Below are 57671 nucleotides of genomic sequence, written 5' to 3'. Positions count from 1 at the left end.
GGTTCGTCAGATGACACGGTCAACATTCTGAATCGGTATGCTGGGCAACACCCTCAGTTAGCCGTGCATGTCAACGAACACAACCTAGGGCATGTCAAAACTTTTGAAAAAGGCTTTAAGCTGGCGAAAGGTGATTTTATAGCCCCGTGCGACCAAGACGACGTGTGGCTACCCACCAAAATAGAAGTCCTGCTTAAGCATATTGGCAATCATGCCATTGCCTATTGCGATTCAGCCTTTATTGACGGGCAAGGCCGCTTACTGGGCCAAATGATGGGAGACACAAAAAACATGGTCGATTTTGATAACCCGCTCAGCTATGTTGAAGTGGGCATTTCTGCATTAGGTCATGCCATGTTAATCGCCAAACCCGTCGCTTTGGCAGCTATGCCCTTCCCTTATCGCTTCTCACACGACAACTGGCTAGGTTTTGTCGCCTCATTTAACGGTGGCGTGAAATTTGTCGATGCGGTTTTGGTGCAGTACCGCCGCCATGATGCCAACCAAACCAATGCGCTCAATAAAAAAGACCGCATCAAATTGGCGAAAAAAAGAAAAACCCGCCAACAACGGATTGAGTACGCCCAGTTGCGCTTAATGGCGATGTGTGAAAAATGCCCCGATTCCCTGCCGGAAAAAGCGATTTTATATCAACTACATAAAAGCCAAAGCAGCTTTTCTTTAACAAACAATTGGCTAAGGATGCGGCTGTATTTCCGGCACCGCCAAGCCATTTTGCGCCACAAAAAATACCACAATCCTGACCTGAAACAGCGTTTGCATTGCCTGCGCGCGTTTTACAAAATGATCTGAAACTTATGACACCACCCAGCAACATTATCATCAGTCGCACCGACAGCATCGGTGATGTCGTCTTAACGCTACCCATGGCAGCGCTCTTAAAAAAACATTTCCCCGACATCGTCATTGGCTTTCTAGGCACACCCTACACACGGGCAATTATTGAAGCCTGTCCTTATATTGACGAATTTATCAGCCAAGAAGATTTTTTACAGCATCCCATCACGTTAGCAGGCCAAGCACCGCAAGCCATTTTGCACGTGCTACCAAGGCCCGTGCTTGCCAAACGCGCCAAAGAACTGCAAATCCCTTGGCGCATTGGCACCCTCAACCGTTGGTATCATTGGTATACCTGCAATAAATGGGTGAAGCTCAGCCGCAACAAATCACCTTTGCATGAAGCGCAGTTAAACCTAAAGCTGCTAAAACCACTGGGAATTTCTGGCGACTTTCCTTTACCTGCAGTTGCCGGGTTAACGGATATGAGCCGCTTGCCTGCATTGAAGCCAGAGTTTGCCAACTTATTGCAGGCCGATAAATTCAAGCTGATTCTGCATCCCAAATCTCGCGGCAGCGCACGGGAATGGAATCTTGCCCACTACGCCAGCTTGATAAAGCAACTCGACCCCAATCAGTTTCAAATTTTTATTTCCGGCACGGCACACGAAAAAGCGGCTTTGGAACCGTTGTTCGCCGAAATTGGCGAGCGCGTCACCGACCTGACCGGATTAATGAGCTTGGCGGAATTCATTCCCTTTATTGCCGCTTGCGATGGCCTGATTGCCTGCAGCACGGGGCCATTGCACATTGCCGCCGCCCTACAAAAACATGCGATCGGCATTTACCCACCGATGAAGCCTATCCATCCAGGGCGCTGGCAACCGGTCGGCAAAAAAGCCAAAGTATTTGTGCTGGAAAAATCGTGTAACGATTGCAGAAAGGACAAAATCCATTGCCCTTGCATGGAAAGCATTGCACCGGTTGCCATCAAGGACTATTTGCAATCGGTATATGCTGACAGATAGGTTTGAAGAAGGGAAAATGGAGTAAAAATGCATTTACTCCATTTGGAAATGGCGGGCTTAAACTTCGGCGGTATTCAACCAAAGATCGTGCTTGTTACAAACGCTCAGCGCATAAAACACACCGCTGTAACTATCTAATGTAAAGGTTGACACAGCTACTTTGTCTTCCACGGGGTTGAACATGTGTTCGGCAATGAATTTATAATCTTTGTCCAACAAAACGTGCTTGACGATGTAATGCTCGTAACCTTTCATTTCATGAGCGGTGACCACTTTGACGGTGATTTTGCCGTTAGCGGTGTTCACTTCGATATTGGGCACATGGGTTGCTTCCTTTCCGCTCCATCGGCCTGACGAATCTTTGGTGTAGTACAGGTCAGCCGTTGGGTGATGGGCGGTGCTTTCTGCCATGGCTGCCGCAGGGGCAATGACACCCGCAGCCAAACCCGCTGCGCTTAGTTGGATAAAATGACGACGATCCATAGTTTTTCCTCTTGATGGGTAAGTTGATGGCAATGTTGGCTGACTATACGCCTAGCCATCTTAAATTTAAACTAAAACACTTATTCGTTTCCTGAACCCTGATAAGCATCATCACGGCCTTTCTGTGCTTTCAACCACTCACCGACGTCACGCCAAGCCTTAAAGACCAAGGGTGCGCCGCCAATAGCGACCGCATCAACCAAACAATACCACGCCGCTACGCCGCTGGGCGGATTGCCTTGCTGCCAATGCAAAACGGGGTCTATCGAGGCCCACTTCCACGTGCCGACCGCCGTACCAATCAGCTCCAGCCAAGTGGTGATAAAAAACGCCGCCAGATAAACCATGGGCGAGCGGCCTTTAAACAAATAAACCAAAAACACGCAAAACAGCATCGCACCAACCCAATCGCCTTGTTCTGGAATACCGCTAACTCCCCATAACGACCATAAGCCACAAACGACCAGCACAAAAGTAGTGATGGCGCGTGCATGGGTCATGAAGAAACCAGAGCGTGCCAAGGCTACGGCGGTCAGATAGACCATGCCGTGTCCTGGCGGCACATAGGCCGGCACATTTCCGAAACGATAGGTGTAACCGCCCATAAAAGGCGAAGCGAAATGTTCGCCAATGGTGGCAAACATAACGGCAATCAGCACTTGCACGCGAACCTCTTTGTTTTCGCCCAGCAACAATCCTATCAGAAACACCCAGCCGCACACGCCCAAGGCGTTTTGTTTAGCCATATCGGCATTGGCATCGCTGATTAAGCACACGGCAACGCAAAAAAAGGTGAACGCGGCAATAAAATAATCACGCTTTTTATGCGGATAGATAATTCCGGCTTCTGGAAAATGGCGTAACACGGCAACCTCTTATGGATTAAAACAACAATCTGGATTTTTAAACAAACAACCAAGCCACGACCGCGTAACGTGCCAGCTTGCCTAATAAAATCAATAATATTCCTGACAGTAGCGGCTGTTTTAACCACCCTGCCGCAAAACACAACACATCACCCACCACCGGCAACCAAGTCAACAACAACACCCATTGGCCTCTAGTTTTGACGACATCCAAGGCTTTTTGCTTGTTTGCTGGCAGTAACGTAGCCGCCGGAAATTTTTGGCTGGTCAGATAGCCTAAAAACCACGTCGTCATGGCTCCTAAAGTGTTGCCAACCGTTGCCGCCAACAGCAATTCCGGCAAAGGGTAATGCTGGGTTACCAAATAGGCCAAAACCGCTTCCGATCCGCCGGGTGCCAAGGTAGACGAGATGAAGGCACTGAGAAACAATCCCCAAATTTCAGTCATAGGTCAATAGTTGGGCAAACAAAAAACTCATCCCTAGGAAAGTCTGGTCAATCCCTGTCCGAAATAGCCATTCCAATGGCTCCGACCCTAAATTTATGCGAAAAAAAACCCCTGATGTTGCACAGGGGTTTTCTGGTTGCCATCAGATTAATTACCTGGCAATACTTTATTTTTGTCGCCAGTAACCAGTTTGAGCAAGCGGGTTGCCAAAACAACCAATGCTTCAATCCCCATCCGCAACCATTCAAACACGGTTGCGACGGCTTCTGAGGCACTCATTCCGTCAAACTTACGTGCCAAAAATGCTGCCAAACCTAAACCGATTGCCAAACCAACGACAGTTAAGCCTGAAAAACCTGATTCTGGCTGTGGCTGTGCAGATACGGCCGGTGCAGCCGCAACAACAGCAACGTCAGGAATTTTTGCCGCAGTTTCTGCTGCTTTTAACAATTCTGGTAACGTGGCCTTGTAATCGTCGGCGTAAGTCATTGCGGTCACACCAGGAATGCTTGGCAAATCACCATCGCCATCACCCACTTTCAGCTGGGCTTTCATGCCCTTTTCCATGTGCTGGGCAATATCGCAATGCACCAAGTAAGTTTTGTCGCCTGGCGGCAAAATCAACGTGCCGGACACTTTACCCGGGCCACTGACTTCCAAATGGAACATACCTTTTGGATACAAATACTTAGGCAAACCATGCATCATCCATTGGTGGCGGATGTTATCTTCATTAACGAAATGCACGGTCAGCTTGGTACAAGGTTCAAATTGGAATTCCTGTGTGTCGAAGGCATACATCCGACCTGGAAATTTTTCCGCAAATTTGTGACCGGCATGGACGGTGATTTCTTTGGTTTCGGAAATGCTGTCGCAACCGCCCGGCAAAGTGTTGGCATTTTGCCCCATCACCATGCCACCGCCCATGTCCATCAAATGACCATCACCATGATCCATGAGCATACCGTCGTGGTCTTCAATGTCTACTGCGCCGACTGTGGCGGAAAACATCGCCACCAATAAGCCAACCGACAATAACTTCAACATTTTTCGTCTCCTCTGTTAAATCTTAACCGGCTATTGACAGCCGATCCGTCCAGCCAAGCATTGCGCTGACCGCAGTTATCCGTTTTAAGCTTTTGCTTTACCAATCATTTTATCAATCGCTGATTTGAAGCCTGCGTGTGACAAGTACAAAATGTACAAGCCCGCAAACGCAAAGAAAGCATACAACAACAGGCTAGTACCGCTAGTAGCGGGACCAGTGCCGGCAGTAAAGCCCATGTGGGCATCTAAACGGTCACCTTGATCTGGAACCAAAGTGATATGGATCAAATATTTGCCTGGATCAGGCACGCCGTTTGGCAACTCCAGGTTAACCGTTCCATTTTTGTGTTTTGCCGCAGGCAAGAAGAAAACTTGTGTGCCTTCTGGCTCTTTAGTTACTTCGAACTCAACCGTCATGTTTCTATAGCGCATGTCTTGGTAGTCGAAGACTAACTGGGTTTTAGTGTTAGTTCCTGGCAATTTGCCGCAGAACTCTTCAGCAGAATAGGCCACAGGTTGGTAGGCAGTGTAATGGATCCAATGAGTTGGTTCTAACTCAAACTTACATTGATCGGTATCTGTACCGGCAGCGCCACCGTGAGCCCATACAGAGGCCGACAAGGCCAAACCCAAAAATACCAGTAAACCCTTTCTAAAAATCTTTGCTGTGTTCATAATACCTTCCAGTTTCGATAGTTATTATTATAAAAAATTAATTGCACAAAACGCGTCAAATATCCAAGCGCCTATCTTCCGCGCAAAGCCCTTCTGATAACGACTGCGAACTCTAGCACATCACCCTACCCAAATAAAGGAATTGATGGAAAAGCACCCATCGAATTAACATTACAAAAGAGGCGGTAATAGTTTTCCTGTTCTATTGCTATACTGACTTCCTTTTCGTAGACTTAAACCAACTTCATTTAAACGGAACCGTCGAAACATGTCATCCCTGACTCACTCTAAAGCATGGTCTGAACTTCTATCCCACTACCAACAAATCGAAAGCCATTCCTTACGAGATGAATTTGCGCAAGACCCCAACCGTTTCAAAAAATTCTCCATCACGTTTAATGACATCCTCTTTGATTACTCCAAAAACAGAATAACTGACCAGACTATACCATTATTAATGGATCTGGCTAATTTTGCCGACTTAAAAAATAAAATAGAGGCGATGTTCAACGGCGAGACCATCAACACCACCGAACACCGTGCAGTACTGCACACCGCCTTACGCAACCGCAGCAACCGCCCTATCTACGTCGAAGGCCAAGATGTTATGCCGCAAATCAACGCGGTGCTGGCAAAAATGCGTACCTTTTGTGAGCGCGTCCGCTCCGGTGAATGGAAAGGCTATACCGGAAAAACCATCACCGACGTGGTCAACATTGGCATTGGCGGTTCTGGCTTAGGCCCCAAAATGGTGTCAATGACACTGACGCCCTATAGCTCGACACTTAAAGTCCATTATGTTTCCAATATCGACCAAACCGATATTGTCGAAAAGCTCAAACCCCTCAATCCAGAAACCACATTATTTATTGTGGCTTCCAAAGTATTTTCCACCCAAGAAACCATGATGAACGCCAAATCGGCAAAACGCTGGTTTCTGGACACCGCTAAAGACCCTGACACGATTGCCAAACATTTTGTCGCCATCTCCACCCATGCCGAAAATGTCGCCGCCTTTGGCATCGACACCGACAACATGTTTGAATTTTGGGATTGGGTCGGTGGGCGTTATTCGCTATGGTCGGCAGTGGGCTTATCCATCGCCCTTTATATTGGCATGGACAATTTTGAAGAGCTGCTGCAAGGCGCATTCGAAGCCGACGAGCATTTCCGCAACTCGCCGTTTGAACAAAATATCCCCGTGCTGATGGGCTTGCTAGGCGTTTGGTATAACAACTTCTTCCACGCCGAATCCTACGCCTTATTGCCCTACGACCAATCCATGCGCTATTTCGCCGACTATTTCCAACAAGGCGATATGGAAAGCAACGGCAAAAGCGTGGATATGAATGGCGAAAAAGTGGATTACAACACGGGACCGATCATCTGGGGGCAACCCGGCACTAACGGTCAGCACGCGTTTTTCCAACTGATCCACCAAGGCACCAAATTAGTCCCTTGCGACTTTCTGGTTGCCGCCAACAGCCATTACGACTTGCCTGAACACCATGACATTTTGGTCTCCAACTTCTTGGCGCAACCCGAAGCCTTAATGCGCGGCAAAACCGAAGAAGAAGTGCTGCAATCGTTAACGCCTGAAGAACAAAAAGATGCGGTATTAGTCGCCTCAAAAGTGTTTGAAGGCAACAAACCATCGAACTCTTTCCTGTTCAAAAAAATGACACCCAAAACCTTGGGTTCATTATTGGCGTTCTACGAACACAAAATTTTTGTGCAAGGCGTCATTTGGAACATCAACTCGTTCGACCAAATGGGCGTGGAATTGGGCAAAATTCTGGCAAACAAAATTTTGCCGGAATTAAAAAATGAAGAAACCATCAGAAGCCATGATTGTTCAACCAATGGCTTGATTAACGCTTACAAACAATTACGCGGGCATTAACCCAAAGCCGGCTGCAAGGCGCAAACCGCCATGCAGCCCATCACCGCCTAGCTCGGAAAAAATCCCGCAACAAATCACCGCACGGGGCTTCCAACACCCCGCCCTGCCAATCAAGCCGATGGTTTAGAAACGGCGCATCTGCCAAACTTACCGCGCTGCACACTGCACCACGCTTAGCGTCAAACGCCCCGAACACCAAACGCCTGACCCGCGCATGGCTGATCGCGCCCATACACATCACACACGGCTCTAACGTGACGTAAAGCGTGGCATCCATCAGACGATAGTTTTGCAAGACCTTGCCGCCCGCACGCAAAGCCATCATTTCCGCATGCGCACTAGGATCATGATCGGCTATCGGGCTATTCCAACCTTCGGCAAGGCAGCGCCCGTCTTTTACCAACACCGCGCCCACCGGCACTTCACCCAAATCTTCCGCCCGTTGCGCCAAGCGGATGGCATAGCGCATCCACGCTTCGTCGTCAGCATTCACTTCCATTTAACTAGCTCCTGCCAATAATGCAGTCATTTCAGCAAACAAGGGTCTGCGCTCGCTTTCTTCAGACAAACACGCCTGCTTCAGCCCATCAAGCAATCCGAACACCGGAAGCTCATCGGGTAGTGGCGTGCAATGTTCCAGCAACTCTTCCAATAGGCAACCAAACGCCCTGACCTCTATCCGCTGTAGGTCGTTGGCAATAGCCTGATCGTCGTTTGCATAAAAAGAAGCCGCACCGAAATCGCCAAGCAAAGCCTGGCCTTGCCCATCCTGCAAAATATTATGTCCATACAGGTCACCATGCATAATGCCTTGCCGGTGCAAATGCTGGGCAGCAAAAGCCACGCCCTGCGCGATTGCCAGAACTTCTGGCAATCCGAAACGGGTATCGGCGGGATAAATGTCGCGGGTACACGAGGCAAAACTAGGAGGGCCTGCCAAGTTTTTGAAGGACGGATCAACCAAGGTCATGACCAAGCCACTGGCATCCGAGGGATGCCCGCTGATTTTGCCAAGCACGTCGATCAGATTAGGATGCAATCCGGCAGCAATAGCCGCCGCCATCTCAGAATGAGGCAATCCATCACTGGTGACCGCCCCTTTGAACAACTTGACCGCCACACCTTTCGTAGCGCCGCCGTCATCGCCATAGTCCGCATAATGGATAACGCCGGAAGCGCCTTCGCCTAGCGACGGCCCAAGCGCCAGCCTAGCCCAAGGTATATCGGCAACAGATGACGCGGCTAGTTTTTGGCTTTCCAAGCTCGCACAGAACGGATTGCCAGAATACGCCAGCCACGACAAGCGCGGCAAAGCCAACAGCCACATTGGCAACGCGTCAAACTGATTGGCAGCGATACGGAGCAGCTCAAGCTGTTTGCAGTTGGCAAGTGAAGCCGGCAAAGCGCGGAGTTTGTTACCCGCCAACATCAGCTTTTGCAACTGCGCGCAATCGCCTAGAGCGTCGGACAAAGCTTCAATTTGATTATCCGTCAGGATCAACCAACGCAATTTTGGCGGCAACGATTGGGCGGGCACATGGCGGATACGGTTTGCCTTAAAGCCAATCATACTGAGTTCAGGGCAACGCCCTAGCACGGGCGGCAATTCGGTGAACGGGTTGTCGGAACAAAAAAGGATACGTAGCTTGCCAAGCTGCGCCAAATCATCAGGAAGATCAGAAAGCGCGTTGCCTGAAAGATCCAGAATTTCCAGTGTGTCCGCCAGATTGAAAATTTCGCGGGGAAATTGGCTTAAGCCACAAGATAATTTCAGATGGCGGATTCCGGCTAGTTCGCCGGACCGGAGCTGGTCAAGTGTTTGCATATTGACGGGGAAGTTGGGCGGCTTGAAACGCACTCACAATAAAGCGCGTTCCAGCCCGCATTTTCCTAAAAGGGCTGCCGAACCCATAGGCGTAGACATGAAACCAAGCCTTACTCCCACTCAATCGTCGCAGGCGGCTTGCCGGAAATATCGTAAGTGACGCGGGAAATGCCCGCGACTTCGTTAATAATCCGCCGCGAAATCAAGTCCAAAAACTCATAAGGCAAATGCGCCCAACGTGCGGTCATGAAGTCGATAGTTTCCACGGCGCGGATGGCGATCACGTAATCGTAACGACGACCATCGCCCATCACGCCGACGGATTTGACCGGCAAAAACACCGCAAAGGCTTGGCTGACTTTGCTGTACAAATCGTGACGGTAAAGTTCTTCAATAAAAATGGCATCCGCCAAACGCAGCAAATCGGCGTAGTCTTTTTTGACTTCGCCCAAAATCCGTACGCCCAAACCGGGGCCTGGGAAAGGATGGCGGAAGATCATATCGGCGGGCAGGCCGAGTTCTAAGCCCAATTTTCTGACTTCGTCCTTGAATAATTCGCGCAACGGCTCAAGCAACTTCAGCTTCATGTGTTCAGGCAAACCACCGACATTGTGGTGAGATTTGATTAAATGCGCTTTGCCGCTTTTGGCGCCCGCCGACTCGATTACGTCCGGATAAATTGTGCCTTGCGCCAACCATTGTGCATCGGCCAGTTTGCTGGCTTCTTCGTCAAAAATTTCCACAAATAAATTGCCGATGATTTTGCGTTTGGCTTCGGGGTCGGCAACGCCTTTAAGGGCATCAAGATAACGTTGTTCGGCATTGACGCGGATGACTTTGACGCCCATGTGTTCGGCAAAGGTTGCCATCACTTGGTCGCCTTCGTGCAAGCGCAACAAACCAGTATCCACGAACACACAAGTCAGCTGCTCGCCAATCGCTTGGTGCAATAAAGCCGCAACGACAGATGAATCGACGCCGCCAGACAAGCCCAAAATGACTTGCTCTTTGCCGACTTTGGCGCGGATGGCGGCGATACTGTCATCAATAATATTACCCGCCGTCCACAAGGCCTCGCAGCCGCAAATATCCAGCACAAAGCGCGACAAAATGCGTCCGCCTTGCTTGGTGTGCGTCACTTCAGGATGGAATTGTAAGGCGTAGAAACCTTTGTCTTCGTGGGCGATACCGGCAATCGGCGCGCCATCGGAACTGGCGATCATTTTAAAGCCATCCGGCAATTCGGTGACGCGGTCACCGTGGCTCATCCACACATCCAGCAAACCAAAACCTTCAGGTGACAAATGGTCTTCGATGCCAGTCAATAACTTGGAATGGCCTCGCGCGCGGATTTGCGCATAGCCGAATTCGCGGTGGCTGGAGCTTTCGACTTTGCCGCCCAACTGTTCCGCCATGGTTTGCATACCGTAGCAAATGCCCAACACGGGAATGCCCAGTTCAAAAACAATAGCTGGCGCGCGCGGAGTATCATCGCTGGTGACTGTTTCAGGGCCGCCCGACAAAATGATGCCATTCGGGGCGAAGTTTTTGACCTCTTCGGCAGTGCATTCGCAAGAATAAATCTCGCAATACACGCCAATTTCGCGGATGCGGCGCGCGATCAGCTGGGTATATTGTGAGCCGAAATCGAGGATGAGGATTTTATGGGCGTGGATATTGGTGTTTGCTTTCACGTTGGTGTTTTCACTGGTCTAAGAGGGCGACGGGCAGTGCTGGCACCGGCCCGTCCTACAATGAACGGCTTAGCGTTCCATGCGGTAATTCGGCGCTTCTTTGGTGATGGTCACGTCATGGACATGGCTTTCGCGCATACCGGCACTGGTGACGCGTACAAATTGCGCTTTGTCGTGCAACATGCCGATGGTTTGGCTACCGGTGTAGCCCATACTAGCGCGGATGCCGCCTAATAACTGGTGGATCACCGCCAACAAACTACCTTTATAAGGCACGCGGCCTTCAATACCTTCGGGTACCAATTTTTCGACCGAATCGGCGGCTTCTTGGAAATAACGGTCGCTTGAGCCTTGTTGCTGCGACATGGCCCCCAACGACCCCATGCCACGATACGATTTGTAAGAACGGCCTTGGAACAATTCAACCTCACCGGGCGCTTCTTCCGTACCGGCAAACAAGCCACCTAACATAACCGCATAAGCACCCGCCGCCAACGCTTTGGCGACATCGCCCGAATAACGGACACCGCCATCGGCAATCAGCGGCACGCCTGTGCCTTTAAGGGCATCAGCGACATTGCTGACAGCAGTAATTTGCGGCACACCAACACCGGCAACAATACGCGTGGTGCAGATAGAACCTGGGCCAATGCCGACTTTAACACCGTCTGCACCGGCTTCAACCAAGGCCAGAGCTGCTTCAGCAGTGGCGATATTGCCGCCAATGACCTGTACATTAGGATAATGCTGCTTAATCCAACGCACCCTATCTAACACTCCTTGCGAGTGTCCGTGGGCGGTATCGACGATAATGACATCAACGCCAGCCGTCACTAACGCGGCAACCCGTTCTTCCGTGCCAAGGCCTGTACCCACCGCAGCACCGACACGCAGGCGTTCTTGCTCGTCTTTGCAAGCCAGTGGGTAATCTTTGGCTTTTTGGATGTCTTTAACGGTAATCATGCCGCATAAATGGAAATCGTCGTTGACCACCAAGACTTTTTCGATACGGTGCTGGTGCAACAAAGCAATGGCTTCTTTACGGTCGGCATTTTCGTTAACGGTGACAAGACGCTCTTTCGGTGTCATCACCTTGGAAACCGCTTCGTCAAAACGGGTTTCAAATCGCAAATCGCGGCTGGTGACAATACCCACCAATTGGTTGCCATCGACCACCGGCACGCCTGAAATGTTTTTAGCGCGGGTCAGCTTGATGACATCGCGGATACTGGTGTCGGGTGAGACGGTGATGGGGTCTTTAATGACACCGCTTTCGTATTTTTTCACATGACGGACTTCGCGCGCCTGTTGCTCAACCGTCATGTTTTTATGGATGATGCCGATGCCGCCTTCTTGGGCAATGGCAATTGCCAAACGCGCTTCCGTCACCGTATCCATCGCCGCCGACACTAACGGAATGTTCAGGGCTATGCCACGGGTCAGTTGGGTCTTTAGCTCGACATCGCGGGGCAAAACGGTTGAATGGGCAGGCACTAATAAAACGTCATCAAACGTGAGCGCTTCTTGAATAATTTGCATAAACCACACCTGGCTGTCGTAAGAATAACTCTCAATTATACTGTCAAATGCTGCATTTTCCTTAATACAAATGCATTTATGTTGTTAAATAGTTAATCACAGCAAGAAATCCACAACAAATGGCCCGTAATCGAATACAATTTGCCATTGAATTTAGCAAACAAAAGCACAAAACTGCACCACAGCCAGCAAATCATTAGGCCGTTTTATCCGCCATTTTCTTCCCGCCAACCTGTAACCATAGACGCTGTTGCCAAATGCGCCAGGCTGATGACAACAAATGACGAATAACCTAGTGACATAGTAAACTATAGCCATTCGCAAAGGACTTACCACCATGACAACAACTGACAACGTAAACCCACACGAAATCCATAAATTCGGTTCGATGGCGGAACGCTGGTGGGACCCTGAAGGCGAGTTTAAAACCCTGCATGACATCAACCCTTTGCGTTTGCAATTTATCGAAAGCTACCTCAGCTTGGCGGGCAAACGGCTGATTGATGTCGGTTGCGGCGGCGGCATCCTCACCGAAGCCCTCGCCAAACATGGAGCAGACGCTACCGGCATCGACCTGAGCGAAGATTTGGTCGACATTGCCGATTTGCACGGACTGGAAACCGGCGTGAATGCCCATTACCAAAAAATCAGCGCCGAAGACATGGCCGCGCAACAGCCAGAAAGTTTCGATGCCGTCACCTGCATGGAAATGCTCGAACACGTCCCCGACCCTGCATCCATCATTGACGCTTGCGCGGCGATGGTCAAACCCGGCGGCATGGTGTTTTTCTCCACGCTCAACCGCAAATCCAAAGCCTATTTGCTGGCGATTGTTGCCGCCGAACATGTGCTGCAAATGCTGCCCAAAGGCACGCATGACTACAAAACCTTTATCAAGCCATCCGAATTATGCCAATCTGCCCGCCATGCCGGCTTGCAATTGCAAGGCATGGTCGGCATTGAATATAACCCGTTCAACAAACGCTTCAGCTTGGGCAAAGACATTGATGTCAACTACATTGCCGCTTTCAAACGCGCGGAATAACCCGAATGTCTGACTTTAAACTCGCCTGCGTTTTGTTTGATTTGGACGGCACACTGGTCGATACCGCGCCAGATTTGGTGGCTTGCTTAAACAAAGCCTTAAGCGCGCACGGCTATCCGGCTGCACATCACGACACGATCAAACCGCACATTTCATTTGGCGCGGCAGCCATGATTAAAGCCAGCGTGGGAGATCAGGCCAATGACGCACAACAAGCGGAAATTTTAGAAACCGTACTCGACTTTTACCAAAACAACATTGCCGAACACAGCGAATTTTTCAGCGGCATGACCGATACGCTCAACCTGATTGAGAGCCAAGGCTTAAAGTGGGGCGTTGTCACCAACAAGCGCAAACGCTTTACCGAACCGCTGATGGATGCGCTGGAACTCAGCCAGCGCGCCGCCTGCATTATCAGCGGCGACAGCACCGCACACCCTAAACCCCATGTGCTGCCCATGCTGACGGCCTGCCAAATCGCCGAAGTTGATCCCCAACACTGCGTCTATATTGGCGATGCCCGCCATGACATCATCGCTGGCAACAACGCGAACATGCACACACTGGCGGCGTTATGGGGCTACATCCGCCCTGACGACCAACCCGAAACGTGGGGTGCCAACGCGCTCATCGAATCGCCCGTCCACCTTGCCGACTGGATAAACACCGCCTTATGCCGCTAAAAAACCACACTATTTTAATCACCGGCGCAGGCGGCGGACTGGGCGGCACGGCAGCATTGGCTTTAGCCAAGCAAGGTGCGGAAGTCATTCTGTTGGACAAAAGCATCCCTAAATTAGAAAGCGTTTACGATGCCATTGTCGCCGCTGGCGGCAAAGAACCGGTGCTATACCCGTTTGATTTGGCGGGCGCGACCGAAAACGATTATCAAGAATTGGCAGACCGCATCGAAGAAAAATACGGCAGTTTGCAAGGCTTACTGCATTCGGCAGTGGAGTTTAGCGCCTTCACCCCCATCGCCATGCACAGTACCAAAGACTGGGGGCATACGCTTAACGTCAACCTCAACGCGCCATTCATCCTCACCCGCGTGTTGTTGCCGGTACTGCAAAAAAGCAGCCATGCCGCCATTATCTTCACGTCAGACTCCTCAGCAAGGCACACGCCTGCGTACTCAGGTGCCTATGGCATTGCCAAATTGGCTTTGGAAGGTTTGGCAAAAATTTTGGCGGAAGAATTGCAGGCGCAACAACAAATCCGCGTCAACACGCTGGTGCCAGGCCCAGTCGATTCGCCGTTACGCAAACGCGCCTATCCAGCCGAAGACAAAAGCAAATTGCCTGCACTTTCATCGCTGGATGCCGTCTACCTATACCTGTTTGGCCCGCAAAGCTTAGGCATGAGCGGACAAACGATTGATGCCCGCACTTTCCATTTATAAACACGATTATGGCAGCACGAGAAGATGTAGTTTTAACCCGCGACGTTAACGTTGTCATGGTGCCTGACGGCAACACCAGCACCCTGTCCCAAGGCGAAATCGTCACCATCCACCAAGCTTTAGGCAGCAGCTATACGGTCGTCACGTCATACGGTCACATGGTCAGGATTGCCAGTGCCGATGCCGACGCGCTCGGCAAAGAGCCGCCTCCGCAGCAAGCCCTGACAGAGGCCACCGACCCCAACAGCATTGAACAAAATTGCTGGGATGTGCTGCGTACCGTTTACGACCCGGAAATCCCGGTCAACATTGTCGAACTGGGCTTGGTTTACTATTGCAAAGTCACCCCCAAAGCCGACGATGCCAGCCAACACCACGTCCACATCATGATGACCTTAACCGCGCCGGGCTGCGGTATGGGGCCGGTCATCCAAGGCGATGTCGAAAAAGGTATCCGCGCCTTGCCGGGCGTGGCGAGCGTGGAAGTGGAAGTCGTGCTGGACCCACCTTGGTCCAGGGATATGATGTCCGACGTGGCGCGCTTGCAATTAGGCTTGTTCTAAGCGTCTGGCGGGTTTTCGCCTTGATAGTAAGGCGTTTCCTGATAAAAACGGCTGGTGATGGCAAACAGCACCGCCGTTACCAGCATCAATCCGGTAAAAAACCAAAAATAGTCTGCACCCGCCAATTGGCTGCTGCCATCGGCATTTTCGATGAAAAAATTGACCGCACTGGTCAACAGATTACCCGCCGCCACCGATAAAAAGTAAAACGCCATCACAAAGGATTTCATGCTGTTTGGCGCTTGGCTGTAGGAAAATTCCAAACAGGTGATGGAAACCATCACTTCCGCACTTGTCAGCAACACATAAGCGAAAAGTTGCCAGACAATCGGCGGCTTCAGGCCACTATCCAACTGCATTTGTATCAAAGCCACCCCAGCAAAGGCGACCACTGTCAGGAACAAGCCCAACGTAATTTTCCGCAACGCTGTCAGTACAAAAAAGCGGTTCAGAAACGGGTAGATGCCATAGGCGAAGGTAGGGACAAGCAATAAGATCAGCAACGGATTGGCGGCTTGGATTTGCGAAGGCAAAATCTCCACACCCCACACCATCCGGTCCATTTTCTGCGCCTGCAACACCCAAGACGAACCGTTTTGTTCAAACAACGCCCAAAACATGGCGACAAACACATAAACCGAGGCCAGCTTGGCAAATATTTTTAAACCCTCAGGACTGCATACCGCTTTGATAAAGCCGACGCCAGCGGGAGGAACATGCACAAACCGATACCGCCCAAACCAAAAAACGGAAGTTGCCAACAACATCAACACACCCGGCACACCAAACGCCAGTGACGGGCCAAACTGTTTAAGCAACCAAGGAACCATCAACATGGCGGCAAATGCCCCCAAATTGATGGAAAAATAAAACCAGCTGAAAACCTTGCCCATTAAATGGCGGTTCGCCACACCAAATTGGTCGCCAACATGCGCCGATACGCAAGGCTTGATGCCACCCGCGCCGATGGCAATCAAGCCTTGCCCCAACAACAACCCCAGCAAGGTGCTGTCGATCGCCATTGCCAAATGCCCTAAACAGTAAAACAGCGACAAACCGACAATAGTCTTGTATTTGCCCAACAAAGCATCTGCCAACAGCGCCCCGAACAACGGCATCACGTAAACGGCGGAGACAAACAAATGGAAATAACCTTGGGCTTGCTGTTCGGACAATACCGCCAACTGGCCTGAGCTATCAGTCAAGTATTGGGTCATAAACACCACCAAAATGGCGCGCATGCCGTAATAACTGAATCGTTCCGCCGCCTCATTGCCAACAATATAGGGAATGCCTTGGGGCAGCTGCGTGTCGTCGTTGTCGGGTTGGCTTCGGTAGCGGCGCATGGTGTCGGTCCATAAGCAAAGAAGGGATGCCGATAGTATAACCATCGGACCGGACAACAGACCTGTAAAAATAGCCGCCCATCAGTAAACACGGTAAACTCAACGGCAACCGCCTTGGTTTTTTGCACAAGCCAAGCTTAATGCCCGCGCAAAGTCGCCAAGTCTGGGAACCTTTCGCTAAAATAACGGTTATTGAACCCAAAACAACCTAGTCCTATCGTCCTAAAACCATCATGTCAGAACAAAACCCAACCCAAGCCGCGTTAATCCGATTAAACCATTATATAAACCAGCAAATCATCGGTCAGGATGTACTGGTGGAACGGATGTTGATTGGCTTGCTCGCCAACGGTCATATTTTGGTGGAAGGCGCGCCGGGCTTGGCAAAAACCCGTGCCATCAACGTCTTAAGCCAATGCATCCAAGGTGATTTTCACCGCATCCAATTCACCCCCGATTTGCTGCCCGCCGATTTGACCGGCACGGAGATTTTCCGCCCGCAACAAGGCACGTTTGAATTCCAAAAAGGCCCGCTGTTCCACAACCTGATTTTAGCCGACGAGATCAACCGTTCACCGGCGAAAGTACAGGCGGCGCTATTGGAAGCGATGGCGGAACGGCAAATCACCGTCGGTCAGGCGACTTATCCCTTGCCGCCATTGTTTATGGTCATGGCGACACAAAACCCGATTGAGCAAGAAGGCACTTACCCGCTACCGGAAGCGCAATTGGACCGCTTTTTGTTGCACGTGAAAGTCGATTACCCCAGTGCCGAACACGAAAAAACCATTTTGCACCTCGTCCGTGCCGAAGCCAAACAAGCCAGCCAACCCAAAGACCGTTTCGAACCCATCAGCCAAGACTTGCTGTTTGCCGCCCGCAACGAAGTGTTGAATATCTACATGGCGGACAGCTTGGAAGATTATTTGCTGCAAATCGTCTTAGCCACGCGCAACCCGGGCGCGTATGGCGATGATTTGGCAGGCTGGTTGCAATACGGTGCCAGCCCACGCGCCAGCATTGCCTTAGATCGCTGCGCACGCGCCAAAGCCTGGCTTGCGCAACGTGATTTTGTCGGCCCAGAAGACATTCAAGACATGGCTTACGATGTCTTGCGCCACCGGCTAATTTTGTCTTATGAAGCCGAAGCGGAAGGCATCAGCACCGACCACGTCATTAAAGAACTGCTGGCACGGGTTGCAGTGCCTTGATGAGCATGACCAAACCAACCGCTGCCAGCGAACGCGTGGCGGTGTCGTTAAAATCCCTGATTGATCTCGCGCAACCGGCGGCCTTACTGAACTTGCACCGCCATAGCCGCCGCGCCCAACAAAGCGGAACATACGTGTCGCGTTTCAAGGGTCGAGGCATGGAGTTTGAAGAAGCGCGCATGTACCAGCCGGGCGACGACATCCGCAGCATCGACTGGCGTGTCACCGCCCGTACCGGCAAAGCGCACACCAAAGTGTTCCGCGAAGAACGCGAACGCCCCGTGTTTATTGCTGTCGATCAGCGCGCCACCATGCAGTTTGCCACCCGTGGCGTGTTTAAATCGGTATTGGCGGCTAAGCTGGCGGCTTTGTTAGCATGGTCGGCGCAACACCACGGCGACCGCATTGGCGGGCAGATCTTTGCCGACCACGACTGCCGCGAATTAAAACCGCACAACGGCAAAACCGGCGTACTGCGCTTTTTAAATGCCTGCGTCAGCGGCACGTCAGCAGCTATTGCCACAAACAAGCCGACCTTGCCATTGGATGCGGCGCTGGCAAGGCTAAGCCAGCACGCCAGACCCGGCAGTTTGGTCTATCTCATCAGCGATTTTCGTGGCCTTAACCATCAGGCGGAAGTGCATTTGGCGAAACTGTCGCAACATTGCGATGTGGTGCTGGTTTTTGTCTACGATCCCTTAGAAATGCACCTGCCCGACAAAGGCCGCTACCGTTTTACCGATAGTGAGCGTGATGTGGTGGTTGATAGCAGCGACCAACAGCGGCTATTGGCCTATCAACAGCGCTTTGCCGAACGGATCGGGCATGTGCAAAACCTTGCCAAGAAAATGCAGATGGCCTTTTTACAATGCAGCACACTGGATGAGCCGCTGCGCGCATTAACGCAGCGATAACCGTCATTAAAGCCCTACCCAACATGATTGAAGATGCAAGCTAATCCACTTCCTCTAAAAGACATCCACCTGCCGGAGGCGATAGGCTGGTGGCCGCCCGCGATTGGCTGGTGGCTGCTGATGATTTTTGTACCCTTAGCGATTGCCTTAGCTGTATGGCTGTTCCGTTACCTGACCCGAAAAACGGCAATCAAGGCGGCAAAAAAGCAATTGGCCGCCATCAAACAATCGGCATGGGATGAACGGCAAAAACTGGTCGAAATTTCGGCCTTATTGCGCCGCGTTGCCATCAGCCTCTCACCCAGGACCGATAGTGCCGGACTGACCGGCACTGCTTGGTTGGCTTACTTGGACCGCCCTTTAAAAGACGCACCCTTTAGCCAAGGCGCGGGGCAATTGTTAGCATCGGCACCTTACCAGCCATTAAGCCCCTCAGCTGCCGAAGTCAAACAACTGATACAGTTGGTGGAAATCTGGCTAAAACAATGCCACAAACTCCGCAGGCCACAATTATGATGCATGTTGAATGGCCTTGGCTTTTGGCGGCCTTACCGTTGCCACTGCTGGTGTATTGGCTGTTCCCGGCAGCCATCGCCAGCGATCAGGCGGCGCTAAAAGTACCGTTTCTTGATGACTTTGCTTTCGCAGAAACCGAAAAAGTCAGCGCTGTACACCAAAAATGGCAACGCTATGCGGCAATGTGCGCATGGTGCCTGTTGGTTCTGGCTGCCACACGTCCGCAGTGGCTAGGCGACCCCATCGAACAGGCGGTCAGTGGGCGCGATTTGATGTTGGCGGTGGATTTGTCGGGCAGTATGGAAGCGCAAGACTTTTTCATCAACAAAGAACCGGTCGACCGGCTGACCGCCGCCAAATGGGTGGCGGGCGATTTTATCGAACGCCGCGTCGGCGACCGCATTGGCCTGATTCTGTTCGGCACCCAAGCCTATTTGCAAACACCGCTAACGTTTGACCGCAAAACGGTCAGCACTTTACTGAACGAAGCCGCCTTAGGCTTGGCGGGTGACAACACGGCGATAGGCGATGCCATTGGCTTGGCGGTCAAACGCCTAAAAAACCAACCTGCCGATAGCCGCGTGTTGGTTTTGATGACCGACGGCGCGAATACCGCCGGAGAAATCGCGCCGCTGAAAGCCGCCGAGCTGGCGGCGCAAAACCATTTAAAAATCTACACCATCGGCATTGGCGCGGATGAAATGATCGTCCGCAGTTTTTTTGGCAACCGTAAAGTCAACCCGTCTGCCGACCTGGATGAAAACGCGCTGGTCAAAATTGCCGAAACCACCGGCGGACGTTATTTTCGCGCCCGCAATACTGACGAACTGAATAATATCTATATGTTGTTGGACAAATTGGAACCGGTCGAAAAAGACAAACAATTTTTCCGCCCGCGTAGCGAGCTGTTTTACCTACCGCTAGCCATGGCCTTAAGCTTGGCGGGGCTGATTGGCGCAGCACGGCTGAGGTGGTCATGATGTTAGCGGACTTCCATTTTATCCGGCCTTTATGGCTGCTGACCTTTATTCCGGCGGTAGTCTTGCTGGGCTATATCTGGCGTAACAAGCTAAGTGCGGGCAACTGGCAAGCGGTTTGCGATGCCGAATTGCTGCCTTTTTTGCTACAAGATCAAACCGGTGGCACGCAAAAAAAGCGTTTCTTGTCGTATGGAATCACCACTTTGGCAACTTTTCTGGCGATTATTGCCTTGGCAGGCCCCACTTGGCAGCGTTTGCCAGCTCCTGCATTTAGGAACGATTCGGCTTTGGTGATTGCGCTGGACTTGTCCAAATCGATGGATGCTGCCGACATCACACCCAGCCGTTTAATCCGCGCGCGTTACAAAATTGCCGATTTGCTTAAGCTGCGCAAAGATGGACAAACCGCTCTAATCGCCTACGCAGGCGATGCCTTTGTCGTCACGCCGCTGACCACCGATTCCGAAACCATCGCCAACCAATTGCCCGCCCTCACCACCGAAATCATGCCCAGCCCTGGCAGCAACAGCCAACAGGCGCTGGCAAAAGCCGTCGACTTGTTTAAACAAGCGGGTTTGCCCAAAGGCCAAATTATCTTAGTCACCGATGGTGTTGAACCGGAAAAAGCCGCCAATTTTGCCGAAAAGATTGCGGGCGACCACTATACCGTATCAGTTTTGGCGGTAGGCACTGCGGACGGCGCGCCTATTGCCTTGCCGGACGGTGGTTTTTTAAAAGACGCCAGCGGCACGATCGTTATCCCTAAATTAGAGGTATCCGATTTGTTTAAGCTGGCGAGTGCGGGCGGCGGCATTTATCAAGCCATCAGCACGGATGACAATGATGTCAAAGCGTTACTGGCAAGTATCGACAATAACGCGCCGCAACAAGGCTTGGAAGACAACAAGCTGACCTTGGAACAATGGGACGACAAAGGCCCGTGGATGTTGCTGGCGGTTTTGCCTTTCGCCGCCTTGCTGTTTAGAAAAGGCCTGTTGTGTTGGGCATTGTTACTGTTGTTGCCGTTGCCCAAAAACAGCTATGCCTTTGATTGGCAAGACCTGTGGCAAAGCAAAGACCAACAGGCGCAAAAAGCCTACCAGCAGCAGCAATATGGCAAAGCAGCCGAGCTGTTCAGCAATCCCGATTGGCAAGCAGCTGCCCATTACAAAGCCGGCGATTACGAAAAGGCCCAAGCCGCGCTTAAAAATAATGAATCCGCCTTAAGCACCTATAACCAAGGCAATGCCTTGGCTCAAGCCGGCAAATTGCAAGAAGCCATCGAGGCTTATAAAAAAGCCTTGGCACTTGACCCCAACGATGCCGATGCCCAATACAACAAAGATTTGGTCGAAAAGGAACTGCAAAAACAACAGCAACAAAAGCAAGAACAGCCGCAAAACCAACAGCAAAATAAAGACAAAGATTCGTCAGAAAACAACCCTCAACAGAAAAACCAAGAGCAACAAGGCCAATCTGAACAACCTCAATCCTCAGAATCGGGGGATAGCGGGCAAAAACCCGAACAAAAAGCGGAAAAAACCGGTGCAGACCAGATGCCCGAAGCCCAGCAAAAACAAGGGCAAGACGGAGAGACGGAAGACGATCAGAAAAAAGCGGACGGGCAGCAGGCGCAACCCAAACAAGAAAAAGATCAGTCGAAAAATGGCGAAGAGAAAAGTACCGGCGAAGCCGACCTGTCTGCCGAACAAAAACAAGCCAATGAACAATGGCTAAAACGCATCCCTGATGACCCGTCAGGTCTACTAAAACGTAAGTTTAAATACCAATACGGGCAACAAGGACGCGAGCGGACCAACCGCCAATCGTGGTGATAGCCCAATGCTTGCAAGAGGGCTTATGCCTGCACCAATACCCACGGCTTAACAACCGTCGTCCATAACAATGCCTCGCCAGCCAACCATTGCTGTGCCTGCCCGTCCGTAACCAAATGCACCAACCCTTGCGCCAGCCACTGCTCAACTTGGTTTTTGTTATCAATGGAAAACTGATAAGCCACGTCCACCAAATCCAATCGGGCATCGACAAAAACCAAGCTGCCGGCGGCAAAAAAGCGTTGTAAGGCGCTCCAAGGCATTTGTGAGGTTTCCAAGTTCAATTTGGCTTTGGCAAGGTCATCAGGGTTTGTGTGCATGGCTTAAATATAAGTTGTCGTTGCTTGATAAGCTGTTATTTTATAATAACCGGTGAATTGTTGACTGCGTTTTGGCAGACTTTCGGAAGCAGGCGCGCACAATAATCCGACAAATAACACACGCATCAACGTGTTGATGCATAAAAATAACTAAAACCATTAGGAGCCCAACCCCATGTCGCTGTTATCTTCATTTTCCAAAAAGCCTAAACTGACTGCCGCCCATAAACACACGGCCCAAGCCCGCAAAAGTGAAGGTGGCGCAGCGGATGCCTTATACAGTGCCGCTTATTCGGGCTATGCCGACGTTCTGTTGGATGACCCGATGCGGGCAGAGGCTTTGTACAGCTGGGGGTTTGCGCTGTTGCACCAAGCTAAAAGCAAATCCACTGACGAAGCCGTCAAAATCTACCAAGATGCCATCAGCAAATTTACTTTTTGCATGTTGATTAACCCTGACTACTTGGGTTCGGCAATCAACATGGGCGTGGCTTACATGGATATGGCACGACTATTGGCGGTAACGCCCGATAACGAGCTGTACGACCACGCACAAAAACATTTTGAAAACGCCAACCGCATCCAAAAAGGCACAGCTTCGTACAATTTGGCTTGTATTTGTGCGTTGCGCGGCGACCAAGACGGCTGCCTGAAAGCCCTGCAATATGCCCAAGAACGTGGCAGCTTACCCGACGATCAAGACATCTTAGATGATGCTGATTTGGACAATGTTAAAACGCAACAATGGTTTATCGACTATGTGGCGACATTGGAGAAAAAACCAGAACCTGTAGCAGAAGCGGCTGCACCGGCAGAAGAAGCTTCCGAAACACCTGCCGAACCGACTGAAGAAACGGAAACAGCAAAAGAATAAGCCTCTACAAGGTAAAGGCACATAGCCGCTAATGGCCTAAAATGCTAGAATCGCGCCTCAAAAACCAATATTCAAAGGAAGTTATGAGTACCATTACAATTGAACACAACCCAAGTGAAGAACGTTTAAAAGAACTGGGCGTAGCCAGTTGGCCGATTTGGGAGAAAGAAATTTCAAAATTCCCAATCGATTTTGACGAAACTGAAACGGCTTATGTATTGGAAGGCGAAATTTTAGTCACGCCAGCAGGTGGCGAACCGGTAAGAATTCTGCCTGGCGACTTGGTGATGTTCCATGCGGGCTTGGATAGCCAATGGGAAGTTGTTAAACCCTTGCGCAAACATTACCACTACGATTAATTGTTGCGCGTTTAGGGCAATAAAAAAGGCATCCGTTGGATGCCTTTTTTATTTCTGGCAAATCATGGCAATGCCTTAAAACACCTGAAAATTTCGGTAATACTCGATAAACGCTTGGCTAGGCATCGGCTTAGCTAAAAAATAGCCTTGTAATAAATTGCAACCTTCTTGGGTTAAGAAATCGACGTGTTCTGCCGTTTCCACGCCTTCGGCAATAACTTCCAAGCCTAAACCGTGTGCCATCGCGATAATGGCGCGGATGATGGCGCTGTCGTAAGGGTCATCAATACAATCACGAACAAAAGATTGGTCGATCTTTAAAACATTCAGAGGGAATTGTTTGAGGTAGCTTAAGCTCGAATAACCCGTGCCAAAATCATCAACAGCAAAACGGACACCGGCTTGCCTTAAGGTTTTAAAACATTCTTGAATTTCTTTGCTTGACCGAAGCAAGCAGCTTTCCGTCAACTCCAACTCCAAAACATCGGTACAGCCAGGTAGATACTGGTTAAGAATGGCTACCGTCCGGCGGGCAAAATCATGATGCCAAAACTGTGAAGAGGCCACGTTGACACCGATATGGAAATCATCATCGACAACGCCAAGCGTCCGCCACTCCCGCAAAGCAGCCAGTGCTGTTTGCATAACCCATTCGCCAATGCTCAAAATCAGCCCCGTTTCTTCGGCAATGGGGATAAACTCTATCGGCGACACCCATTCATCAGCAAAATGCCAACGCAATAAAGCCTCTGCCCCCACCAAGCGCTTAGCCGAATAGTCATATTTAGGTTGGAAATAAAGCTGTAGCTCATCCCTTTCGATGGCGCGTTTGAGATTGTTTTCCAAAGTGAGGCGGCGCTCACCTTGCTGCTGTAAACAAGATTCATAAAAATGAAACGTGTTACGGCCTTGGCGTTTGGCTTCGTACATGGCGCAATCAGCAAAACGGATCAAGGTTTCGCTGTCTTCTGCATCTTGCGGACAGAGGGCAATGCCGATACTAAAGCTGGTGCTAATATTATGTCCTCTGATAGTAAAGGGCTGCTCCAAAGCCGTACCAATTTGTTGGGTAATTTCCCCTACTGCGGCCTTTACGAAACCGATGTCGCCGTCCATCTCATTGATGATGATAATAAACTCATCACCCCCCATACGGGCGACTATATCTCCGGGATTGGTCGTGGCACGTAACCTCTGGGCAACTTCTGCCAGCAATTGGTCGCCAAAAGAATGCCCCAACGTATCATTAACGTATTTAAAGCGATCCAGATCAAGAAACAAAAGCGCAGCTGTTTTATGTTGGGCAACGGCGCAGGAAAGCGATAATTGCAGTTGTTTTTTAAGTAGCGTGCGATTAGCCAGCCCCGTCAATTCGTCATAATAGGCTTGTTGCTCCAGCATGCTTTGGTAGTGCTCAACCTCGGAGCGATAATCCGCCAACCAATCAATCATTAAATTATGGGCTTGTGCCAATTCCGCCAGCTCCGGACCACCGGACGGTAAAAGTAAAGGCTGGGCATTGCCTTCAATCACTTTGTGTGCCGATTCAGCAAGCTTTTTCAGTGGCAACGTAATGCGGGCGGTCAGCGAGAGCGAGATCATCATGCCAAGCAATAAGATTGCAACAACAACAGACAAGCCCAATAACAGGGAGCTGGTGACCGTCTCTTTAAAATAAGCCAGGCTAATGCCTAAATGTACTTGACCAATAACCGTTTTATTTTGTTGTTGCCCATCCATAAACAGCACATCTTCATCTTGAAAAGCATGGCTGGTGATCGGATGGACAATTTCTATATAACGTTGCTGGCCTGATGCGAGCCACCATTGCCAAAGTGTCTGCGCACTTGCTTGATGGCTGTTTTCTGGCGGCGGAGTATCTTCCGGGTGCGCCTGCATTTGCGCCAGCTGTACGCCCTTATCATCAACAATAAAGGCATAAGCCAAATCGGATACTTTTTGTAACTGCGCAAATTGCCTGTCCAACAGCGTGGTTTGACGGGTATAGACAGCGTATTCACTGGTTTCAGCCAACAAAGTGGCAAGCGCCAAGCCTTGCTGGTGTTGCGCCTGGAACTGCCGATCCAGCTGAACATAAGTCACGATCAAACCGATGCTTAAGCCCGTCAGCAAAACCAAAATGGTATTTAATAAATTAAATCGGGTGGCAATACTCAGCGACTTAATTGAAATCATCTTAAAACCTCCGCCATATCTTGAAGCAGCACTGGAGAAGTAGGCAGCTTCATATGCTCTGCGGTCTTTTCATTAAATACGGGTCTTACCTTGCGGGGATACTGCGCTTTAATTGCATTAGGCTTGACACCTTTTTTTATGAGGTTGCTGGCCAAATCGGCAGCTTGCGTACCCAGATCAAGATAATCCCAATCCAAGGCATAAATCGCCCCCGCTTTCACCCATTGCGCGGACAAGCCAATAACAGGCGTACGATTACGGAACGAGTACAACAACAATTCTTGCACAGCTGTACCGGTATTAAATGCAGCAACACCGTCCACTGCCCAAACAGCATCCAGTTGGGCAGGCAGGTTTTGCAGCAATCCCGGCAATTCTTCAGCGTTGCTGGCCGGCACGGGTATTAGGCTGACATGACCGGACTCCGCCAACTTCTGCAGCTCCAACAACAAGCCTTTACCGTGGCTTGGGTCATAAATCACCGCAATTTGTTGGGCTTCCGGCAAGATACGTCGCAACCAATACCATTGCACATCGGCGGAAAAGCTTAGGCCAATGCCTGCCATGTTAGGATTATGGCGGAATTCTTCCACATCCAGCACCAAGCTTGCCAAAATAGGAATCTTTTGCTCGCAACGTAAAGCCAAGTGAGTGGCAGGAGTGCCAAGGGCGAAAATAAGAGCTGGTGGCTTGGCTTGTACCTGGGATTTCACCGTATCCTCATTAACCTCCCTTATGTTTTTTACCGTATAGTCAGGACTCAGGCCTTGTGCAGCCATATTATCCTTGAACCCTTGCAGTACTTGTTGGTAGGGCTGGCTGTCATGGCTTTGCAGAACTAAAATATCGAGCGCGATACTGGTTTGAGAAAAGCCCAACAAAATGATTAAGACGACAGAAACCTTACAGACAGCAAAAATACGTGCCAAGCATATGGATAAATTAGGCCAACAATGCAATGCTGAGAGCTTGGGCGTTGAGTTATTTTTATTGTTTGCCATCAGAATTCAAGGCTCGCACGTAAACGGAAATTGCGTCCATCTTGACTGATGCTATCGGGCAATAGCGGCGGGCTGGCGGGGTCGGAATACAGGGTGTCAAAAATATTGTAAAGGCCACCACTTAGCTCTAAACCTGGCAAAAGCTGGCGGGAGAACAAATTAACATTGGCGATGGCATAGCCCTCTACAGTGCGGCGGGCTACCGTAATACGCTGACTGACGTATTGCACCTCCAATCCAATAAACAACTTATCCGCCCACAAAGGCGCCGTGGTGTTGAACTTTATCATTTGCGAAGGCGAATTGGCGCTTTCCGAACCACTGAAATAACTTTCCTGGAAAGTGTGGCTGAGACGACCTTCAAAATCGCCATAGCGGGCTTGCAATTGGGTTTCAAGGCCGTGTACATCGGCGTTGCCATGATTATGAAATTGCCTAATTCCAGAAGGCATAACTTCAAGGGCAATGATGTCGGTCAAACGATTGTAAAAAGGGCTAATCCTTAAATTAAATTCCTCGTTTAGGCGTTGTTCCAAAACCAACTCGTAAGTTTCAATGCCTTCAGGTTTTAGACGGCTGTTGCCAATCCAAGGCGTGCTGTTTTGGCAACATTGGTAGTAACTTTCAAAAGCATTAGGCGCACGAAAAGCGCTGCCATAAAGCAATTTTACGGTGGTATCGGCAAGTGCCTGAAAAACCAAACCCAAGCGGGGGTTAAACGTACCGCCAAAGCTATCGTAATGGTCGAAACGCCCGCCGGCTTGCAGCTGCAAGGCATTGGTAATGGCCCACTCATCTTGCAAAAAGAAACCGTAAATGGTGCTACTGAGATTGTTGTCCGCATATTGCACGAACGGCGATTCATCTTGGTTGGTCATACGTTGCAAGTAGTTTTGCCGCACCTCACTGCCTAAGGTAAGCCGATGGCTATCAAAAAAAGTATGGCTTAACAAGGCTTCGCTGCCAAACCACTGCCCTTGCCAATGATCTTGATTGATAACGCGCTGAGAACTGCCATTCCGGTACGGCAAATCATCATCAAACTCATAACTGTCCCAAAACAACCGCCCGGTAAAATCCCAATCGCCTGAAAAATTATGCCGGTAGTTTAAATCGGCATAGGCGCGCTTATCGTTGTAATAGGCATTAGGCTCGCCAAACGCCGCGCCGGTCGTACCCGTCGGCAAAAACTTTTTTCGGCCCACCCAGCTGCCGCTAAGGGTAAAATCTCCCCAGCCTAACTTGCCTGATAAACGCTCTACCCGCTCGGCATCTTGGTTAGCGACCGTACCCAAACCAGGATAAGACAACCGGTCATGGCCTTGGCTGTCATAAGCACTGGCAGACAATAAGGTTTCCATGCCATTGCTGTATTTTTTGCCGTGGCTGACTTGGCCTTGGAAACTGCCGTAGCTGGCACCATCAAATGCCAATCGTGTACCTTGCAAATCGCGCCCACGCTGGGTGATAACATTCACCACCGCAAAAAACGCACTGCTGCCATACAAAGCCGATGCAGGGCCGCGCACCACTTCAACGCGCTCAATATTTTCCACGTCGACCAAAAAATCGCGCCCCAAACCGGCATAGTCTTGCAAGCTTTCGTTAACCCGATGACCATCAATCATGACTAAAATGCGCGTATTGTAATCACCCGGCGGGGCAAAACCGCGCACACCCACATGGTTATACGCACGATCATACGTACTAAGAAATCCAGGCAAGCTGCCCAACATCGCCGCAACAGTCCGCCAGCCGTAACGTTTGATTTGTTGGGCGGTAATGATATCCACCGAAGCGGGCGCTTTGGTAACGGGCTGGTCATGTCGTGAGGCCGTAAAAACGGATGGCAATTCGTCGAACAAGGTGTTCTGTTCATCGGCGATAGCTGGCTGCCCACTAAGCGTTGTTTGTTGGCTATGCGCAGCACAACTTAGCGACATCAAGACAGCTAAAATAGAGAGAAGGACATGGGTTGGCATATATTTTATTGTTGTTATACCGAAAGCAACGTTTAAATTTCCTACAAATAATAGCAGCTTTAAAAATATAAACCGATAACAGTTATTTTTTGTAAGCACCCAAAAAGACCTACAAAACGGTATAACAATCTACCTTACAGATACAGTGTTTTCGTCAATAAATGCTCCTCACGTCGCTCTTTTAAGCGTATCTGAAAACATCATTTTCGAAAAAACAGATTGGCCAACAAAGATCCCAACAAACTGACCAGCACCATTGAAGTAATGGGAATGAAGATTTGGCTATGTGCCTGACGGACATTAATGTCGCCCGGCAAATGCCCAAACCAAGTGACCAACCAAGGCGCATACCGCAATACAATGCCAAGTAAAACAACAGCCAAGCCCAAGGTGATTAATAATTGGCTTATATTCATCTCATGCCCTCTTATGGGTTCGATTAAAACAATCAAAATCCGTGGTTTGGCATTTATGTCAAGCCTAAGCCCCGAATAAAAGCACTGCCGCAAACAACACGAGCTTTATTGACCCGAAACCAAGATTGAAATCCATTAAAGCTTTGGTAGACAATACCCTAAGTGTTTGACTGGTTTACAGGAATCGCTAAACAACCAGCCGAAAGGTCATCCTAGTTTAAACATGGCTACCATGCAAAAACACGGACAACAAGAGACTCTACATGCCAGACGATAATAATAAAAACAACACCGCTTGCCATATCGGCTTTGACGCCACTTACGGTTATTCATTGGAACAGCTATTAGCCATTCCAGCACCGAGGGAACCCCAAAACTTTAACGCCTATTGGCAAGCACGATACCAACAGGCCATCAGCCAAGAAACAAGCCCAAAAATCAAAGATAGCGGCCGTTGCTTTTCAGATTGGCGTATTTTTGATCTCAGCTATACTTCAACCGGCAATTTTCCCATCCGAGGATGGTTGTTGCTACCTAAATCGGGTATTGTCAAACGCGGCTTTATTATTGGACATGGTTATGGCGGGCGCGACGCACCCGATTTCCATCTGCCATTTAAAGATTCAGCCCTTTTGTTTCCGTGTTTCCGGGGCTTGGCATTAAGCAGCCAGAAAGGCATTTCTTCGGAACCTTACTGGCATGTACTACACAACATCCACCAGCGTGACCAATACATTCTAGGTGGCTGTGTCGAAGATGTCTGGACAGCTGTCAGCGCCATGCTGGTCATGTTTCCGCAGCTGGCAGGCCATTTGGGGTATTTAGGGATTAGTTTTGCAGGCGGCATTGGCGCATTGGCATTGGCATGCGAAACCCGCATTGCCCGCGGCCATCTCAATGTCCCCACTTTTGGACACCAGTCCTTACGCTTAAGGCTGCCCACGCAAGGCAGCGCGCACAGCGTACAAAATTATTACCAACGCTATAAAAAACAAACATTACAAGTGATACGATATTTTGATGCGGCACTGGCGGCAAAACACATCACCATGCCCATGCATCTGGCTTGTGCCAAGCTTGACCCCTGTGTCGCACCGCCCGGACAGTTTGCCATTTACAATGCCTTGCCCAACCAAAAACAATTGTTCGTCTTAGATGCAGGCCATTACGGCTACCCCAACCAAGCGCAACAGGAGAGCATACTGCTTGAACAACTCGACCAATTTTTTGCCCCTCTCCGGCAATAACCCTTTACGCACCAAGCCAGGAGTTTTTTAATGATCCGCGAATACCACAAATGGTGGAGTGACAAGCTGCAACGCGATATGGAGTTGCTGGTTTTTGGTCATGCGGGTGCAAAAGTGTTGGTGTTCCCCACCCGTGACGGACGGTTTTACGAATATGAAAACCTCGGCATCGTCCAAGCCATCAAACACAAAATAGAGGCGGGGCATTTGCAGCTTTATTGCGTCGACAGCATTTATTCGGAAAGTTTTTACTGTGGCTGGGCGCACCCATCGGGGCGCATATTGCGGCACATTGCTTATGAACAATACCTGCTCGATGAAGTCATCCCGTTCATGAACAAAAAAAATCCGCATGAGTGCATCATCTCGCACGGCGTTAGCTTAGGCGCTTACCATGCCGCCAATATTGCCTTTCGGCATCCGCATTTGTTCAAAAAACTGGCTGCGTTTTCAGGCCGCTACGACCTGACCCTAAGCGTCGAAAACTTCAGTGACTTGCTCGACGGCTTTTATAACGAAGACATTTACTTCAACACCCCCAGCCACTTTCTGCCCAACCTGGAAAACGAAGAACATTTGCAACATTTGCGTGCCATGGACATTGTTCTGGTCATTGGCGCAGAAGACCCTTTTTTGCAAAACAACCAAGAACTCAGCACCATCTTGGCTGACAAACAAATCAACCATCAACTGATCGTTTGGGACGGCAGAGCGCATCGAGGGCATTATTGGCGCAGAATGTCTCCGCTCTACCTTTAATATATATCGGTTATCTAGCATTTTTAACCAACCCATATTTGCCCTTTAATTCCCCGTTAAACCACGACAAACACTTACCCAGCCATTCAAAACATCTCCAACAAATCCCACATCCCATTCCCGCAATCTTAAGCTTTATCTTTTTAATGAGAATTGTTATTATTCGCATAACAGTCTTAGCACGGAGATAAAACCAATGTATGTATGTGTTTGCAAAGCCGTTACCGACAAACAGATCACCAGCGCCATCAACAACGGTGTCTGTACGCGCCGCCAGTTATTTGAATGCTTTGGTGTTGGCAGTGATTGTGGCAAATGCAACAAGCACGTTAAAGAATTGCTTGACCAAAATCGTCCGCACACACCTATAATGCCCCAAGCTGTGAATCAGCCCATTTTCAACGCAGCATAAACATAATAGGTATCCGCTATGAAAGGTGACGCAAAAGTTATTGAGTTTCTGAATAAAGCACTAACCAACGAATTGACCGCCATCAACCAGTATTTTTTACATGCCCGCATGTACAAAAACTGGGGCTTTAAAAAGCTCAACGAAAAGGAATATCACGAATCGATTGACGAAATGAAGCACGCCGATTTGTTGATCGAGCGCATTTTGTTTTTGGAAGGCTTGCCCAACCTGCAAAGCTTGGACAAGCTAATGATCGGCGAAAACCCGCAAGAAATGCTCGAATGCGACCTAAAACTGGAACAAATCGCCATCCCCCTTTTGCGTGAAGCGATTGCCTATTGTGAAACTGTTAAAGATTACATTTCCCGCGAAATTTTTGAACGCATCCTCGAAAACGAAGAAGAGCATGTCGATTGGCTGGAAACCCAATTTGAGTTGATTGCACAAGTCGGCATCCAAAACTATCTGCAATCACAAATGTAACGCCTTGCTTTTAAGTGCCTACGCATTCTATAGATTCACTGTCCCACACCTCAAACAAGCCCTGCTGGGCATTTGCCAAAATCGCCGCAACGGATGGATGCTTTAACTTCCGTTGCGCGGTGATGGCATAAAAACGCTCGAACACCCCTTCTGTCTTACCTAATAATTCCGTGCCGTATTGGCGGTTGATTTCATTCGCCACCGCCAGCGGCGAAAAAAACACCCCGACACCCGCCGCACCAAAAGTTTTCAGCAATGCGCTGTCCTCAACCTCCGCTTGTATCGACGGGCTGAGCTCATTGTCATCAAACCATTGGTTTAAAGAACGCCGCAACGCGGTATTGGTGGTGGGCAGCAAAAACGGCGCGCCATTGAGCGAACGCGGAAAATCCTGCCGATAACGCGCTGCCAAGCTGGGTGCAGCAAATATCCCTACTGCCGACTCACCCAATAAATGATTGAATACGCGCGCTCCGCTGGCTGGCGTGGCGGGTGAATCCGACAACACCATATCGATGGTATGCAAATTGATTTCCGACAACAAACGCTCGGTTTTATCTTCATAACAGATGATTTGCACCGGTTCGGGCGGCTGCAGCAACGGTGCAATCAGCCGATAAGCGATCAATTTTGGCAACGCATCGGTAATGCCCAAATGCAGACGCAAGCCGCGCTCGCTATTGCGGCCTTTCAAGGTTTGCGTCAGTTCGCGGCCTAGCGTGAAAATCTCCTCTGCGTAGTTAAAGACCGTCCGTCCGGTATCCGTCAAAGCCAATTTACGGCCCTCTTTACGCAACAATTGCGTGCCGACACTTTGCTCCAACACCGCTAACTGACCACTGATGGTCGGTTGCGCCAAATGCAACACTTCGCAGGCTTTGCTGATGCTGCCGTATTTGGCAACCGTCCAAAAATAATACAAATGCTGATAATTAATGCGTTCCATATATCGTAAAAACCTATATTAGATATTTATTTATTCTATTTTACTATTTTTTTGCCCCGGCGTATCTTGTATCCAACTGAATAAGGCATCCTTTTTTACTTATGCACGCAGAAGATACCCATAAATACATTGGACTAAGACTTATTGAAGGCATAGATGAATAGTAAAGATTGCTTGGTAAGTAATAACACCTGAAATTACTTTTTAATTACAAAACAATAGCAGGTACTAAAAATACCTCGATCAATATCCAAAGGGCTTAAATCATGTTTACCGATCATTTACTGGCTTCACTATGGCTTGCCATTATTTGTTTACCGCTGATTTCTGCCAGTTGCTGTTACTTTTTGCAGCGGTGGCGCATAGCCGGTTGGCTAATCGGCGGCGGTTTGGTGACAAGTATTTTGGCTTGGCTGGGAATTGTGTTTGTGCAAAGCCAAGGCGCGGGGCTGCCGTTGTTTTACATCACACCGCTGAAAGCGAGTGTGTTGGTGTTGATCCAGTTCATTGCCTTTATCGTGCTGCGTTATGCCCAAGCAAACTTCAGCGGTGATCCCGATAACCAACGTTTTCTCCGTTGGTTAATGCTGACGGTTTTTTCGGTGATGGTAACAGTAAGCAGTGATAACTTGCTGGTCTTTTGGCTTTCTTGGTTGGGCATCAGTTTAAGCCTGCACCAGCTTTTGATGTTTTATCCCAATCGCCCCAGAGCGGCTTTGGCAGCGCATAAAAAGTTTATTTTAGCTAGGGTAGCCGAACTATTACTTGCCCTCTCGTTTGGCCTGCTTTACTTGGCGCACGGTAGCCTGTCCATCAGCGCTATTTTGTCTCACTACCCAAGCGCGTATTTTGGCTGGCAGCAACAATGTGCGGCAGTGTTGTTGGCGATGGTGGCGTTAATTAAGTGCGCGCAATTGCCTTTGCATGGCTGGTTGATTCAGGTTGTGGAAGCGCCTACACCGGTGTCCAGCTTGTTACATGCTGGCGTCATCAACATGGGCGGCTATTTATTGATCTTATTTGCTCCCATTTTCGACCAGTCTGGGTCAGCAAAATGGTTGGTGCTAGTGGTGGCTGGGCTTTCTACGGTGTTAGCGGCACTCATTATGATGACTAGAGTCAGCGTGAAAGTCCGGTTGGCTTGGTCGACTACCGCGCAAATGGGGCTAATGTTGTCAGAATGTGCATTGGGGCTTTATCAACTGGCGTTGCTGCATTTATTGGCGCATTCATTTTACAAAGCCCATGCGTTCCTTAATTCTGGCGATGAGGTCAATATTTTTCTGAGAAGGGAGCTGACCGACATCCAACTACCCAGCCTGAAAGCATGGATCATGTCAATTTTCACCAGCGTGATTCTAGTGACTTTAATCGTCATATTAGTTGGCGGGGCAAACCACCCATTAAGTCCGTGGCTGCTGGTCGGCATGGCGGTTGCCCAAACATTGGCCTTTTATTTTAACGAGCCAACTGAAGGCTTCATGACCAATGGCTTAATCAAAGCCTTGCTCTTGCTAGGCGGCTACACGGTCGCTAAAACCGCCAGCGGATTTTTAGTCGCCGATATACCTTTTAACTATAACCTTGCCGCCGACATTTGGATGGGATTGCTATTTCTTAGTTTATTTAGCGTTTATCAGACATTGCAATATCACCCATCTAACCCGATGGCACGCCGTCTGTTTATCGCGCTAAACGCAGGCTTATACCTTGATGAATGGGTGACTAGCATGACTTTGAAGTGTTGGCCGCTGCATTTGCCCAGAACGAAAACACCTGTGGGTTCTTTACCAACGGAGGCTTTATAAATGTTTCAGGAAATTAGCCAAGACACCCTTGCTGAGCAATTGCAGCAAGCAGTCAAACAAGCTTGTCAGCGTATTGCCCCTAGCTGGCCTTTGGATAAAGCCATTGCGGTCAATCCTTGGTGGCAATTGCGCCACCAACCAATGGTGGATGTCGCCACCAATATGGCTGCCTTGGGGCGGATTAACTGTCTGATGCCACCTGCTTATTACCAAGGATTGTGGCAACAACAGACCATACAACCGGAACACCTAACCGCTGCGGCGGCGGAATTTGGCAGTGATGCAGGACATGCGGAGTTATTGGCGCAGCTGGACATATCCCAGCCAAACGACCATTGGATCAATGTCAGCGATTGGTTGGACGCACATCCAGAGAACCGCCATAAAATCGCTTGGCACGATGAAATAACGCATCAAATCAGCCAGTTTTGTGCCCTATATTGCCAATATCCACAGTGGATGCAAAACACGGGCGATGCCGACAATGATTTTTACAGCAACTGGTTGGCGGTGATACGTCAGGATCGTGGCGTAGAAATATTAACGGCGGAAACCCACTTGCATCGGTTGTTTTTGGCATTGCCCGAAACGGCTGACCAAGTTTTTGAAAACGCCTATGCGGCACTTTGCCCAGCTGGAACTAGCCCTGAGCTGTTCGCCGATTATTGCTACGCGCTGTTGCTGGACATTCACGGCTGGGCTTCTTGGACGGCTTATCTCACTTGGCAAGCGAATTTTAACGCCCAAAGCAACGCCATTCCTGAACAATTGCTGGCGGTGAGATTGGCGTGGGATTGGGTCGTTTGGCAACATACGAAAGCGGAGCATCCGGAAACTTACGAGCTGCTGAAAGAGCAATTTTGCAAGCAATTCAGCCATCTTGAAACATTGCGTAACCAATGGCGTCAAGCCCAACAGCATGTCTGGATTTGGCAGCGGGCGTTGGAGTTGTCTTTCCAAATGCCGCTACAGCAAAAATTGCTGAACTATAACGACAATGAAAAAGTAACGCCCAAGCTGCAAGCTTTCTTTTGTATTGATGTACGCTCCGAACCGTTTAGGAGAGCCTTGGAAGCCCAAGATTTCGCCATCCAAACGTTTGGTTTTGCGGGCTTTTTTGGTTTACCCATCGACTATGCGCCAATTGGCAGCGGTTTTGTCAGGCCGCAATTGCCCGGTTTGTTAAACGCGTCAATCCGGGCCGTACCGATTAACACCAATACCCCGATTGGCAATGCCGTCAATAAAATAAAAGGCCAAGTTTTTTGGCAGAAAGTCGGTGATGCCAGCGCTTCGAGCTTGGGATTGGTGGAAGCCAAAGGATTATGGAAAGCATTCGATTTACTGAAAAACAGCTTGTTTCCGCCACCCCCGCTACACGGCATCAACCAAATCAGCCATGATGGGGATTGGCAACTACGCCGTCATGACAGCCCGTTAAGCGTTGCCGAGCAAGCCGAGTTGGTGGCAGGCATCTTGGGAGCTATGGGGCTGACCGAAAGTTTTGCCGAAACCGTTCTGCTTGCGGGTCATGGCAGTTGTTCCGCCAATAATCCACAAGCCGCAGGTTTAGACTGTGGCGCGTGTGGCGGTCAAACGGGTGAAATCAACGTTAAAGTGTTGGCGCAACTGCTTAACGATGTGTCAGTAAGAGAGGCGTTAAGCCAACAAGGTATTGATATTCCACAGCAAACGCGCTTCATAGCCTGCCTGCATAACACCACCACCGATGCCATAACGTGCTTCGGTCAAGCCGATTATAGCCAGCACGAATGGCATGATTGGCTAGTAAAAGCCAGTCAATTGGCGCGTGAAAATAGGCTGGCTAGCTTGCGGACAGGCATGGAAACCGAGATGACGCAGGAAAAGTTTTATCTCCAAAAGTCCCACAATTGGGGACAAGTACGTCCGGAGTGGGGGCTGGCGAATAATGCCGCATTTATCGTCGCACCCAGAACCCGCACCAGAAATATTGACCTTGAAGGCAGGAGTTTTTTACATGATTACCAATGGCAGACGGATAAGGATTTTAAAATCCTAGAGCTAATCATGACCGCGCCGATGGTAGTCACCAATTGGATTAACCTCCAATACTATGCCTCAGTGACTGACAACCTTAAATATGGCAGCGGAAACAAGCTATTGCACAATGTTGTCGGCGGCAATATCGGGGTTTTTGAAGGTAACGGCGGCGACTTACGCATCGGTTTGTCATTGCAATCGCTGCATGATGGCAAAGATTGGCGGCATCAACCCATACGGCTTGGCGTTTATATCGCCGCACCTAGGGAAGCCATGGCTAACATTATCGAAAAACACGCGGCAATTGCGGATTTAATCAATAACCAATGGCTATTTTTGTTCCAACTGGACGACAGTAACCAAAGTATTTGGCAATTTGCACAAGGCCAATGGCGAATGACGGCGAAAAAAGCAGCGTAAGCACACAGAATGGGGATTACTCATGGTAAACCGATTTCAGGATACAACATTCGCCTTACTGACGTTACACGGCAAAGAACAAGCCATAGCACCCGTGCTATGGGAAAAGTTAAACGTAACAATCGTGCATACCGATGCCTATGACACCGATTCCCTAGGGACTTTCAGTGGTGAAATCGAACGTCGCTTAAGCCCTATCGATTGTGCAAAGAAAAAAGCGGAATTGGCTTGCTCCCTGACGGGGATGCCAATCGGCTTGGGTAGCGAGGGCAGTTTCAGTCCGGGGTATTTCGGCCTGATGACTTTCAATGAAGAATTGCTGGCTTGTGTCAACACGGAAGAACAGTGGGTCGTGGTTGGGCGATCTTACCAACCGTGTGCTGTACGGGAACAACACTGCCAAAATGCTGACGAACTAGCGGCGTTCATCAGCAAAACGCCTTTAAACCAGGGGCTTATACTCAAAGCCCAAGGACATATCGGCAAAGGATTGGTGGGTGAGTCGGCAATCCATGAACAACTGTATCAGTGGTTCGGAAATACGTTACCGTGGCCGATGACCATCAGTTACGATCTCCGCGCCCACCATTGCCCGGAGCGTCGTGAACGTATCGCTCAGGCGGCGGAGAATTTGGCAGAACGCTTATTAAGTGCCTGCCCCAACTGTGAGCGACTTGGTTTTTGGCCCGATGAAGTCCGGTTTGGCTTACCCTGCAAATGGTGCAGTAGTCCTACCAATGCTATTATTGGGCGAGTAGCACTATGCCAACATTGCCAGTTTCAAGAAGTATTTAGTGTTGCAGAAGCGTTTGCAGAGCCATCCGATTGCCCGAGATGTAATCCGTAATTTCTGTTTTTCGCATTTTTTTATTGGTCAGATCCTATGAGGAACAATGATGGAATTAGCGCATTTGGTTTACGTCAGCAGCGCCTGCTACGACATGTCCGACAAGGATTTACTGGAAATTTTGGATACCGCCAGAAATTTCAACAAAGATCGTGAGATAACCGGCCTGTTGTTGTATCGCGATGGCTTCTTTATCCAAGTTTTGGAAGGCGATTACGAAACCATTGGCTGGTTATTTGAACGCATTAGCGAAGACAAACGCCACACCGGTGCCCTTAAGCTTTACCACGAACTGATTGACAAGCGTAAATATGGGAAATGGGCCATGGGATTTGTGTCACCCGACTTTATGAAACTAAAAGAAGTAGAAGGCTTTTCGGACTTTATGGAAGCAGAAAACATCAGCCTTTCGCGCGAAGCGTCAAAAAAAGTTAAAGATTATATTGAATATGTTTTAGAGCAGTTCAGGCAACCGGTAGCGCCCGAATAAACCAGACATTGACGAAGGGCATCGCTTAAGCATCCGCAGACCGTTCATTACAAAACGCGTCAACCCGTTTCTTAAGCACGCAGCGCTAGCCTCATTATGTAGGCTCTTCCCTGTCTATTTATCGGCAAACTGCTGGCTCTCCTAACCTGCTTCCAAACCCCCGTTTTTTTATGAGACCGGCATCATGAGCGAGCAAGCCCCTTTTCAGCGCTTAAAACAGCTGATCCAATTAGAACGTGAAGACATCACCACCTTGCTGGCTTACGGCCTGGGCATCGGCGTGATGTCGCTGGCAACTCCGGTTGCCGTGCAATCGCTGGTCAACACCATTGCTTTTGGCACTTTACTACAACCGTTACTGGTGTTGACGCTGGTATTGCTGGTGTTGGCTGGCTTCAGCAACATGCTGGTTGGCTTGCAATTTTATGTGGTCGATATGCTGCAACGCCGCCTGTTTGTGCGCGTGTTTGGCAACGTGGCAGCGCGTTTGCGGCAAGCCGCCTTTAACAGCCGCGACCACCATGACTTGCCCGAATTGACGAACCGTTTTTTGGATGTGGTCACCCTGCAAAAAACCGCGTCGGTATTGCTGCTAGAAACCTTGGGTTATGTGCTGCAAACCTTAATTGGCATGATTTTGCTGGCGTTTTATCATCCGTTGTTACTGGCGTTTGACTTATTTTTGATTACCGCCCTCGCGGTGATTTTGTTCGTCATGGGTCGCAACGGCTTAACGACCGCCATCGAACAATCTAAAGCCAAATACGCCGCCTTGGCTTGGCTGGAAAGCATTGCCGCCCATGCGGTGCTGGGCAAATCAGCAAGCGATGATGCCTATATCCATGCACAAAGTGAACGTATTGCCGAAAGCTATTTAAACGCCAGCAACCAGCACTTTCGGGTTTTGGCGCGGCAAAACACCGGCGCGTTGGTGTTGCACACCTTGGCGAACACCTTATTGTTGGGCATGGGCGGTTGGATGGTGATTGAACACCAACTCAGCTTAGGGCAATTGATTGCCGCCGAGCTGGTGGTCGGCGCGATGATTTACGGCCTGACCCGCTTAGGCAAAACTTTGGACAATTATTACGAACTGCTGACCAGCTTGGACAAAATCGCCCATGTGGTGGATTTGCCGCAAGAAGCACAGCTCGGCGCCGCGCCAAACCCAAGTGCCAATGCCTATCACGTTGACGTAGTCGGCCTGGCCTTGCCGGATAGCGCCTATACCGACAGCTTGCGGCGTATTGACTTATCGTTGCCCGCAGGCGACAGCCTCGCCATCAGCGAAGGCGCAGATCGCGGCACCTTATTGGAAGTCTTGTTCGGCCTACGCTCACCCAGCGCAGGTTATGTGAACATCAACGGACAAGATTTGCGCGACCTGAATTTGCGGCAATTGCGCGACACCATTGCCTTCGTGCGCGATGCGGAAATCTTGCCCGCATCGGTCATCGACAATGTGGCAATCGGGCGAGAAATCGAACTGGCGGCAATTCGCCAAACTTTGTCGCAAGTCGGCTTGCTGCAAACCGTGTTGAATTTGCCCGAAGGCTTACAAACCGAACTCGCCAGCAACGGCGCACCGCTGTCACCCGAACAAGCCTTGCGCCTGACCTTGGCACGGGCATTGGTACAGCAACCGCGCTTGTTATTGCTGGATGGTGTATTAGATAAACTGGATAACCGTGCCTTGCCTTTGGTTTTAGATAGCTTGTTCGTTAACAAACCAAGCTGGACATTGCTGGTAACCAGCCAAAACCCACAAGTGATCGCGCGTTGCACACAGCAAATGCAGATAGTCGATGGCGAACTCCGTAGGATGGGCTGATGACAGGAAGCCCATCACGGTGCGTGTAAATCGATGGGCTTCGTAGCCTCAGCCCATCCTACGCCCATTAGCTGGTTACCAAGCTCTGGCTTGGTAACCCACGTTTCCGAAGCTCTAGCTTCGAGAACAAAGGAAGCCGGAGCTTCCTAACCCGCATTCCCAAGCCATAGCTTGTGAACGAGAAAATCATGAACCAAAACCACGAACCAGAACAGTTAAAAACCTTAGCCCAAGCCGCCACCTCGGAAATCGCGCACCGCATCGCCCGCTGGTTGGCGGTGATGTTTGTGGTGCTGATGGTGGCCTTGGCGTTTACCCCGTGGCAGCAAAACGTGCGCGGGGTTGGTCGTGTGGTCGCTTATGCGCCCGCCGAACGCCAGCAAATCATCAGCGCCCAAGTGGAAGGCCGGATTGCCAATTGGCGGGTTAAAGAAGGCGCAAAAGTTAAAAAAGGCGACGTATTGGCGGAATTGGTCGATAACGACCCGTTATTTTTGCAGCGGGTCAGCAGCGAATTGCAAAGCTACCAAGCCAAGCAAACCGCCACCGACAGCCGCGTGGAAACTTTCCGCCAGCAATTGCAAATGGCAGAACAAGCCAGACCGCAAGCCTTGTCCGCCGCCGACTCGCGCATCGCCATGGCAAAACAACGCCGCAACGCCGCCGCGCAAGCCGTAAATGCCGCCAGCGCCGCCCAGCAAACCGCGCAATTGAACTTAGCACGGCAACAACATTTGCAAGGTAAAGGCTTAGCCTCCAAACGCACCTGGGAATTGGCGCAATTGGATGCCGCGCAACGCAATGCCGATGCCGAACGCGCCCAAGCGACTTTGTCAGCGGCTAGCAGCGAAGTCGATGCCATCAACGCCGATCGGCAAAAGTTGGCTGCCGACACCATCGGCAGCATCGAAAAGACCCGTGCCGATTTGCAAAAAGCCATTGAAGACCAAAACAGCGTGCGTGGCGAAGTGCTGAAATTGCAAACCCGTTTGGCGCGCCAGCAAACCCAAACCGTCATCGCCCCGCGTGATGGTTCGGTATTGCGTTTGCTCGCCAACCCCGGCGCAGAAATGGTCAAACCGGGCCAGCCCTTGGCGATTTTAGTGCCAGACACCGACGAACGCGCCGTGGAATTATGGGTAGACGGCAACGACTTGCCGTTAATCGTCACCGAAACCCACACGCGCTTGCAGTTTGAAGGCTATCCGGCAATCCAGTTTGGCGGCTGGCCAGAATTTTCGGCAGGTTCGTTCGGTGGCAAAGTGGCTTTGATTGATGCCACGGATGATGGCAAAGGCCATTTCCGCATCGTCATCGTCCCCGAACCCAACGACATCCCCTGGCCCGAAGCCCGTTTCTTGCGCCAAGGCGTTCGCACCAACGGCTGGGTATTGTTAGGACAGGTCACCTTAGGCTACGAATTATGGCGGGTATTCAACGGCTTCCCGCAATTGGTCTTGCCCGAACCGACGCTGATGCAACAAGGTAAAGACAGCAAAACCAGCGATTACAGCAGCGATAAAGAAGACAAAAAGTAGGGTGGGCAGGCTTTTTTGCCCACCAATACATCGTTCCCACACTCTGCGTCACTGCCATTTAAGTTAAGGATTTATTATTGTTTTTCAATAGGATAACTATAGGATGTGCCGACGATAGGAGGCGCATCAATCGCGTAAAAACTCGACAGATGCGCTTCGTTCCTCAGCACATCCTATTTTGCTCACGGATTTTTCCGTTCGTCCTGAGCTTGTCGAAGGATGAACGGAAAAATCCGTAAGCAAAGACTTAAACCATTCATGCTTCGACAAGCTCAGCACGAACGGTTTAAGTCTCTGGTTCATATAATTTTTTCCTTAACTTAATGACAGTGACGCTCTGCGTGGGAATGCTGCCCGTGACACTCCAGCGTCACCTTACGCAACGCAAGAGCGTTGCAGGATGCGTTACCACGCAGAGCGTGGAACGATAAATGTAAAGGTACGCACAGCGTACCCTACGATTGATTTAACAAAACAAAATGAAAACAACCGCCATATTTATCATCATCTTGGCCTTATCGCCCACCATCCATGCTGCACCCGCCTTGGCTTTGGACGAAGTCGTCAACGCCGCCTTGCAAGCGTTCCCCAGCTTGCTGGCGACCGAGCAGCGCAAAGCCGTTGCCGAAGGTGAAACCCAAGCGGCAGAAGGCGGTTTTGATACGCAAATGAAAATCCGCAACAACTTTTCCGTTGCGGGCATTTACGAAAACCAAAACCACGATGTCAGCTTTGAACAACCCACGGCTTTAGCGGGTGCGACTTTCTTCGGCGGTTGGCGGCGCGGTACGGGCGATTACCCGATTTACGAAGGCAAAAGTTTGACGGCGAATGATGGCGAATGGCGCGTCGGTGTCAACATTCCACTCTGGCGCAACCGCGACATCGACCGCCGCCGCGCCAGTTTGCAACAAGCCGAATTGGCGCAATTGATTGCCGATCACGATTACGACCAAGCCTTGTTGGAAGTGCGCCGCATCGCCACGCACCGCTACTGGGATTGGGTTTTGGCAGGGCAACGCCTGCAAACTGCCGAACGCTTGTTGCAAATCGCCGAACAACGCGATTCAGGCATACGCCAACGGGTAGCAGCGGGCGACATCCCTGAATTTGAAGCGCTCGACAACCAACGCGCCATCCTCGAACGCCGCGAGCGTAAAGTCGCCGCGCAACGCATCTTGGAACAAAGCGCGATCCAATTGTCGCTGTATTGGCGGGGTGGCGATGGCGAACCGCGAATGCCTAAGGCCGAACAATTGCCGTCCGGCTTTCCGGTTAACGAGCCGCAAAAGCTGTTGGATTTTGAGCAAGCCTTGCAAACCGCGCAAGCGCATCGCCCCGAACTGCAACGTTTAGGTGTGCAAAGCCAGCAAACCCAAACCGAGCTGGATTTCCAACAAAACCAACGCGCACCGGGCGTGGATTTGTCGGTGATGGGCGCACAAGACATGGGCGCGGGCAAAACTTCGCTCAACCGCGACGAGCTATATGTGGGCTTGAATGTGGATATTCCCTTGCAACGGCGGGTTGCATCAGGCCGCGCCCAAGTCGCCAGCGCCAACCTGCAACGCCTGAAATGGGAACGGCAACTCGCCGAAAACCGCATTGCCGCCGACGTGCAAGACGTGTTTTCCGCACTGACCGCCGCCCGTCAGCGTGTCGCCCTTAGTGGACAACAGCAACAAGCGGCGCAGCAATTGGAACAAGGCGAACGCGAACGCTTTGAATTAGGCGAAAGCACGGTGTTGTTCGTCAACCTGCGCGAAATCGCCCACGGCGACGCCGCCTTAATGGCAGCCGAAGCAACCAACACGTTATTTAAAGCCCACGCCGATTACCAAGCGGCATTAGCAATAAACATCCATCAACCCCCTTAAACAGGCGGAGGTTTTATGAAAGCAGCATGGCCCAGTTGGGCAACACCAATCTTCATCTGCAAAACCGTGGCAATCGTAGCCTTAATGGTTTACATCATCCACGCCCCCATCGAATTCTTCCATCACATCATGGAAGTCTTGCACATCGTCTACGAAAGCATCGCCTTCGTGATAGAAGAATTCTTGCACCACGTCTTCCACTTGAACAAATTCCAAAGCCAATTGATTGTCTTTTACGGCAGCTGGACGATCGGTTTATTCGTTATTTACCGCTTATGGAAAGCCATGCCGTCGTTTTGGCAACGGCAACAAGACCGTTTCTACGTGCATTATTTGCGTTTGAAAATAGTCGCCACCGGCTTTTGGGGACGGGCGAACTGGATAGACCGGATCAAATTGATGTTGATACAAATGGGCTTGATGGCTGGGGCGTTTATGTTTGTTTTGGGGTGATGAAAGACCGGAATACCCAGCAGGATATTTCGGCACAGACGGACGGGCGGCTGCTTAGGTGTTAGCGCTTTGTAGCAACCAAACCGTTTCCTTAGCGGCGATCTCCCTTAAACCACCCACCACCGCCATCCGCTCAAGCGCTTCCAGTAAGTAAGTGGCGGCATAATGTTCTGCCACCTCGTTGTCGCTAATGGAAAACGGCGGCCCTTCCAGTTGCTGTTGGTCGTATTCATAAGTCACCAGCAGCTGCGGCGCACACTGGCTGATCGCCATCAGATGCGCCGTATAGAGCTTGCGCATCCCGACCGGCAAAGCCACCAGCGCGGCGCGGTCGTAGATTGCGCTGACTTCACCCAGCACGTCCGCGGACAGTTCAAAAATATCACCGACAAAAATGTCGATAGCATCGGCGCTATAGCGGGTCAATTTTCCAAGCGGAGAAATTGTCGGCGTTAAGCCAAGCCCGTCAAACAACTCCTTAATGGCAATGTCACTCAACTCCACGCCCGCCACACGGTAACCGTTGGCAAGCAACCAGGCAAAATCGCGCGTTTTGCCACATAAAGGCAAGAACACACGGCGACCTTGCGGTAGTTTCAATTGTTGAAAATGCGCCACCAACAACGGATTTGCTTCGCTTTGATGAAAAGCAATCTCGCCACGCGCCCATTTTTGATGCCAAAAACTGGCTTCCATAACAACCCCTTAACGTTTGCAAACGCCAATATCGGCGGACAGGCACAATAAAAAACCGTGTGCAGCAAAAAGCTACCGCCATTACATCATAGATAAGCTTAAGTTATCCGACGAATCCTTAAAACGCATCAGCCTCCAAGGCGGGATAGCTGTGCAAGCTGGTCGTGGATTTAGTGGGAATTCGAATGGCGTGCTTTGAAATATCAAAAAACCGAAAAGGTAATATTTCACATTTAATTGGCTGGTTTTGTGATAAAAACCTACAAAACCCATAAACAGATGATTTGAGTTTTTTAGGAAAGGCTAAATTGTTTAAATTTATTGATTTAATAGGTTTTTATTTTTAATTACGTTAGACAAACCAATGACTCACTGTTTTAAGTCAATTAGGGGGTCTACTTTACGCTGGGCATACTAATCATGGAAACATATCTCATAAATTACATTAACAAAGTAGTTCTTTTTCGTGTCGAGCCTGATTTCGTCAAAGATTGTTTATCATTGTTACAAACTCACGAAACAGCAAGGGGTATTTACGGACTGCTTGTAGCCGTTGATAGTTTGGGCTGCTGGGTTGCCAATGAAAAATGGGAAACCATAAATGCTAAAACTAATATAAAAAGTCAGCACAATACCCATATTCTTATCCCTTGGCGTTCTTTAGTTTCTGTTGCCGTTTTCCCTGAGCGAGTATTTGATGGTTTTGCAGAGGAAAAAGATGCTCGCAGCATTGGTTTTCACGCTCAACTTTAGCTCGTAGGTTAGGGTGAACTTGTGTCCCCAACAACTGAAACACATCCTTTTGCGTTGGGGTTCGTTCCTCACCCCAACCTACAGCACTACGCTTGAAAAAATGTCCATGCCCCGATTCCTTGTGATAGTTGTTTGGCCTATCATGCGTGAAATAAGAGATGTTCGTCTAAATTTCCTTAAGTTGATGCCTATGGGGGTGAACGTGTGAACCCCAACAACTAACCCTCCCCTTTTGCGTTGGGGTTTGTTCCTCCCAAATCTACACTACTGGCTGGTTTAGCTAGATTATTTCCTGCTAATACCCTTCATTCAATACCAATTAAACAAAGATGGGTAACATGAAAAAAAATATTATTGCGATCATTTTAATTCTATTACCAGCGACGATGGCGATGGCGGCGCAATTACCAGATTTTCCTTTCTTATTCTCGGTAGGATTGGCTACAAAAGAAGTCCCACCTGATCTGGCGATAATCACTTTTGATGTTGAAGCTTTTGATGAGAATCCGGAAAAATCTCTCGAGACAGTGAAAAAAAGAAGTACTGAACTGTTAGATTTATTCAAAAATCTGGAGATTTCAACAAAAGATATTGAAACATATGAAATTGACAAGAAAGCAGTTCGCCAAGAAAAAGATTATGTAGAATTAAAAATATTGGGTTACGAAGTTAAACAAAGTTTTTCAATCAAACTTCATGGGCTTTCTCGATACAGCTCATTGATAGAAAAATTATTAAAATACAGAAATGTATCTAATATCAACGTCCAATTCGATGTATCCCAGCGCAAAGAGCTTGAAACAACGCTGATTGCAGATGCTTGCCTTAACGCAAAACTGCAAGCCGAAAATATGGCTAATGGTATTGGAACAAAACTGGGTTCAGTATTTGCTATATCAGACCGAGGTTTTAATGAATTGGAAGATCAATTTGGTATGAACAATACTCGCGAGATAATCGATAGTATGTTCAAAAAGTCGATGATGACAACAAATTCAGGCGAGATAACTTTTATTCCTAGTACTATCAAAATCGGAAAAAAAGTAAATGTCATTTTCAAACTTGAAACAAAGTAACTCTCGGCAACAAACGCGGTAAGATGTAATCCGTAGGGCGCAATAACCAACGGGCATTGCGCCGCATGATTCTTCAACAAAAATTCGCAAACCACATCCTATTGGCGTATCAAAAATGGCGTAATACGCTCCGCTATTAAACTCTACATATTGCCCCACACACATAAGCTATTGATGCACAAAGCGCATCAATGCTAAACAGAACAATTTGTTCAGTACTACCCAAATCCCTAAGCCCCATTTTCATGGCTAGCAAAAGGTATCTCAATAACCACATGCAAACCGCCTTCAAGTCGGTTATGGGCGCGGATTTGTCCGCCATGGGCGGTGATGGCGCTGTGGGCGATAGTTAAGCCCAAGCCGATACTGTCACTTTTGGCTTGTTGCGGGTTGCGGAAAAAGGCTTGGAAGATCAAGGCCAAATGTGCTTCATCAACGCCAGGGCCATCATCGTCGATATGGATTGAAAGCCGTGCGGCTGCCCTGTCAAAACTGGCGTTTAAGGTGACTTCGCCGCCGGCTTTGCAATGCTGCACGGCATTGCGCAAGACATTTTCGACCGCGCGGTGCAGCAATTCGCCGTAGCCTTGCACCGACAAATTGTCGATACCGAGGTAATTAATGCAGACGTGCTTACGTTCCGCTTCAAAACGGGCGTCATTGACAATGTCTGCGAACAGTTCAGCAAGCTCAATTTCATCTTTGCTTTCTTTCAGTACGCCCGCTTCCAAACGCGACAACACCAGCAATTCGCCCACCAAATCGCTGATGCGCTGGGAATCGCGTTCGATACGCGCCAAGGTATTGGCAATTTTATCGGGTTGCTGTTGCGCCAGGCCAATCGCCAATTGCATACGCGCCAACGGCGAGCGCAATTCATGCGAGACATCGTGCAGCAAGCGTTGTTGGGCGGTGATTAATCCGCCCAGCTGCACCGCCATGTGGTCAAAATCGCGGCCTAAATCGGCCAGTTCATCATTGCGTCCACCCATTGCCGTGGCTATGCGGGTGTCCAATTTGCCGTCCGCCAACGCCGCAAAAGCGTTTTGTAAGGTGCGGATGGGTTTGGCGAAATACCAGGCCAGTACGGCGCTAAACAGAAAGCTGGAGAGTGTGCCGACAATAACCGGCAATAAGGGGTTTGGGCGGCGCAGCAGCTTCGGGCCGTGTTCGAAAGGCGGTTTGAAATCGGGGGGTGGTCCAAAATCTGGCGGTAAGATTGCCGGATTAGGCTGCAAAAAACCACCATGCGCCAGCTCAATGACGGTGCTGACCACAACAACCGTTGTCATCAACGTCAGCCACAAGACAAAGAAGAATTTCCAATACAATCTGCCCATGCTCAGCCCCGAATCAATAGATAGCCCTTGCCGCGCACGGTTTGGATACAAGAACGCCCATCCGCTTGCTGGCCTAGCTTTTGGCGGATGCTGCTGACATGGACATCAATGCTGCGGTCAAAACGCGCCAGCGGTCGACCCAAGGCTTTTTCCGACAATTCATCTTTGCTGACGATGCGTCCGGCATTGTCCGCCAAGGTTTCCAAGATATTAAACTCGGTGCTGGTCAAATCCAAGGCTTTATCGAACCACTGGGCTTTGCGTTGCTCGGGCCAGATTTTTAATGCCCCCGCCGTAATGATATTGCTACCGTTATTTTTGCGGCCTGCGGCGGTGCGGCGCAAAATCGCCCGTATCCGCGCCACCAGCTCGCGCGGCGTGCAGGGCTTGGGGACATAATCATCGGCTCCCAGTTCCAAGCCGATAATGCGGTCAACATCATCGCCTCTGGCGGTGAACATCAAAACGGGAACGCTATTCTCGCGGCGGATTTTCGCCAGAATCTCCGTGCCGCTCATGTCCGGCAACATAATGTCCAAAACCACTAAGTGGTAGTCACCTGATAACGCCAATGCCAAGCCTGCCGCTCCGGTGTGGATGGCTTTGGCAGCAAAGCCATCTTGCACGAGATAGTCGCTAAACATCTCCGCCAATTCCACGTCGTCATCAATAATTAAAATGTTCTTCATAGCTCCAGCCTGAATTTGCCTTATTGGGCATGATAGCGGCGCGACTGGGGCTTGACCAGTTAACAAGCCTGGGCTTTACCTAAATTTACAAATAATTACGGGGCTAAGTTGGTCGATGCCATAGACATTTTGGGAGTGAAAAATCATGATTTTTCACTCCTATTTAATTGCATGCACCCGATTCTTTACGCCAATAAAACCAAAATCCATTTCCCTCCACCATAAACCCTCACCCAGCTTTACCTATCTTTACCTTGCTCCAACCCCTCTTTACACAGCACTTGAGCATACTAAACCCAACTGCATAAAGAGGTGTTTCCGCATGAACCCATCACTTATCCCCCCGTTGCTATTCAGCGCGGTTTGTTTGTCGGCCTGTATGGTCGGGCCGGATTATCAAAAACCCACCACCGCCACGCCCGCACAATGGCAAACACCTGTTGCCAATACCGCAACCGCAAAGCCAGTTGCGCTTAAGCATTGGTGGCAAACCTTTAATGATCCGATCCTGACGTCGCTTATCCAACAAGCGCAAACGGGTAATCGTGATTTGTTCCAAGCCGAAGCGCGGATTCGAGAAGCGCGCGCCAGACGGCAACTAGCGGTTGCCAATTTGCTGCCCACGTCGTCCATCAATGCGTCTGCCAGCCAAAGTGGCAGCAGCGAAGCTGCAAATAATATAAACGTCCCCGGCTTTGATTTAACCAACGACTTGTACAGCAATACCTTAGATGCCAGTTGGGAGTTAGATATTTTTGGCAAACAGCGGCGCTCGTTGGAATCCTCTGCCGCCAGCTTGCAAGCGTCTGAAGAAGACTTGCGCGATGTGCTGGTCAGCCTGTGTGCGGAAGTGGCGTTGAATTATGTCGATGTGCGCGGCTATCAACAGCGGTTGGCGATCACCGAAGCCAATTTGGCGGCACAGCAAGAAACCTTCGACATCACCTATTGGCGTGAACAAGCGGGATTAGTCAGTGGTTTGGATTTGGTGCAAGCCAAACTGACCTTGGAAAACACCCGCGCCAGCTTGCCCAGCTTACGCAGCTCGCTCGAACAGGCCAAACATCGGCTGGCGGCTTTGTTAGGAAAACCGCCAGCGGCCTTGCAAACCCTGCTCGACAAATCCGCCGCCATTCCGGTCGCCACCGCGCAAATCATGACGGGCATCCCCGCCGACGTGTTGCGGCAACGCCCCGATATACGCCGCAGCGAACGCAAATTGGCGGCGCAAACCGCACAAATCGGCGTTGCTGAAGCGGCGCGTTATCCCAGTTTTAATTTGTCCGGTTCGATTGGTGTGGAATCGTTGCTGACCAGCAATTTGTACACCGCCAGCGCGAAAACGTTTCAAATGGCTGCCAGTTCGGCGTGGGTGTTGTTCGATTCCGGTCGCATCCGCAGCAATGTCGCCATCCAAACCGCTTTGCAGGAGCAAGCCTTAGGCGCGTATCAAGCCACGGTGTTGACGGCCTTGCGCGATGTTGAAAACGCCCTGACCGCGTACACGCAAGAACAGCAACGCCGCACGGCTTTGCAAGCGTCGGTACAAGCGGGCATCAGCGCCATGGCCTTGGCGAATGAGCAATACCAAAGCGGCACGGTTGATTTTCAACGCGTGTTGGACAGCCAGCGGTCTTTGCTGAGCGCACAAACCCAATTGGCGACCAGCGAAGCGGAAATTGCCGCCAATGTCGTCCGACTTTACAAAGCCTTAGGTGGCGGCTGGCAAACGGAGCAAGCACATGGCTAAACCTTCCACCACGTTTAATCCTGATGTTTTGGAATTGAATAAGCCCGCAAAATCGGCTTGGCAACGCTATTTTTGGTGGGGAGCAGGCTTGCTGTTGTGCGGTGGCGTTGGGTTGGCGCTGTCTGGCAAATCCGATCCGCGCGTCCATTACTTAACCAAACCTGTAACACTGGGCGATTTGGCGGTCACCGTCAGCGCCACGGGAACGCTGGCGCCGCTGAAAGAAGTCGAAGTCGGCATTGAGGTGTCCGGCACAGTTGAAAGCGTCGCCGCCAGCTATAACGACGTGGTCAAGACCGGACAAGTCTTGGCAAAACTGGACACCACACGCTTGGCGGCACAAGCCTCGCAAGCGCAGGCTGCCTTGGCGTCGGCACAGGCAAAAATCCAACAAACTCAGGCTACGGTTTTGGAAGCCGAGGCGCAAATGGCGCGGCTGCTGCACGTTAAGGAACTCAGTGGCGGTAAAGTGCCGTCGCAATACGATTTAACTACCGCGACCGCCGCATTGGCGCGTGCCAAAGCCGATGCCGCCGCCGCGCAAGCGTCTGCCGAACAGGCAAAGGCAACACTGGCGGTCAACCGCACCGATTTAGGCAAAGCCACGGTCAAGTCGCCCATCAACGGCGTGGTGCTGAAGCGTTCGGTTGAGCCCGGACAAACCGTTGCCGCACAATTTACAGCACCGGTGCTGTTCACCTTGGCGGAAGATTTAACGCAGATGGAATTGCAAGTTGATGTTGATGAAGCCGATGTGGGGCAGGTGCAAGCCGGACAACAGGCCAGCTTTACCGTCGATGCCTATCCTGACCGCCATTTTCCCGCGCAAATCACTCAAGTGCGCTTTGGCTCGGAAACCGTTGATGGCGTAGTGACTTACAAAACCGTGTTGCGGGTCGACAATGCCGAATTGGCGTTACGCCCCGGCATGACAGCGACCGCCACCATCACCGTTAACCAACGCCACGCCGTGCGTTTGGTTGACAACAGCGTGTTGAACTTCATGCCGCCGCCTGAGGCTTCGGAAAAACACGGTAGTTTTATCGACAGCATCTTGCCGCATCCGCCCAAACCTGCAAATACGACTACCCATCCGGCGACCAACAGCCCCAGCCAACCCGTTTGGCGCATCCAAGATGGCAAACTGCAAGCCATGACCATCACCAAAGGCGCAAGCAATGGCTTGGTCACTGAAATTATCGGCGGCGATCTGGCGGTTGGCAGCGAACTGGTATTCGCACAGGAGTCCGCGCAATGAGCAACAACAACGACACCTTACTGAAACTGCAAGCCATTACCAAAGTGTACGGTATGGGCGAAGCGCAAATGTTTGCCTTGCGCGGCATCAGCTTAAACATCAACCAAGGCGAGTTTGTTGCGGTGATGGGGCCGAGCGGGTCGGGCAAAAGCACGTGCATGAATATTCTCGGCTGCATGGATCAGCCCAGCGACGGGCATTACTGGTTCCGTGATGTCAATGTCGGTAACTTGTCGCGCAACCAACGCACGCTGTTACGGCGGCATTTTCTGGGCTTTGTCTTCCAAGGCTTTAACCTGCTGAACCGTACCTCGGCCTTGGAAAATGTCGAACTGCCTTTGCTGTATCGCGGTGTCGATAACAGCACCCGCCGCGACCTCGCCCGTCAAGCCTTGGCGACCGTGGGTTTAAGCGGCTGGGAAACGCATAAATCCAACGAGCTGTCCGGCGGACAACAACAGCGGGTAGCAATCGCCCGCGCCATCGTCACCGAACCGCTGTTGCTGTTGGCGGACGAGCCGACCGGGAATCTCGATTCGCAGCGTAGCGAAGAAATCATGGACTTGTTGGTGCAGCTTAACCGCGAGCGTGGCATCACCGTGGTGATGGTCACTCATGAACCTGACATGGCGGCCTATGCCCAGCGCATTGTGCAATTTCGTGATGGTTTGATTGAGCGTGATGTATCTCATTGAAATATTAGATTTTTGTTAGATAAACCCGGAATCCAAAACAGGTTTTGGATTCCTCCCTAAACCTCGCATTAACCTTGGAGCATCAACATGAAAAAATTGTTTTTCCTTATTTTATGCAGCCTGATGATGGGCAATGCCATTGCCCAAACGCCTGAAGGCGACAGCCCTTCGATAAACCCTTTTGAAGTAAAACAACAGGTCGAACAAATGGCAAAAGACCTGAAATTGACCGACAGCCAAACCGAACAGTTTGAAAATGTGTTTAAAAACCAATTTATTAAACACCGTGTCGGCCCCAATACACTCACCGATGAAGCCCGTGCATCGTTGAAAAGCTTGCTGTCCGACCAGCAACTTTTGCAGCTCGATGGCTGGCTGGCGAACGCTAAAAAAACACCGGAATAACCAATCGCTGTGGCGTAGAAAAGCCCGTTTTTTAGGCCACAACTCCCTCATCAACATTGGATAAAGCCATGCTCAATAAAATAATTATCTTAATGATCGCCGCCACTTTAGTCGGTTGCGCGGAAATGACCAACCCCTCCATCAGTGCAAGCACCGAATCCTTGTTAGTACAGCCGGTAGCGTGTTGCGAACGCGTCCCTAGCGACATTGCCGCATTGCAAGAGGCCAAGCCGACCACCTTAAACCGAGTCGGCCTGGTGTTTAAATCCATATCGCCGCCCGGCATTGTCGCTGGTTTGCTATTAAGTGACTACGGCAACCGCTGGGACATCATATCCGGTGATTTGGGCGACAAGATTGACGCACGCATTGTGGAATTACAGAAAACTTGCCCCGCCGCGAAAGCCACGGCGGATCAGGCGAGTACGCCTTAATATTGCCAAAGTAGGATGGGCTGACGCTAGGAAGCCCATCATCGGGTAACGCAAAATTGATGGGCTTCCTTACGTCAGCCCATCCTACATCCCCATTAATCAACACTAAACCATGATAATCAACCTACTCACCAGCGCCCTACCCATCGCCATTCGGGAAATGCAGCGCAATCTGCTGCGCTCGGTGCTGACCATGCTCGGCATCATCATCGGCGTGGCGGCGGTGATTGTGCTGATGACATTGGGCAGCGGCACTACCCGCCATGTCACCGAACAAATCGCCAGCTTGGGCAGTAATTTGTTGATGATAAGCACGGGCAAAAGCATGGGGCCGATGCAATCCTCGACTGCGCCCAAATTCAAACTGGCGGATGCCGAAGCCATTGCCCGTGAAGTGACCAGCTTAGTCGCCGTTGCCCCGCAAGCCTCAAGCAACGTCACAGCCATTTTTGCCAACCAAAATTGGCAAACCAATATTACGGGCAGCAGCGAGCGCTATTTTTCCGTCAACAATCGCCAATTAGCTGCCGGACGGGTTTTTACCGTCAGTGAAGTGCGTTCGGGCGCAATGGTCTGCGTCATTGGCGAAACCTTGCGCGGCAAATTGTTCGGCACTAGCAACCCGATTGGCGCACGGATGCGCTTGCAAAAACTGTCCTGCGAAGTGATTGGTTTGTTGAAAGCCAAAGGCCAGTCGAGCATGGGCAGCGATCAGGACGACGTGGTGGTTTTGCCACTACGTACTTTCCAGCGGCGCATTGCTGGCAACGATGACGTGGCGATGATTCAAGTCTCCGCCAAAGACGGCGTGACCACCAACGAAGTCAAACAAAGCATCCAGCAAGTGCTGCGTCGCCAACGGCATTTGTCCGCTGCTGATGAAGATGATTTTAATGTTGTCGATATGAAGGAAATTGCGGGAATCTTATCCGGCACCACGCAATTGATGACCAGCTTGCTGAGTGCGGTGGCAGGCATCAGCTTGTTGGTCGGCGGGGTCGGCATTATGAACATCATGCTGGTGTCGGTGACCGAACGCACCCGCGAAATCGGCATACGCTTGGCGATTGGCGCGTTGGAGCGGGAAATTCTGGCACAATTTTTGGTGGAAGCGGTGGTGTTGTCTGCCACAGGCGGGCTGATTGGTATTGTTTTGGCGGTCGCCATTGCGGGTGTTTTGGCGAGTGTTTTGCAGATTCCGCTCACCTTTAGCCCACTGGTGATCCTCAGTGCGTTTATCTTTTCGGCAACGGTTGGCGTGGTGTTTGGCTACATGCCCGCGCGTAAAGCGGCGCGGTTAAATCCGATTGAGGCGTTGCGGCATGAGTAACCGCCAGCTTGGCTGAAAAGGCCAAGCTGGCGGTAAGGCCTATTGACCGCAGCCTATGCCGACATCCCAAACATCAATGCCGGTTTGCAGCATTTTAACGGTGGCACCATTGGCTGAAATTTGCCGGATTTCATTGCCTCGGGTGGGATTGCTGGCGGAATCTTGCCACAAGGAAATCACTTGGCCTTTCGGCAGCACACAAGGCGAGTGGTTAAAATGGGTATTGCCATTAACCAAAACGGGCACTGTTGTACCGGCATTCAATACCGCCAACTGCCGGTCAGTTTCGGTGGCAACGGTAAAAATGATGCCATCGTTAAGCCCGTAGTCCGGATGCAGCAAGTTAACGCCGGCTACTTGCAAGACAGTATGGAAGTCTTTGCCGCTGTTGCTGACTTCACACAAGCCAACATTGCTGCGTCCGCCATTGCCGCATTCAAAAATGACTTTATCGCCTTTTGAAGAGTAGACCGGCATCCGGTGGTATTGGTAAGGGGAATTGCCAGTCAACAGAACCGGATCACCCCAAGTATTGTCAGCCCCTAGCTTAACCAACCATAAATCCAAAGCATGGGGACCGCCCGCTTGTGGGAAAACGACAATCTTTCCGGTTGAGTTAATGGTGCTTTTTTCATCCGCCGCCCTGGCAACCAAGCCATTGGCTTGGCGGATAATACGGGCGCTGCTCAAGTTGCTGGGCATGACAACCAAACAGGCCAAACCAGCACAATCAGGATCAAAGCGTTCAGAATTAAAAACCAGCCACGCGCCGTTAAATGACACGTTAATGCGGTCATCATTGCCCGCCTGGGTTGCCAAGCCATTGATTTTGTTGGTGACATTAATGATCGTGCCGTTAGTTGCCGTTCCGGTCATATAAACATGACCGTTATCCAACGAATAAACCACTTTAGGTGAAGGGATGACAACGGCCTGCCCGTTCGACGAGGCCAAGTTGCGGGTTTTTGCACCGGACGATTTGTCGAAGGTGATCCAAACGCCGTAAGCCATTTTGGGGTAGCCCAAGAAGGGTTCGCTGTCGGTGTTGTTGACAAAAACCGTGGTCAAATCGCTGCCGACAAACCCCGCCGAACCCCAAGCGAGTTTTTTATCAAACGTTGGGCTGGTGGTTAAGCCGTACTGGATCGACTGGTAAGCCCATTCCCAATCACAGGGCATTAAGGTAGGTGCGCAACCCAAGCCCTGCGTGGAATTCTTGCCTCGGCTATCTGACCAGCTACTACCCAAAATGCTGTTTTTATAAGCTTTGTTTTCAACTAAACCCATTTCATAAGCGCCCGCCACCAGCAGGTTATAACGCGAACCAGTATTCGGCACATCCCATTGCCAAGGTGAATTGGTCGTGACACCACCCCCTACCGGTTGGGCGGCAAACAGATATTTATCACCCCATTCCACACCGGTTACATTGCCAATGGCGCCATTGTCAAAATCCATTTGCCCATAGGGGCCGCGGACATCGGCATAAACCGTGTTGACGGGGACGGCAGAAAAGTCATATTCCACATTCCAAAGCGGATAATCGACACCATTGGTGAACGTCCATGTCATTTTGACAGGAATATCATATTTCTTATGGGTGGCAAGGGTGACAGGCACAACCGCGTCATTCGCCATCGGCGTCAGCGTTCCCCAATGCGGATAATTGAGCGTATATTGATGCACCGCCTTTATAGTATCCGCAGAAACGGCCGTCCCAACACCTGTAAAGGTTTTGCTTAACGGCGAATCATCTTGACCGTGCTTTTTGGCAATCGAGCTGCTTGTGCCATTAGAAAATTGGCGGTACAGCTCGTGCGAAACAAAGTAACCAAAACCACCATCCGATTTGGCAGACGCGTTGACCTGCACCGCCGTACCATCGGCAGCCTGATAAGTAAATTGCCAAGCATAACCACCGCAATTGGTACCCGCCGCATCATGGCAAACCAAAGACGCGCTGCGCGGTTTGCCGGAACTGTCGCGCCACGTGTACCGCAGCACATTTTTACCATTAACCGTACCGACTTCAGCTTTGACTTTGCCTGTGGCATCTAAGGTGGGGGGAAGCAAATCCGCCGCTTGCGCAACCGCACCGAGCGAAGACATAAAAAGGCCAAGCCATAACAACCGTGAACTTATCTGCATTTGGGATACCTGTCAGTATAAAAAATACCAACAAAGTACCATTTAAGCTCATTGGGCGCAAGCGTCTTCACCTACCAACCACTCAGCAAAAACAAAATAAAAACATATTTTTCATTAACTTAAAAAATAAAAAATACACTAGCAACTTAAAAATTGTGAAACCGCATCATACAGGCAAGCAAATGGTATCTTATTGGCACAAAGCCATCCTTTCATTTTGATGTCACGCAGCACTGCTATGGTTTTAAAGACAAGCCCCATTCCACCGAGCATTTCAACCATGAAAAAGCCCATTAAATTAGCCTTTTACCTTTTCTTAACCTGCTCCCTGCCCATCACCGCCCATGCAGAAAGCTTTGCTTTTGGGCTTTGGGGCGACATGCCCTATGACAAAAACCACGATGGCGGCAAAAACGGCGCAAAAATGCAGCGACTGATGGTCAGCATGAACACCGCCCAACTGGCCTTTACGGTCTTTGACGGCGATAGCAAAGACGGGGCGACACCGTGCAGCGACAACGCCATCGGCTTGGAGGCCGCCGCTTTGTTCAACAAAACCCAAGCACCTACGGTTTACGTATTGGGCGATAACGAATGGACGGACTGCCACCGCCATAACAACGGCGGCTACAACAATTTGGAACGCTTGGCTTATTTGCGCCGCACCCTGTTTAACGATGCCGACAGCTTTGGGCAAA

General features: G+C 50.2%; 55 protein-coding genes (2 of these 55 cut by a window edge). 35 read left to right on the top strand and 20 right to left on the bottom strand.

Annotated features, from left to right (window positions below; translation table 11 throughout):
* Together ACYQ1O_RS05295 and ACYQ1O_RS05290 are read left to right on the top strand one after the other, a co-directional pair.
* Positions 1-813: the 3' portion of a glycosyltransferase gene (locus ACYQ1O_RS05295; protein WP_459990587.1), read on the top strand. It extends 135 nt beyond the left edge of the window; only the last 813 of its 948 coding nucleotides appear in the window; the start codon falls outside the window, past its left edge; the stop codon is at positions 811-813.
* Positions 814-818: 5 nt separating this feature from the next.
* Complete coding sequence (locus ACYQ1O_RS05290; RefSeq protein WP_459990586.1) at positions 819-1826, top strand: glycosyltransferase family 9 protein; 1008 nt, start codon at positions 819-821, stop codon at positions 1824-1826.
* Between the two features lie 57 nt (positions 1827-1883).
* On the opposite strand, the gene ACYQ1O_RS05285 is transcribed toward ACYQ1O_RS05290, so the two are convergent.
* The 5 genes from ACYQ1O_RS05285 to ACYQ1O_RS05265 form a co-directional block, all read right to left on the bottom strand.
* A complete protein-coding gene (locus ACYQ1O_RS05285) occupies positions 1884-2309 on the bottom strand; it encodes a desulfoferrodoxin family protein (protein WP_459990585.1) in 426 nt (141 codons plus the stop codon).
* Between the two features lie 80 nt (positions 2310-2389).
* Positions 2390-3175, bottom strand: coding sequence for a hypothetical protein (locus ACYQ1O_RS05280; RefSeq protein WP_459990584.1), 786 nt, complete (start codon positions 3173-3175; stop codon positions 2390-2392).
* Positions 3176-3212: 37 nt separating this feature from the next.
* Positions 3213-3623 carry a YqaA family protein gene (locus ACYQ1O_RS05275; protein ID WP_459990583.1) on the bottom strand — a complete coding sequence of 137 codons (411 nt, stop codon included), beginning with the start codon at positions 3621-3623 and terminating at the stop codon, positions 3213-3215.
* Between the two features lie 147 nt (positions 3624-3770).
* Complete coding sequence (locus tag ACYQ1O_RS05270) at positions 3771-4670, bottom strand: copper oxidase (protein ID WP_459990582.1); 900 nt, start codon at positions 4668-4670, stop codon at positions 3771-3773.
* Positions 4671-4754: 84 nt separating this feature from the next.
* A complete protein-coding gene (locus ACYQ1O_RS05265; RefSeq protein WP_459990581.1) occupies positions 4755-5345 on the bottom strand; it encodes a hypothetical protein in 591 nt (196 codons plus the stop codon).
* Positions 5346-5613: 268 nt separating this feature from the next.
* Between ACYQ1O_RS05265 and pgi the strand changes: the two genes are divergently transcribed.
* Positions 5614-7248, top strand: a complete 1635-nt coding sequence (gene pgi, locus ACYQ1O_RS05260; RefSeq protein WP_459990580.1) for a glucose-6-phosphate isomerase — start codon at positions 5614-5616, stop codon at positions 7246-7248.
* A 40-nt stretch (positions 7249-7288) separates the two neighbouring features.
* On the opposite strand, the gene tadA is transcribed toward pgi, so the two are convergent.
* The 4 genes from tadA to guaB all read right to left on the bottom strand — a co-directional run bounded on the left by tadA (position 7289) and on the right by guaB (position 12306).
* Positions 7289-7747: a tRNA adenosine(34) deaminase TadA gene (gene tadA, locus ACYQ1O_RS05255; protein ID WP_459990579.1), complete on the bottom strand. Its 459-nt coding sequence runs from the start codon at positions 7745-7747 to the stop codon at positions 7289-7291.
* Positions 7748-9073, bottom strand: coding sequence for a leucine-rich repeat-containing protein kinase family protein (locus tag ACYQ1O_RS05250; protein WP_459990578.1), 1326 nt, complete (start codon positions 9071-9073; stop codon positions 7748-7750).
* A gap of 110 nt (positions 9074-9183) precedes the next feature.
* Complete coding sequence (gene guaA, locus ACYQ1O_RS05245; RefSeq protein ID WP_459990577.1) at positions 9184-10767, bottom strand: glutamine-hydrolyzing GMP synthase; 1584 nt, start codon at positions 10765-10767, stop codon at positions 9184-9186.
* A gap of 69 nt (positions 10768-10836) precedes the next feature.
* Positions 10837-12306 carry an IMP dehydrogenase gene (gene guaB, locus ACYQ1O_RS05240; RefSeq protein ID WP_459990576.1) on the bottom strand — a complete coding sequence of 490 codons (1470 nt, stop codon included), beginning with the start codon at positions 12304-12306 and terminating at the stop codon, positions 10837-10839.
* Positions 12307-12643: 337 nt separating this feature from the next.
* Between guaB and ubiG the strand changes: the two genes are divergently transcribed.
* From ubiG to sufT, 4 genes are read left to right on the top strand one after another with little or no spacing between them, the layout of a single operon-like run.
* On the top strand, positions 12644-13351 hold the full coding sequence (gene ubiG / locus ACYQ1O_RS05235) for a bifunctional 2-polyprenyl-6-hydroxyphenol methylase/3-demethylubiquinol 3-O-methyltransferase UbiG (RefSeq protein ID WP_459990575.1): 708 nt from the start codon (positions 12644-12646) through the stop codon (positions 13349-13351).
* A 5-nt stretch (positions 13352-13356) separates the two neighbouring features.
* Positions 13357-14034 carry an HAD family hydrolase gene (locus ACYQ1O_RS05230; protein WP_459990574.1) on the top strand — a complete coding sequence of 226 codons (678 nt, stop codon included), beginning with the start codon at positions 13357-13359 and terminating at the stop codon, positions 14032-14034.
* Positions 14025-14753 carry an SDR family NAD(P)-dependent oxidoreductase gene (locus ACYQ1O_RS05225; protein WP_459990573.1) on the top strand — a complete coding sequence of 243 codons (729 nt, stop codon included), beginning with the start codon at positions 14025-14027 and terminating at the stop codon, positions 14751-14753. The genes ACYQ1O_RS05230 and ACYQ1O_RS05225 overlap by 10 nt, the downstream gene beginning before the upstream one ends.
* Positions 14754-14761: 8 nt before the next feature.
* On the top strand, positions 14762-15316 hold the full coding sequence (gene sufT, locus ACYQ1O_RS05220; protein WP_459990572.1) for a putative Fe-S cluster assembly protein SufT: 555 nt from the start codon (positions 14762-14764) through the stop codon (positions 15314-15316).
* Here sufT and ACYQ1O_RS05215 read toward each other — a convergent pair.
* Positions 15313-16662 carry a POT family MFS transporter gene (locus ACYQ1O_RS05215; protein WP_459990571.1) on the bottom strand — a complete coding sequence of 450 codons (1350 nt, stop codon included), beginning with the start codon at positions 16660-16662 and terminating at the stop codon, positions 15313-15315. The genes sufT and ACYQ1O_RS05215 overlap by 4 nt on opposite strands.
* 233 nt (positions 16663-16895) lie before the next feature.
* Here ACYQ1O_RS05215 and ACYQ1O_RS05210 point away from each other — a divergent pair, with 233 nt between their 5' ends.
* From ACYQ1O_RS05210 to ACYQ1O_RS05190, 5 genes are read left to right on the top strand one after another with little or no spacing between them, the layout of a single operon-like run.
* Positions 16896-17873 (top strand): AAA family ATPase, encoded by a 978-nt coding sequence (locus tag ACYQ1O_RS05210; protein ID WP_459990570.1) that lies wholly within the window; start codon positions 16896-16898, stop codon positions 17871-17873.
* Positions 17873-18787: a DUF58 domain-containing protein gene (locus tag ACYQ1O_RS05205; RefSeq protein ID WP_459990569.1), complete on the top strand. Its 915-nt coding sequence runs from the start codon at positions 17873-17875 to the stop codon at positions 18785-18787. The genes ACYQ1O_RS05210 and ACYQ1O_RS05205 overlap by 1 nt, the downstream gene beginning before the upstream one ends.
* Positions 18788-18820: 33 nt before the next feature.
* On the top strand, positions 18821-19303 hold the full coding sequence (locus tag ACYQ1O_RS05200) for a DUF4381 domain-containing protein (RefSeq protein WP_459990568.1): 483 nt from the start codon (positions 18821-18823) through the stop codon (positions 19301-19303).
* Positions 19300-20283 (top strand): vWA domain-containing protein, encoded by a 984-nt coding sequence (locus ACYQ1O_RS05195; RefSeq protein WP_459990567.1) that lies wholly within the window; start codon positions 19300-19302, stop codon positions 20281-20283. The genes ACYQ1O_RS05200 and ACYQ1O_RS05195 overlap by 4 nt, the downstream gene beginning before the upstream one ends.
* Complete coding sequence (locus ACYQ1O_RS05190) at positions 20280-22118, top strand: vWA domain-containing protein (RefSeq protein WP_459990566.1); 1839 nt, start codon at positions 20280-20282, stop codon at positions 22116-22118. Before ACYQ1O_RS05195 ends, ACYQ1O_RS05190 begins: the two co-directional genes overlap by 4 nt.
* Positions 22119-22141: 23 nt before the next feature.
* Here ACYQ1O_RS05190 and ACYQ1O_RS05185 read toward each other — a convergent pair whose 3' ends face one another.
* A complete protein-coding gene (locus tag ACYQ1O_RS05185) occupies positions 22142-22438 on the bottom strand; it encodes a DUF2288 domain-containing protein (RefSeq protein ID WP_459990565.1) in 297 nt (98 codons plus the stop codon).
* 175 nt (positions 22439-22613) lie between these two features.
* On the opposite strand from ACYQ1O_RS05185, the gene ACYQ1O_RS05180 reads away from it, so the two are divergent.
* Both ACYQ1O_RS05180 and ACYQ1O_RS05175 read left to right on the top strand, forming a co-directional pair.
* A complete protein-coding gene (locus ACYQ1O_RS05180; protein WP_459990564.1) occupies positions 22614-23312 on the top strand; it encodes a TPR end-of-group domain-containing protein in 699 nt (232 codons plus the stop codon).
* Positions 23313-23395: 83 nt separating this feature from the next.
* A complete protein-coding gene (locus ACYQ1O_RS05175) occupies positions 23396-23671 on the top strand; it encodes a cupin domain-containing protein (RefSeq protein WP_459990563.1) in 276 nt (91 codons plus the stop codon).
* Between the two features lie 75 nt (positions 23672-23746).
* Here the strand turns inward: ACYQ1O_RS05175 and ACYQ1O_RS05170 are convergent, their stop codons facing one another.
* The 4 genes from ACYQ1O_RS05170 to ACYQ1O_RS05155 all read right to left on the bottom strand — a co-directional run bounded on the left by ACYQ1O_RS05170 (position 23747) and on the right by ACYQ1O_RS05155 (position 29266).
* The gene (locus ACYQ1O_RS05170; protein WP_459990562.1) at positions 23747-25867 is read right to left on the bottom strand and encodes an EAL domain-containing protein; all 2121 of its coding nucleotides are present in this window, start codon (positions 25865-25867) and stop codon (positions 23747-23749) included.
* Positions 25864-26868, bottom strand: coding sequence for an ABC transporter substrate-binding protein (locus tag ACYQ1O_RS05165; protein ID WP_459990561.1), 1005 nt, complete (start codon positions 26866-26868; stop codon positions 25864-25866). Before ACYQ1O_RS05165 ends, ACYQ1O_RS05170 begins: the two co-directional genes overlap by 4 nt.
* Entirely contained in the window at positions 26868-28811 is a 1944-nt protein-coding gene (locus ACYQ1O_RS05160; RefSeq protein WP_459990560.1) for a TonB-dependent receptor plug domain-containing protein, read from the bottom strand. Before ACYQ1O_RS05160 ends, ACYQ1O_RS05165 begins: the two co-directional genes overlap by 1 nt.
* A 239-nt stretch (positions 28812-29050) precedes the next feature.
* Positions 29051-29266 carry a DUF2905 domain-containing protein gene (locus tag ACYQ1O_RS05155; protein WP_459990559.1) on the bottom strand — a complete coding sequence of 72 codons (216 nt, stop codon included), beginning with the start codon at positions 29264-29266 and terminating at the stop codon, positions 29051-29053.
* A 263-nt stretch (positions 29267-29529) separates the two neighbouring features.
* Here ACYQ1O_RS05155 and ACYQ1O_RS05150 point away from each other — a divergent pair, with 263 nt between their 5' ends.
* The 4 genes from ACYQ1O_RS05150 to bfr all read left to right on the top strand — a co-directional run bounded on the left by ACYQ1O_RS05150 (position 29530) and on the right by bfr (position 32167).
* The gene (locus ACYQ1O_RS05150) at positions 29530-30513 is read left to right on the top strand and encodes an acetylxylan esterase (protein WP_459990558.1); all 984 of its coding nucleotides are present in this window, start codon (positions 29530-29532) and stop codon (positions 30511-30513) included.
* 30 nt (positions 30514-30543) lie between these two features.
* Complete coding sequence (locus tag ACYQ1O_RS05145) at positions 30544-31272, top strand: esterase family protein (protein ID WP_459990557.1); 729 nt, start codon at positions 30544-30546, stop codon at positions 31270-31272.
* 196 nt (positions 31273-31468) lie between these two features.
* Positions 31469-31684, top strand: a complete 216-nt coding sequence (locus tag ACYQ1O_RS05140) for a (2Fe-2S)-binding protein (RefSeq protein ID WP_459990556.1) — start codon at positions 31469-31471, stop codon at positions 31682-31684.
* Between the two features lie 18 nt (positions 31685-31702).
* Positions 31703-32167 carry a bacterioferritin gene (bfr, locus tag ACYQ1O_RS05135; RefSeq protein WP_459990555.1) on the top strand — a complete coding sequence of 155 codons (465 nt, stop codon included), beginning with the start codon at positions 31703-31705 and terminating at the stop codon, positions 32165-32167.
* 10 nt (positions 32168-32177) lie between these two features.
* Here bfr and nhaR read toward each other — a convergent pair whose 3' ends face one another.
* Complete coding sequence (gene nhaR / locus ACYQ1O_RS05130; RefSeq protein ID WP_459990554.1) at positions 32178-33113, bottom strand: transcriptional activator NhaR; 936 nt, start codon at positions 33111-33113, stop codon at positions 32178-32180.
* A 266-nt stretch (positions 33114-33379) separates the two neighbouring features.
* Between nhaR and ACYQ1O_RS05125 the strand changes: the two genes are divergently transcribed.
* The 8 genes from ACYQ1O_RS05125 (at position 33380) to ACYQ1O_RS05090 (ending at position 44399) form a co-directional block, all read left to right on the top strand.
* Complete coding sequence (locus ACYQ1O_RS05125; protein WP_459990553.1) at positions 33380-34921, top strand: NADH-quinone oxidoreductase subunit L; 1542 nt, start codon at positions 33380-33382, stop codon at positions 34919-34921.
* Entirely contained in the window at positions 34922-37363 is a 2442-nt protein-coding gene (locus tag ACYQ1O_RS05120; RefSeq protein ID WP_459990552.1) for a YbcC family protein, read from the top strand. It begins immediately after the preceding gene.
* A gap of 22 nt (positions 37364-37385) precedes the next feature.
* Positions 37386-38210 carry a DUF6671 family protein gene (locus ACYQ1O_RS05115; RefSeq protein ID WP_459990551.1) on the top strand — a complete coding sequence of 275 codons (825 nt, stop codon included), beginning with the start codon at positions 37386-37388 and terminating at the stop codon, positions 38208-38210.
* Between the two features lie 46 nt (positions 38211-38256).
* Positions 38257-38700, top strand: coding sequence for a BLUF domain-containing protein (locus ACYQ1O_RS05110; RefSeq protein WP_459990550.1), 444 nt, complete (start codon positions 38257-38259; stop codon positions 38698-38700).
* 184 nt (positions 38701-38884) lie between these two features.
* Positions 38885-40531 carry an ATP-binding cassette domain-containing protein gene (locus tag ACYQ1O_RS05105; RefSeq protein WP_459990549.1) on the top strand — a complete coding sequence of 549 codons (1647 nt, stop codon included), beginning with the start codon at positions 38885-38887 and terminating at the stop codon, positions 40529-40531.
* 188 nt (positions 40532-40719) lie between these two features.
* Complete coding sequence (locus ACYQ1O_RS05100; protein ID WP_459990548.1) at positions 40720-42069, top strand: HlyD family secretion protein; 1350 nt, start codon at positions 40720-40722, stop codon at positions 42067-42069.
* Positions 42070-42548: 479 nt separating this feature from the next.
* The gene (locus tag ACYQ1O_RS05095; protein ID WP_459990547.1) at positions 42549-43946 is read left to right on the top strand and encodes a TolC family protein; all 1398 of its coding nucleotides are present in this window, start codon (positions 42549-42551) and stop codon (positions 43944-43946) included.
* Positions 43947-43961: 15 nt separating this feature from the next.
* Complete coding sequence (locus tag ACYQ1O_RS05090) at positions 43962-44399, top strand: hypothetical protein (RefSeq protein WP_459990546.1); 438 nt, start codon at positions 43962-43964, stop codon at positions 44397-44399.
* A gap of 54 nt (positions 44400-44453) precedes the next feature.
* On the opposite strand, the gene tmpT is transcribed toward ACYQ1O_RS05090, so the two are convergent.
* Positions 44454-45095 carry a thiopurine S-methyltransferase gene (gene tmpT / locus ACYQ1O_RS05085; protein WP_459990545.1) on the bottom strand — a complete coding sequence of 214 codons (642 nt, stop codon included), beginning with the start codon at positions 45093-45095 and terminating at the stop codon, positions 44454-44456.
* A gap of 420 nt (positions 45096-45515) precedes the next feature.
* Here tmpT and ACYQ1O_RS05080 point away from each other — a divergent pair, with 420 nt between their 5' ends.
* Together ACYQ1O_RS05080 and ACYQ1O_RS05075 are read left to right on the top strand one after the other, a co-directional pair.
* Complete coding sequence (locus ACYQ1O_RS05080) at positions 45516-45848, top strand: hypothetical protein (RefSeq protein ID WP_459990544.1); 333 nt, start codon at positions 45516-45518, stop codon at positions 45846-45848.
* 338 nt (positions 45849-46186) lie between these two features.
* Positions 46187-46924 carry an SIMPL domain-containing protein gene (locus ACYQ1O_RS05075; protein ID WP_459990543.1) on the top strand — a complete coding sequence of 246 codons (738 nt, stop codon included), beginning with the start codon at positions 46187-46189 and terminating at the stop codon, positions 46922-46924.
* Positions 46925-47154: 230 nt separating this feature from the next.
* Here the strand turns inward: ACYQ1O_RS05075 and ACYQ1O_RS05070 are convergent, their stop codons facing one another.
* Together ACYQ1O_RS05070 and ACYQ1O_RS05065 are read right to left on the bottom strand one after the other, a co-directional pair.
* Positions 47155-48264 (bottom strand): ATP-binding protein, encoded by a 1110-nt coding sequence (locus ACYQ1O_RS05070; protein WP_459990542.1) that lies wholly within the window; start codon positions 48262-48264, stop codon positions 47155-47157.
* Positions 48265-48266: 2 nt separating this feature from the next.
* A complete protein-coding gene (locus ACYQ1O_RS05065) occupies positions 48267-48953 on the bottom strand; it encodes a response regulator transcription factor (RefSeq protein WP_459990541.1) in 687 nt (228 codons plus the stop codon).
* A gap of 322 nt (positions 48954-49275) precedes the next feature.
* Here ACYQ1O_RS05065 and ACYQ1O_RS05060 point away from each other — a divergent pair, with 322 nt between their 5' ends.
* From ACYQ1O_RS05060 to ACYQ1O_RS05035, 6 genes are all read left to right on the top strand, one after another.
* The gene (locus tag ACYQ1O_RS05060) at positions 49276-50703 is read left to right on the top strand and encodes an efflux transporter outer membrane subunit (RefSeq protein ID WP_459990540.1); all 1428 of its coding nucleotides are present in this window, start codon (positions 49276-49278) and stop codon (positions 50701-50703) included.
* Positions 50696-51961 carry an efflux RND transporter periplasmic adaptor subunit gene (locus ACYQ1O_RS05055; protein ID WP_459990539.1) on the top strand — a complete coding sequence of 422 codons (1266 nt, stop codon included), beginning with the start codon at positions 50696-50698 and terminating at the stop codon, positions 51959-51961. Before ACYQ1O_RS05060 ends, ACYQ1O_RS05055 begins: the two co-directional genes overlap by 8 nt.
* Complete coding sequence (locus ACYQ1O_RS05050) at positions 51958-52656, top strand: ABC transporter ATP-binding protein (protein ID WP_459990538.1); 699 nt, start codon at positions 51958-51960, stop codon at positions 52654-52656. Before ACYQ1O_RS05055 ends, ACYQ1O_RS05050 begins: the two co-directional genes overlap by 4 nt.
* Positions 52657-52743: 87 nt before the next feature.
* The gene (locus ACYQ1O_RS05045; RefSeq protein ID WP_459990537.1) at positions 52744-53061 is read left to right on the top strand and encodes a hypothetical protein; all 318 of its coding nucleotides are present in this window, start codon (positions 52744-52746) and stop codon (positions 53059-53061) included.
* Positions 53062-53129: 68 nt separating this feature from the next.
* Positions 53130-53495 (top strand): hypothetical protein, encoded by a 366-nt coding sequence (locus tag ACYQ1O_RS05040; protein WP_459990536.1) that lies wholly within the window; start codon positions 53130-53132, stop codon positions 53493-53495.
* Positions 53496-53607: 112 nt separating this feature from the next.
* Entirely contained in the window at positions 53608-54825 is a 1218-nt protein-coding gene (locus tag ACYQ1O_RS05035; RefSeq protein ID WP_459990535.1) for an ABC transporter permease, read from the top strand.
* 39 nt (positions 54826-54864) lie between these two features.
* Here ACYQ1O_RS05035 and ACYQ1O_RS05030 read toward each other — a convergent pair whose 3' ends face one another.
* The gene (locus tag ACYQ1O_RS05030; protein ID WP_459990534.1) at positions 54865-56934 is read right to left on the bottom strand and encodes a hypothetical protein; all 2070 of its coding nucleotides are present in this window, start codon (positions 56932-56934) and stop codon (positions 54865-54867) included.
* Positions 56935-57253: 319 nt separating this feature from the next.
* On the opposite strand from ACYQ1O_RS05030, the gene ACYQ1O_RS05025 reads away from it, so the two are divergent.
* Positions 57254-57671, top strand: the beginning of a protein-coding gene (locus ACYQ1O_RS05025; RefSeq protein WP_459990533.1) for a hypothetical protein. The gene runs 602 nt beyond the window's last position; the window shows 418 of its 1020 coding nt (coding positions 1-418); the start codon lies at positions 57254-57256; its stop codon lies off the right edge, out of view.

Source organism: Methylosoma difficile (assembly GCF_054657615.1).
The sequence above is the reverse complement of the archived record's forward strand: the minus strand, read 5'-3'. Positions and strand labels throughout refer to the sequence as shown.

Excerpts from the sequence above, each read along its gene's own strand:
- ACYQ1O_RS05170 (WP_459990562.1), bottom strand. The coding sequence starts at position 25,867 with ATGATTTCAATTAAGTCGCTGAGTATTGCCACCCGATTTAATTTATTA.
- ACYQ1O_RS05150 (WP_459990558.1), top strand. The coding sequence starts at position 29,530 with ATGCCAGACGATAATAATAAAAACAACACCGCTTGCCATATCGGCTTT.
- ACYQ1O_RS05200 (WP_459990568.1), top strand. The coding sequence starts at position 18,821 with ATGCAAGCTAATCCACTTCCTCTAAAAGACATCCACCTGCCGGAGGCG.
- ACYQ1O_RS05250 (WP_459990578.1), bottom strand. The coding sequence starts at position 9,073 with ATGCAAACACTTGACCAGCTCCGGTCCGGCGAACTAGCCGGAATCCGC.
- ACYQ1O_RS05230 (WP_459990574.1), top strand. The coding sequence starts at position 13,357 with ATGTCTGACTTTAAACTCGCCTGCGTTTTGTTTGATTTGGACGGCACA.
- ACYQ1O_RS05290 (WP_459990586.1), top strand. The coding sequence starts at position 819 with ATGACACCACCCAGCAACATTATCATCAGTCGCACCGACAGCATCGGT.
- ACYQ1O_RS05270 (WP_459990582.1), bottom strand. The coding sequence starts at position 4,670 with ATGTTGAAGTTATTGTCGGTTGGCTTATTGGTGGCGATGTTTTCCGCC.
- ACYQ1O_RS05070 (WP_459990542.1), bottom strand. The coding sequence starts at position 48,264 with ATGGGCAGATTGTATTGGAAATTCTTCTTTGTCTTGTGGCTGACGTTG.
- ACYQ1O_RS05195 (WP_459990567.1), top strand. The coding sequence starts at position 19,300 with ATGATGCATGTTGAATGGCCTTGGCTTTTGGCGGCCTTACCGTTGCCA.
- ACYQ1O_RS05125 (WP_459990553.1), top strand. The coding sequence starts at position 33,380 with ATGTTTACCGATCATTTACTGGCTTCACTATGGCTTGCCATTATTTGT.
- ACYQ1O_RS05055 (WP_459990539.1), top strand. The coding sequence starts at position 50,696 with ATGGCTAAACCTTCCACCACGTTTAATCCTGATGTTTTGGAATTGAAT.
- ACYQ1O_RS05120 (WP_459990552.1), top strand. The coding sequence starts at position 34,922 with ATGTTTCAGGAAATTAGCCAAGACACCCTTGCTGAGCAATTGCAGCAA.
- ACYQ1O_RS05265 (WP_459990581.1), bottom strand. The coding sequence starts at position 5,345 with ATGAACACAGCAAAGATTTTTAGAAAGGGTTTACTGGTATTTTTGGGT.
- ACYQ1O_RS05215 (WP_459990571.1), bottom strand. The coding sequence starts at position 16,662 with ATGCGCCGCTACCGAAGCCAACCCGACAACGACGACACGCAGCTGCCC.
- ACYQ1O_RS05100 (WP_459990548.1), top strand. The coding sequence starts at position 40,720 with ATGAACCAAAACCACGAACCAGAACAGTTAAAAACCTTAGCCCAAGCC.
- ACYQ1O_RS05115 (WP_459990551.1), top strand. The coding sequence starts at position 37,386 with ATGGTAAACCGATTTCAGGATACAACATTCGCCTTACTGACGTTACAC.
- ACYQ1O_RS05160 (WP_459990560.1), bottom strand. The coding sequence starts at position 28,811 with ATGTCGCTAAGTTGTGCTGCGCATAGCCAACAAACAACGCTTAGTGGG.
- ACYQ1O_RS05285 (WP_459990585.1), bottom strand. The coding sequence starts at position 2,309 with ATGGATCGTCGTCATTTTATCCAACTAAGCGCAGCGGGTTTGGCTGCG.
- ACYQ1O_RS05175 (WP_459990563.1), top strand. The coding sequence starts at position 23,396 with ATGAGTACCATTACAATTGAACACAACCCAAGTGAAGAACGTTTAAAA.
- ACYQ1O_RS05090 (WP_459990546.1), top strand. The coding sequence starts at position 43,962 with ATGAAAGCAGCATGGCCCAGTTGGGCAACACCAATCTTCATCTGCAAA.
- guaB (WP_459990576.1), bottom strand. The coding sequence starts at position 12,306 with ATGCAAATTATTCAAGAAGCGCTCACGTTTGATGACGTTTTATTAGTG.
- ACYQ1O_RS05105 (WP_459990549.1), top strand. The coding sequence starts at position 38,885 with ATGAGCGAGCAAGCCCCTTTTCAGCGCTTAAAACAGCTGATCCAATTA.
- ACYQ1O_RS05225 (WP_459990573.1), top strand. The coding sequence starts at position 14,025 with ATGCCGCTAAAAAACCACACTATTTTAATCACCGGCGCAGGCGGCGGA.
- ACYQ1O_RS05275 (WP_459990583.1), bottom strand. The coding sequence starts at position 3,623 with ATGACTGAAATTTGGGGATTGTTTCTCAGTGCCTTCATCTCGTCTACC.
- sufT (WP_459990572.1), top strand. The coding sequence starts at position 14,762 with ATGGCAGCACGAGAAGATGTAGTTTTAACCCGCGACGTTAACGTTGTC.
- nhaR (WP_459990554.1), bottom strand. The coding sequence starts at position 33,113 with ATGGAACGCATTAATTATCAGCATTTGTATTATTTTTGGACGGTTGCC.
- ACYQ1O_RS05050 (WP_459990538.1), top strand. The coding sequence starts at position 51,958 with ATGAGCAACAACAACGACACCTTACTGAAACTGCAAGCCATTACCAAA.
- ACYQ1O_RS05060 (WP_459990540.1), top strand. The coding sequence starts at position 49,276 with ATGAACCCATCACTTATCCCCCCGTTGCTATTCAGCGCGGTTTGTTTG.
- ACYQ1O_RS05080 (WP_459990544.1), top strand. The coding sequence starts at position 45,516 with ATGGAAACATATCTCATAAATTACATTAACAAAGTAGTTCTTTTTCGT.
- ACYQ1O_RS05180 (WP_459990564.1), top strand. The coding sequence starts at position 22,614 with ATGTCGCTGTTATCTTCATTTTCCAAAAAGCCTAAACTGACTGCCGCC.
- ACYQ1O_RS05140 (WP_459990556.1), top strand. The coding sequence starts at position 31,469 with ATGTATGTATGTGTTTGCAAAGCCGTTACCGACAAACAGATCACCAGC.
- ACYQ1O_RS05045 (WP_459990537.1), top strand. The coding sequence starts at position 52,744 with ATGAAAAAATTGTTTTTCCTTATTTTATGCAGCCTGATGATGGGCAAT.
- ACYQ1O_RS05155 (WP_459990559.1), bottom strand. The coding sequence starts at position 29,266 with ATGAATATAAGCCAATTATTAATCACCTTGGGCTTGGCTGTTGTTTTA.
- tmpT (WP_459990545.1), bottom strand. The coding sequence starts at position 45,095 with ATGGAAGCCAGTTTTTGGCATCAAAAATGGGCGCGTGGCGAGATTGCT.
- ACYQ1O_RS05190 (WP_459990566.1), top strand. The coding sequence starts at position 20,280 with ATGATGTTAGCGGACTTCCATTTTATCCGGCCTTTATGGCTGCTGACC.
- ACYQ1O_RS05110 (WP_459990550.1), top strand. The coding sequence starts at position 38,257 with ATGATGGAATTAGCGCATTTGGTTTACGTCAGCAGCGCCTGCTACGAC.
- ACYQ1O_RS05165 (WP_459990561.1), bottom strand. The coding sequence starts at position 26,868 with ATGGCAAACAATAAAAATAACTCAACGCCCAAGCTCTCAGCATTGCAT.
- ACYQ1O_RS05095 (WP_459990547.1), top strand. The coding sequence starts at position 42,549 with ATGAAAACAACCGCCATATTTATCATCATCTTGGCCTTATCGCCCACC.
- ACYQ1O_RS05205 (WP_459990569.1), top strand. The coding sequence starts at position 17,873 with ATGAGCATGACCAAACCAACCGCTGCCAGCGAACGCGTGGCGGTGTCG.
- ACYQ1O_RS05030 (WP_459990534.1), bottom strand. The coding sequence starts at position 56,934 with ATGTCTTCGCTCGGTGCGGTTGCGCAAGCGGCGGATTTGCTTCCCCCC.
- bfr (WP_459990555.1), top strand. The coding sequence starts at position 31,703 with ATGAAAGGTGACGCAAAAGTTATTGAGTTTCTGAATAAAGCACTAACC.
- ACYQ1O_RS05040 (WP_459990536.1), top strand. The coding sequence starts at position 53,130 with ATGCTCAATAAAATAATTATCTTAATGATCGCCGCCACTTTAGTCGGT.
- ACYQ1O_RS05210 (WP_459990570.1), top strand. The coding sequence starts at position 16,896 with ATGTCAGAACAAAACCCAACCCAAGCCGCGTTAATCCGATTAAACCAT.
- tadA (WP_459990579.1), bottom strand. The coding sequence starts at position 7,747 with ATGGAAGTGAATGCTGACGACGAAGCGTGGATGCGCTATGCCATCCGC.
- ACYQ1O_RS05035 (WP_459990535.1), top strand. The coding sequence starts at position 53,608 with ATGATAATCAACCTACTCACCAGCGCCCTACCCATCGCCATTCGGGAA.
- ACYQ1O_RS05075 (WP_459990543.1), top strand. The coding sequence starts at position 46,187 with ATGAAAAAAAATATTATTGCGATCATTTTAATTCTATTACCAGCGACG.
- ACYQ1O_RS05065 (WP_459990541.1), bottom strand. The coding sequence starts at position 48,953 with ATGAAGAACATTTTAATTATTGATGACGACGTGGAATTGGCGGAGATG.
- ACYQ1O_RS05145 (WP_459990557.1), top strand. The coding sequence starts at position 30,544 with ATGATCCGCGAATACCACAAATGGTGGAGTGACAAGCTGCAACGCGAT.
- ACYQ1O_RS05185 (WP_459990565.1), bottom strand. The coding sequence starts at position 22,438 with ATGCACACAAACCCTGATGACCTTGCCAAAGCCAAATTGAACTTGGAA.
- ubiG (WP_459990575.1), top strand. The coding sequence starts at position 12,644 with ATGACAACAACTGACAACGTAAACCCACACGAAATCCATAAATTCGGT.
- pgi (WP_459990580.1), top strand. The coding sequence starts at position 5,614 with ATGTCATCCCTGACTCACTCTAAAGCATGGTCTGAACTTCTATCCCAC.